Raw genomic sequence first — 56,848 nt, forward strand, 5'->3', positions numbered from 1 at the left:
CACGCGATGCAGGATGGAGACCTTCCCCGCCAGCGGCAAGCGATACTTCGCGAGTTGGCCGAGTCCGATGTTCCGGTACTCGGGCCTTGGTTTTTTTACGGCTTCAGCCATGCTAGACCCCAACTTGTTAACACACTAATCCGCGATTTTAGCGCCTTTTTATTTCGCGCTGCAGCGAGAAACCGTCCAATAGACTGTTGCTCCGCGCGTGAAAAAAGCGCCCGGCGCGCCCGTTCGGCGCATGCCAACGACCCGGCCTTCATTCGATCAACTCAAGTCGTTCTGATAGTAATAGCCGGTCGTGACATACCATCCACGCCGCACTTCGACCGGGCGATCGCCATACGTGTAAGACACGCGTTCCACCGACAGCAGCGGAAACCCCTGCGCGACCTGGAGATGCTGTGCGACGGTTTCATCGGCGGGAACGGCGCGGATTTTCTCCGTCGCACGAATCATGCGTGTACCGAATTCGGTTTCGAACATCGCGTAGAGCGGGCCCTTGTACTCCGACAGCCGCTCCGCCGTCAGCCCGCGAAACACCGCGCCCGGCAGCCAGATTTCATCGAAGACGGTGGTCACGCCATCAAACTGCAACAGGCGCCTGATAAGAACGACGGGATCAGCCGGCTTAAGATCGAGCTGGCGCGCAATCTCCGCCGGCGCGCGCAACCGCTTGCATTCGAGCAGGCGGCTCACATGGGGATGGGCGTCGCCGTCATCGGGCAAGAGGCGCAGGAAGCGGAATTGCACGCGGTCTTCGCTGTGCGTCGCAACGAACGTGCCTTTGCCCTGACGGCGCACCAATAAGTTGTCGGCAGCGAGTTCGTCGATGGCCTTGCGAACGGTGCCCTGGCTCACCTTGTAGCGCGCGGCGAGTTCGACCTCGCTCGGGATGATTTCACCGGGCTTCCATTCGCCGGATTCGAGGCCCTGCGTAATGAGCGCCTTGATTTGCTGATACAGCGGGCTGAACGTCGGCGACGGCACACCGGCGGCCTCAGCCGCAGGCGCGGTGCCGTTGGGGGTCGTCGAGCTCGCCGGGTTGGAATTCATGCCGCGCATTTCAACACAAAGGCCCGCCGTGCGTCCAGACCTTTCCCATAGAATCCTATGTCTTATATAAGACATAAGATAGTGTTGACTTTACCAGGTCACGCTCCTACACTCCTTGTCGAGCAAGGGTTTGCGGGTTGTCGCATGTGCGCACGAAACGCCGGTTTCCGGTCTTCGCCACGCGCGGCACACCGCCAGGCACGCCCTTTCGCTTTCGCCTCACGCCGACCGCCCACTCGTTCGCGCACCGCTGCCTGCCCCACGTCTCGCAACGTCAAGCGCCGTCTCGTATGGGCGCCTTGCCGTCAGACCCAAGCGAATTCCTCGCGTCCTCACAGAACATCCCGCTGGCCTCGCGCTCGAAGAGACAGATTCATCGGCATGACAGTCACGCCGCTCACGCATTCATGCGGCGCGAAACCCGATGCAAACGCGCGCAACGCCTGCTGCGCGGGTGCTTTTCGGGGGTCGCGCGGGGCCAGGACCGCATGTCTTCATCAACGCTTGGCGTATCGCGCATAAAATGGCGCTTTTCCCTTGCGTTCCACGCACCGTCCAGGAGAGTTATCAATGGCTAAGTCCGCAAAGCGCGTTGCCGTCACCGGCGCCGCAGGTCAAATCGGCTACTCGCTGCTGTTCCGCATCGCCAATGGCGATCTGCTCGGCAAAGACCAGCCCGTGATTCTTCAGCTGCTCGATCTGCCGCAAGCGCAAGGCGCCGTGAAGGGCGTCGTGATGGAACTGGAAGACTGCGCGTTCCCGCTGCTCGCGGGCGTCGTCGTCACGGACGATCCCAAGGTCGCCTTCAAGGATGCCGACGTCGCGCTGCTCGTGGGCGCCCGCCCGCGTTCGAAGGGCATGGAGCGCAAGGACCTGCTGTCGGCGAACGCCGAGATCTTCACGGTTCAGGGCAAGGCCCTGAACGACGTCGCCAGCCGCGACGTGAAGGTGCTGGTCGTCGGCAACCCGGCGAACACGAACGCGTACATCGCGATGAAGTCGGCCCCGGACCTGCCGAAGAAGAACTTCACGGCCATGCTGCGCCTCGACCACAACCGCGCGCTGTCGCAACTGGCCACCAAGTCGGGCAAGCCGGTCGCATCCATCGAAAAGCTCGCCGTGTGGGGCAATCATTCGCCGACCATGTATCCTGACTTCCGCTTCGCGAGCGCCGAAGGCCACGACCTGACGAAGCTCATCAACGACGACGAATGGAACCGCAACACGTTCATCCCGACGGTCGGCAAGCGCGGCGCGGCGATCATCGAAGCGCGCGGCCTGTCGTCGGCGGCATCGGCGGCCAATGCGGCGATCGACCACGTGCGTGACTGGGTGCTCGGCACGAACGGCAAGTGGGTCACGATGGGCATTCCGTCGGACGGCTCGTATGGCATCCCGGAAGACATCATCTACGGCGTGCCGGTCACGTGCGAAAACGGCGAGTACAAGCGTGTCGAAGGCCTGGAAATCGACGCGTTCTCGCGCGAGAAGATGGACGGCACGCTGAACGAACTGCTCGAAGAGCGTGACGGCGTCGCGCATCTGCTGGGCAAGTAAGCACACGTCGTCGGTCGAAAGCCCTCGGGAAGCGCCGGGGGCCTATTTTCAAGTCCGTCACGTCAGCGCGAGCGCCTGTGCGTCTCGCGCCTGATCCGCCCGCGCTTGAGCAAGCAGAACCACGTTCGAGCGCGGCCGAATCGGAATCAGAGCACCTGAGCAAGCCGGACTTCACTCCCCACATCGGACCCCACGCCGAGTATGCGCGCCCTCACTCCCGCCGAAGTGCTGTTTGACGGCGAACCGCAGCCCGCGGTTCTTCCCCCTTGCGATCACTACGCCGGCAGCGAAAAGCTGATTCGCAAGTCGCTGGCCTTGCAGGCGCAACTGGGACCCCTGTTCGACATCACGCTCGATTGCGAAGACGGCGCCCAGGTCGGCCGCGAGGCGGAACACGCGGAAATGGTCGCGTCCTTCGTGGGTGGCGAGGATGACCGCTTTGGCCGCGTCGGCGTCCGCATTCACGATTTCAATCACCGCGCGTGGCGCGACGACGTGCGCATCATCCTGCGCAATGCCCGCAAGGCGCCCGCCTTCGTGATGCTGCCGAAGATCCGCAGCGTCTTCGACGCCGCCGAGATGGTGGCTTTCATCGAGGCGTCGCGCTGCGAGTTCGGCATTGCGCAACCGGTTCCCTGTCATCTGCTGGTCGAAACCCACGGCGCGCTCGCGGAAGCTTTTGAACTGGCGGCGCTGCCGGGCGTCGAATCGCTGAGCTTCGGCCTGATGGACTTCGTATCCGCGCACAATGGCGCGATTCCCGATACCGCCATGCGCTCGCCCGGCCAGTTCGATCACCCGCTGGTGCGGCGCGCGAAGCTCGAAATAGCGGCTGCGTGTCACGCGCATGGCAAGGTGCCGTCGCACAATGTGTCGACTGACGTGCGCGACATGAGCGTCGTCACGAACGATGCCGCGCGCGCCCGCAACGAGTTTGGCTACACGCGCATGTGGAGCATTCATCCGGACCAGATCCGGCCGATCGTCGAGGCCTTCTCGCCGCGCGCGGACGAGATCGCGCTGGCCGCGGAGATTCTGCTGGCCGCGCAACATGCGCAGTGGGGCCCGACGCGTCATGGCGACACGCTGCATGATCGCGCGAGTTATCGCTATTACTGGTCGGTGCTGCGGCGCGCGCATGCCACCGGACAGACCGTGCCCGAGGACAGCGCGCCGCTTTTTGCAGCGCCGGCACAAGCAGCCTAAGGCATCGAATTGCAGTTCAGCACCACGTCAGGGCCCGTCCTTGGCGCATTCTTCAAGCACGACAAGTCACGCCGCAACGCGCGCGTACGAAAGGAGACTGGAGAGCATGACTGACACCGCATCGACCGAAGCACCCGCAACCTCCACCGCCGGCGGTTTCAAGCCGAAGAAGTCGGTCGCGCTGTCCGGCGTGACGGCGGGCAATACCGCGTTGTGCACGGTCGGCCGCACCGGCAACGATTTACACTATCGCGGCTATGACATTCTCGATCTCGCCAACACGTCCGAATTCGAAGAGATCGCTTACCTGCTCGTGCACGGCAAGCTGCCGAACGCCGCCGAACTGAAGGCCTACAAGACCAAGCTGAAGGCCATGCGCGGCCTGCCCGCTAACTTGAAGGCCGCACTCGAATGGATCCCCGCTTCGGCACATCCGATGGACGTCATGCGCACCGGCGTCTCCGTGCTCGGCACCATCCTGCCCGAGAAGGACGATCACAACATTCCGGGCGCGAAGGACATCGCCGACAAGCTGATGGCCTCGCTCGGCTCGATGCTGCTCTACTGGTATCACTACTCGCACAACGGCAAGCGCATTGAAGTGGAAACCGATGACGATTCGATCGGCGGGCACTTCCTGCATCTGCTGCATGGCGTGGAGCCGCCGAAGTCATGGGTCGATGCGATGCATGTGTCGCTCAACCTGTACGCCGAACACGAGTTCAATGCGTCGACCTTCACGGCGCGCGTGATCGCGGGCACGGGCTCGGACATGTATTCGGCGATTGCGGGCGGCATCGGCGCGTTGCGCGGCCCGAAGCACGGCGGCGCCAACGAAGTGGCCTTTGAAATCCAGTCGCGCTATCTGAACGCCGACGAAGCCGAAGCCGACATCAAGCAACGCGTGGAACGAAAGGAAGTGGTGATCGGCTTCGGGCATCCGGTCTATACGATCTCGGATCCGCGCAACAAGGTCATCAAGGAAGTCGCGAAGAAGCTTTCGAAGGAAGCGGGCGACACCCAGCTCTTCAGCATCGCCGAACGGCTCGAAACGGTGATGTGGGACGCGAAGAAGATGTTTCCCAATCTCGACTGGTTCAGCGCCGTCTCGTATCACATGATGGGCGTGCCCACGGCCATGTTCACACCGCTGTTCGTCATCTCGCGCACGTCGGGATGGAGCGCGCACATCATCGAGCAACGCATCGACAACAAGATCATCCGGCCGAGCGCAAGTTACACGGGACCGGAGAATTTGAAGTTCACGCCGCTAAATAAGCGAAAATAGCGGGCTGCACGGGTCAAATCCTGCGAGGACAGGGTCCACCCCGCGCGGCAGAACCGCCATTCAACCCAATGTTTTTGAAAGGTTTTATCGATGAATAAAATTTTGATCGCTGCAATCGCCGGCACGCTGGCCACGACGAGCCTGTTCGTCAGCGCCGGCGCCATCGCCGCGACCGCGACCGAATCGGGCAAGGCCAAGGCCACGGCCAAGACGACCGCCAAGCGTCCCGCCCCCGCACGCCGTCTCATCAAGCGCAGCCCGAAGGCCGAAGCCGCGGCAGCAGCGAAAGTCGATCCGATCCCGGACGGCGCAGTGAAATGGTCCTGCAAGGACGGCAATGCTTTCTATCTGAAAGGCGACATGAAGCGTGATGCCATCGTCACCGTCAACTGGGCCAAGAAGGACTACCGCCTGCCGCGCCAGGACACGACGACCGGCGCCGACCGTTTCCACGATTCGGCATCGGGCATGGATCTTGTGGTGATCCCGTCGAAGGCAATGCTGTTCTCCGACAAGGATTCGTCGCGTCTCGCCGATGAATGCATGACGGCCGACATGGCCGCCGGCGGCGCCGCACCCACGCAGTCGAACGCGCTGATCAAGCCCGCGCAATAAGCGGGCTGAGCGCGCCTCAACAGGAAATCTTCGATGTCCGCACCGATCTCCACGGTCCGGCCCGATCCGGACAAGGTACTGGTCGACTTGGTCGACTATGTCCTCAATACTCGCGTCGACAGCACGCTTGCGCTCGAAACCGCGCGCAACTGCCTGATCGACACGCTCGGTTGCGGACTCGAAGCCCTTTCCTACCCCGCCTGCACCAAGCTGCTGGGACCCATCGTGCCGGGCACGATCGTCCCGCACGGCGCAAAGGTGCCAGGCACGCAATTCCAGCTCGACCCGGTTCAGGCCGCGTTCAATATCGGCGCGATGATCCGTTGGCTCGACTTCAACGACACCTGGCTGGCCGCCGAATGGGGCCATCCGTCGGACAATCTGGGCGGCATCCTCGCCACCGCCGACTGGCTCTCGCGCGGCGCGATCGCCGCCGGCAAGCCGCCGCTCGGCATGAAAGACGTCCTGATCGCGATGATCAAGGCGCATGAAATCCAGGGCTGCATCGCGCTCGAGAACTCGTTCAACAAGGTCGGTCTCGATCACGTGCTGCTCGTGAAGCTCGCGTCCACGGCGGTGGTCGGCCAGATGATCGGCCTCACGCGCGACGAGCTCATCAATGCCGTCTCGCTCGCTTTCGTCGATGGTCATTCGCTGCGTACCTATCGGCACGCGCCGAACACGGGTTCGCGCAAGTCATGGGCAGCCGGCGACGCCACCTCGCGCGCCGTGCGTCTCGCGCTGATCGCGAAGACCGGCGAGATGGGCTATCCGTCGGTGCTGACGGCGAAGACCTGGGGCTTCTACGACGTGCTCTTCAAGGGCAACGCGTTCAGTTTCCAGCGTCCGTACGGCTCCTACGTGATGGAGAACGTCCTCTTCAAGATCTCGTTCCCGGCCGAATTCCACGCGCAGACCGCCGTGGAAGCGGCCATGACGCTGCACGGCATGCTGAAGCATGCCGGCAAGTCCGTGAACGACGTCAGCCGCATCACCATTCGCACGCATGAAGCGGCGCTGCGCATCATCGACAAGCAGGGTCCGCTGAACAATCCGGCCGATCGCGATCACTGCATCCAGTACATGATTGCCGTGCCGCTGATCTTCGGCCGTCTCACCGCCGCCGATTACGAAGACACCATCGCGCAGGATCCGCGCATCGACGCATTGCGCGCCAAGATGACCTGCGTGGAAGACCCGCAATACACGAAGAATTATCACGACCCGGACAAGCGCTCGATTGCCAATGCGCTCACTGTCGAGTTCAATGACGGCTCGCGGCTGAACGAGGTCGCGGTCGAGTATCCGATCGGTCACAAGCGTCGCCGCGCGGGAGGCATTCCGCTGCTCGTCGAGAAGTTCAGGACGAACCTGGCGCGCCGGTTTCCCCCGAAGCAACAACAGGCGATCCTCGCGGCATCGCTCGACCAGGCACGGCTCGAAGCCATGCCGGTGCATGAATATGTCGATTTGTACGTGATTTAAGCAGCGCAATTTCCTCGTCCAGCCCAAGGAAAACAACATGGCCCACAATCTCCACAACACGCTCAAGGAATTCGACAGCGGTTCCGGCAAAGCCAGGTTCTACTCGCTGCCGCAACTCGGCGACGCGCTGAAGATCAAGATCCAGCGCCTGCCAGTCTCGATTCGTCTGGTGCTCGAATCGGTGCTGCGCAACTACGACGGCAAGAAGATTTCGGAAGAACACATCGAGCAACTCGCGAACTGGAAGCCGAACGCTTCGCGCGTCGATGAAATTCCGTTCGTCGTCGCGCGCGTCGTGCTGCAGGATTTCACCGGCGTGCCGCTGCTCGCCGATATCGCCGCGATGCGTGGCGTCGCCCAGCGCGCGGGCAAGGATCCGAAGGCCATCGAGCCGCTCGTGCCGGTGGATCTGGTCGTCGATCACTCGGTGCAGATCGATCACTTCCGCGAACCCAACGCGCTCGACCTGAACATGAAGCTGGAATTCCAGCGCAACAACGAGCGCTACCAGTTCATGAAGTGGGGCATGCAGGCGTTCGATACGTTCAAGGTCGTGCCGCCGGGCATCGGCATCGTGCACCAGGTGAATCTCGAATATCTCGCGCGCGGCGTGCACAAGAAGGGCGAAGGCAAGGACACGGTCTACTACCCGGACACGCTCGTCGGTACCGACTCGCACACCACGATGATCAACGGCATCGGCGTGGTGGGCTGGGGCGTGGGCGGCATCGAAGCGGAAGCGGGCATGCTCGGCCAGCCGGTCTATTTCCTGACGCCGGACGTGGTCGGCGTCGAGCTGAAGGGCAAGCTGCGCGAAGGCTGCACGGCAACGGACCTCGTGCTGACCATCACCGAAATGCTGCGCAAGGAAAAGGTGGTCGGCAAGTTCGTCGAGTTCTTCGGCGAAGGCACGGCGTCGATCGGCGTGCCGGATCGCGCGACCATCGGCAACATGGCGCCCGAGTACGGCGCGACCATGGGCTTCTTCCCGGTCGATGAAAAAACCATCGACTACTTCAAGGGCACGGGCCGCACCGACGCCGAAATCGCCGCGTTCGAAAAGTACTTCAAGGCGCAGAAGCTGTGGGGCGTGCCGAAGGCCGGCGACATCGACTACACCAAGACGCTCACGCTCGACCTGGGCACGGTGGCGCCGTCGCTGGCGGGTCCGAAGCGTCCGCAGGACCGCATCGAAATCGGCAATGTGAAGAGCAACTTCGTCGATCTGTTCTCGAAGCCGGTCGGTGAAAATGGCTTCAGCAAGAAGGCCGCCGAACTCGACACGCAATACACGACCACCGACGGCGTCGACGTCAGGAACGGCGACGTGCTGATCGCCGCGATCACTTCGTGCACGAACACGTCGAACCCGAGCGTGCTGCTCGCGGCTGGCCTGCTCGCGAAGAAGGCCGTGGAAGCCGGCCTGACGGTGGCGCCGCACATCAAGACGTCGCTGGCGCCGGGGTCGCGCATCGTCACCGAGTACCTGACGAAGACCGGCCTGTTGACCTATCTCGACCAGCTCGGCTTCACGCTCGCCGCCTACGGCTGCACGACGTGTATCGGCAACGCGGGCGACCTGACGCCGGAACTGAACGATGCCATCGTGAAGAACGATATCGTCGCGGCGGCCGTGCTGTCGGGCAACCGCAACTTCGAGGCGCGCATTCACCCGAACATCCGCGCCAACTTCCTGGCCTCGCCGCCGCTGGTCGTGGCGTATGCCATCGCGGGCAACATCACCCGCGACCTGATGACGGAACCGGTCGGCAAGGGCAAGGACGGCCGCGACATCTATCTCGGCGACATCTGGCCGACGAGCGATGAAGTCCACGCGCTGCTCAAGTTCGCGCTCGACGCGAAGGCGTTCCGCGAAAACTATTCGCAGCTCACGAAGGACGGTGACCTGTGGAGCAAGATTGCGGGCGAAAGCGGCCAGGTGTACGACTGGCCGAAGTCGACCTACATTGCCGAGCCGCCGTTCTTCGGCAGCGAATTCTCGATGCAGCCGGCCGACTCGATTCCCGCCGTAAAGGGCGCGCGCGCACTCGGCATCTTCGGCGACTCGGTGACGACCGATCACATCAGTCCGGCTGGCTCGATCAAGGAAAGCTCGCCGGCGGGCGTGTGGCTGAAGGCAAACGGCGTGCAGAAGGCCGACTTCAACAGCTACGGCTCGCGTCGCGGCAATCACGACGTGATGATGCGCGGCACCTTCGCGAACGTGCGCATCAAGAACCTGATGATCCCGGCGAAGGCGGACGGCACGCGCGTGGAAGGTGGTTTGACGCTGCATCAGCCGAGCGGCGAACAGCTGTCGATCTACGACGCGGCGATGAAGTACATTGAAGCCGATACGCCGACCGTCGTGTTCGCGGGTGAGGAATACGGCACGGGCTCCTCGCGCGACTGGGCGGCGAAGGGCACGCAACTGCTTGGCGTGAAGGCCGTGGTGGCGCGCAGCTTCGAACGTATCCACCGCTCGAACCTGGTGGGCATGGGCGTGCTGCCGTTGCAGTTCAAGGGCTCGGACAGCGTCCAGTCGCTGAACATCACGGGCGAGGAAACGTATGATGTCGAAGGTCTCGGCGACGACTTCAAGCCGCAGCAGGAAGTGACGCTGGTGATCCATCGCAAGGACGGCAAGGAAGATCGCGTGCAGGTCCTGCTGCGTATCGACACGCCGATTGAGGTGGACTACTACAAGCACGGCGGCATTCTGCCGTTCGTCCTGCGCTCGCTGCTCGCGGCGTAAGCTACGCTTGTTTTGCAGGTGACCGCGCTCGCAAGAGCGCGGGAACATTGGACCCGGCCTCGGCCGGGTTTTTTTTCGCCTTCGTGTCCGCTGTCGTGTTCGCTGTCGTGCTCGCCGTCATGCCCTGATCGCGGCAAGCTTCGCCGGCTGCGCACGACGCCCGAGCCACGCCCGCAGCATGTCGCCGGGACCGCGCGTGCGCACAGGGGCGGAAGTCGAAGCCATCGAGAACCAGCTTGCCTCCCGGTTTCCGCTGACCCAGATCGTCGTGTAAGGCGGCAACTCGACCGAGTCGCCCGCGCCCAGCCAGTGGTCGTCCGTCTGGCCTTCGATGGTCAGCCAGATCTGGCCGCGCGTGACACGCAGCGTTTGAGGCCGGTCGATGACCCAGCGCGCAGGCGCTTCGCGTCCGTCGAGTTCGAATGTCCGAATTTCACGCATGATGCCGCTCCTTCTGTTCACGTTTCGGAAGGCCACCTCCATTCATGCAGTTCGAGCAGGAAGCAACCGTTGATGTCATTATTCGACCGATTCCGAACAGCTTGAATGTACAGTTATGAACAGTTGCAGCGGAACTGTTACGTTGAATTGGCCGAACAGTTTGAATCTGTTTTGACACTTAAAAATCGCATCGTCAGCCGTTTGGCTAGTCTTGACGGCGGTTTTCGGATGCGTTCGAATGGCGACATGACACGGCTGAACAGCGAAATCGCAACTGTTCACATAGATTCACTGAACACTTTGGAACACTATGAACGCGCTTCCGCTTCATATCGACGGCGGCACCGGCGTGCCGCTCACCGAGCAGATCGTCATCCAGATCGAGACGATGATCCGCTCGCGCCGTGTGCTCGCCGGCGCGAAGTTGCCGTCCATCCGCCAGCTCGCAGCGGAACAGCACATCAGCCGCTTTCCGGTCATCGAGGCCTACGACCGGCTCGCGTCGCGCGGGCTGATCCAGCCGAAGCACGGCTCAGGCTTCTATGTGGCGAATCACGTCGATGAGCGCGACAGCAGCGTCGGCAACTGCAATCCGCGTCTGGCGGAAGAGGAGTCGACCCAGATTCTTCAGCAGTTCAACTATCCCGGCGAGACGCTGAAGCTGTCGAGCGGCTTCATTCCGGAAGCATGGCGCGAGGTGGACGGGCTTACGCAGGCCATCCGGCAGGCTTCGCGCAGCGACGTGTCGAGCGTGATCGACTACGCGCTGCCTCACGGCGACGCGGGTCTGCGACAGCAACTCGTCATGCGCATCAACGCGCTCGGCATCGACGCCGATCTGCCCAACGTGATGCTGACGAGCGGCGCAAGCCAGGCGCTTGACCTGGTCGTGCGCTACATGCTGAAGCCCGGCGACACCGTGTTCGTCGAGGATCCGGGCTACTACAACCTGTTCGGTCTCTTGAAGCTGCAAGGGGTGCGGCTGGTCGGCGTGCCGCGGCTCGCGAACGGACCGGACATCGACGCCGCCGAGGCCTTGCTCAAGCAGCATCAGCCGAAGCTCTTCTTCGTCAACACGGTCTTCCAGAATCCGACCGCAACCAACATCGCGCCGCAGGTGGCGTTCAAGTTGCTGCAACTGGCGACCCGGCACGGCTTCTCGATCGTCGAGGACGACATCTACGCCGACTTCCAGGCCGTGCCCACGCAACGGCTCGCGTCGCTCGACCAGCTCGACCGCGTGATCTACGTGGGCGGTCTGTCGAAGACGCTGTCGTCGTCGCTGCGCATCGGTTATCTCGCGGCGAATCGCGAACTGGTGAAGCATCTCGTGGACGTCAAGGTGCTGACGAGCCTCGGCGGCTCGCGCTTTGCGGAAAGCGTCGCGGCCAGCCTGCTCGAACGCGGCACTTACCGCAAGTATCTGGAGCGCCTGAGAAAGCGCGTGCGCGATTCGCTGTCGAGCGCGGTGCAGACGCTCGAAAGCCATGGCTGGGATGTATTCGATGAACCCAGCGGCGGCAATTTCGTCTGGGCGAAAGTGCCGGGCATCGAGGATTCGACCGCTCTCGTGAAAGCTGCCGTCGAGTTCGGGGTGACGCTTGCGCCCGGGAGCTACTATCGGCCGAACGGCGAAGTGAGTCCGTGGGTGCGCATCAATTCGGCCTATGCGGGCGATCGCCGCGCGGGACGCTTCTTCGCGGCGATGACGGAGAAGGCCATCGCCCGGGGCTAACCTGTCATTTGTCCCGCTCGGCGAAGAAGCGTTCGAGCGCATCGGTTGCGTCGCGATCCTTCGCGAGCCGCGCATAGAGCCCGGCAGCGCCTTCGTACACGCGATGCTCGGCGTATTCCTCGCCGATGAACTGCGCGATCTCTTCCATCTCCGCCACCCAGCGATGCGCCTTCGCCGGCATGCGCGGCACGTTGCGCGAAAGCCAAGCGGCGAGCGCGGGCTGGCTCTGCGTCAGTTCGGCGAAGAGCGCGTCGCCGGCGCCGTTGCGCATCGCGGCCAGCGACATGGCTGAACCGATTGCCGTCAGTCCCTTCGTGATGCCCGCATACGACATCTTGAGCGCCGATGCCGCGCCGAGCGGACCATCGAGCACGTGTATGACGAGGCCCGCTTCAGCAAGCGGTTGCGCGTCCGGCGCATGGGGCCCGGACAAGTAAAACTTTGGCGCGGCAGGCAAACCGATGATCGCGCCATCGACGAAAGGCGCGCCCGACGGTTCGAGGACCTGCGCCACCGTCCTGACCGTGTCGGGATTGATCGCGTTGCAATCGACGTAGACGGCTTTGCGCGAGGCTCGTTCGAGCACCGGTGCAAGACGCTGCGCAGTCTCCACAGCCACCGCCGGCGGCACGACGGACAGGATGAAGTCACACGCGGCGAGATCGTCGAGGCTGGCGTCGCGCATGCCGGCTTCCTGTGCCCGCTTCACGCTTGCGGCGCTGCGGCCTTCGAGCGACGTGAAGACCTGCGCGCCGCCCTGCGTCAGCGCATGGCCCACCGCGGATCCCATGTTGCCCGCGCCGAGCAGCGCAATGGTCGGTTTCTTCGCATCAGTCACTTGCACGCTCCATGTGTCGGGGTCGAGCCACAGCATACCCTCGCTGCTCCACGGCCGCTCGCGCTAGCCGTTCTCGTCGTGATCGTCAGACGCATGTCCGCGCAGTGCGCCGAGCCGCTGCAACATGTCCCAGCCTTTCGGTGTCAGCGAGGGCAGCGCGTGACCGCTCGGCAGACGCGTCATCTCGATCAACGCCTCCTGACGCAGACGCACCGTATGAAAACCGGCCGCCTCGACCAGATGAGGCGAACGCTGGATCAACAGCAGCGTGGATAGTTCGTGAGGGCTCAGCATGCGATTCTCCAGGAACCGGACGGGCAGATCATGCGCGTCCCGATCTCATCCTAGAGAGTGAAGCTGGCAATTCGGCTACGCACATTTTTCCGCGCGTTACGTGGTTACACTCTTGAAACCGACCCGTATTGCACGGACCTTGCGATGCCCCTTACAGGTACGCGAGACATAAAAAAAAGCGGCCCATACAAGGCCGCTTCCATGCACGACATGCGCCGCGCTTTAACGATGTTCCGTGACGAACTTCGTGACGAGATACGCTTCCATCGCTTCGCTGCCGCCTTCCGAGCCGTAGCCGGAATCCTTCACGCCGCCGAACGGCGTCTCGGGCATGCCGAGACCATGATGGTTGATCGACACCATGCCGCTTTCGATATCGTCCGCGAACGCAGCGGACGTAGCCGCCGAACTCGTGTAGCCATACGCGGCAAGACCATACGGCAGACGGTTCGCCTCGGCGATCACCTCGTCATACGAGCTGAACGAAGCGATCGGCGCGATCGGGCCGAACGGCTCTTCGGTCATGATGCGGGCGCTCATCGGTACGTCGGTGAGCACGGTCGGCGCGAAGAAGTAACCTTCTCGGCCAACGCGCTCGCCACCCGTCAGCACCTTGGCGCCGTGTTCGCGCGCATCGGCGACCAGACGCTCCATGGCTTCCAGGCGGCGACCATTGGCGAGCGGCCCCATCTGCACGCCGTCTTCCAGACCGTTGCCGACCTTCACGGCGCTGACCGTGGCGACGAAGTGATGCACGAACTCTTCATACACGGCTTCTTCGACGAGAAAGCGCGTCGGCGAGATGCACACCTGCCCCGCATTGCGGAATTTGGCTCCGGCCAGCATCTTTGCGGCACGCGGAATGTCGGCATCCTTGAACACGATGGCCGGTGCGTGACCGCCCAGTTCCATCGTGACGCGCTTCATGTGCTCGCCCGCCATGGAGGCGAGCAGCTTGCCCACCGGCGTGGAGCCGGTGAACGAGATCTTGCGGATGACCGGATGCGCGATCAGGTACTTCGAGACATCGGCGGGCACGCCGAACACGAGGTTGATGACGCCGGCGGGCACGCCTGCATCGGCATAGGCCTGCACGAGCGCGGCGCAGCTCGCGGGTGTTTCCTCCGGTCCTTTCAGCACCACCGAGCAGCCCGCCGCAAGCGCCGCCGATACCTTGCGCACCGCCTGATTGATCGGGAAGTTCCACGGCGTGAACGCGGCGACCGGACCCACCGGCTCGCGCGTGACGATCTGACGCACCGCATCCGCGCGCGACGGGATCACGCGGCCATACGTGCGACGGCCTTCCTCAGCGAACCATTCGATGATGTCGGCGGCCGAAAGCGTCTCGATACGCGCTTCGCCCAGGGGCTTGCCCTGCTCCATCGTCATGATCGCGGCGATCTGCGCCGCGCGTTCGCGAATGATCTGCGCGGCGCGGCGCATGATCTTGCTGCGCTCGTAGGGCGAAACCTTGCGCCATTCCTTGAAGCCGCGCGCGGCTGCGTCCGCCGCGAGCGCCAGTTCGGACTCGCCGGCCAGCGCCAGGCGGCCAATCTCGGCTTCGCTTGCCGGATTGATCACGGCCGTGTCACGCGAACCGTTGCGCCAGGCGCCGTCGATATACAGCTGGGTATTCGGATAAGCAGGAAGGTCGGAACGAGTGTTGCTCATGCATGTCTCCTTGAGAGTGGAGCGGCGCAACGCAAAGTTGCCCAGGATCAAAAAACGCAGGCGGCCATCTTATCGCGAACGCGTAAAATCTGCCGATGCACCCTTTCCCAATAGTTGCAGAGCGAATGACATGACTTCACGGTGAACCGCATGTTCGACCAATGCCTTTATTTCAACACGACCGCGCTGGCCCGCACGCTCGAACGCGAGTGGGCGAAAGCATTCAAGCCTTTCGGACTCACGCCGTCGCAGGCGTTCATGCTGCGCGCCGTCGTCGAACGTCCAGGCCTGTTGCAGAGCAGTCTCGCCGATGCCCTTGCCATCTCGCGTCCCACGGCCACGCGCACGCTTGATGGACTGCAACAGCTCGGCTTCGTGGAACGCTGGTCGACTGAAAGCGACGGCCGCGAATCCGCGATCCATCCCACCGATGCCGCGCACGTCATGATGAAGCGCATCGGCACGGCAAGCGCCGAAGTGACGCGCCGCCTCAAGCGCAAGCTCGGCACGTTGCAATTCGACGACACGGTGACGAGCGTCCGTCATCTGCGTGCATCGCTGGAATGAGCCTTTGAAAAAAATGCCCGCCGGACTGCTCTGGCGGGCATTCATGACGCGATAGAAACGCAGGCCGATTACATCGGCGGCGCGACACCATCCTTCTCGACCACGATACGCTGCGCCGTGAAGTCCGAACCCGCCGGGCTCGCCACGACGAACACCTTCTTGCCCGGCTTGAGATCGTCGTGCGTTGCGGGCGAGAAGGTCACGACCGGCACGTTCTCCGGCACCGTCACCGAGTTCGAACCGCCCTTGTACGAGAGCTTCAGGTCGCGGCCGCTCGTGCCCTGCACCACCTGATCGACGTTCGCATTGGTCATCGAGCTCTTCGGGCCGAGATCCCAGTCATAGTGACCTTCGCCGGTGCCTCGCGCCGCTTCCGGGAACACCAGCACTTCGGTGGCGGTGAGCTTGCCGTCCGTGCCGGTCATCGCCGCCGTGCCGACGAACGAACCCGGCTTGATGTCCTGCAGCTTGATGTTCTTCAGCGCCGTGACGGGCGTGTCAGCCTTCACCGCGATCTTCACGGTGTCGCCGCTCTTGCGATGCACGGTGAGCGTATCGCCCGACAACGACACGATATCGCCGCGAATGCGCGTGGGTTTGGCGGCGGGCGTCTGGGCAAAAGCGGCGGAAGCGAGTGCGAGCGTCACGATGCTGACGCCGAGTTTCATGCGGATCGACATGCAATCTCCTTGGGTTAATCGAAACTGAAGTGTTGAGCGAAACACGGCGATCAGGACCCGCCGAACCAGTTGTAGCCCTGGTTCTCCCAATAGCCGCCGGGGTAATCGTTGGTCACGGTGATCGCGACAATGTGCTTCGGATTCTTGTAGCCGAGCTTGGTCGGCATGCGCAGCTTCATCGGAAAACCATATTTGGGCGGCAGGGTCTGCCCGTCATAGGTCAGCGTCAGCAGCGTCTGCGCATGCAGCGCAGTGGGCATGTCGATGCTCGTCGAATAGTTGTCGGCGCAATGGAAGGCCACGTACTTCGCGCTCGTATCCGCACCGGCGCGCGCGAGGACGTTCGCAAAGCGCACGCCACCCCACTTGCCGATCGCACTCCAGCCCTCGATGCAGATATGCCGCGTCACCTGGCTCTCCTGCGGCAGCGCGTGCAGTTCGTCGAGCGTCCAGACGCGCTTGCCCTTCACCATGCCGCCGATCTCGAGCTTGTACGCGGCCGGATCGACTTCGGGCACTTCATCGATGTCATAGAACGCGTTGAACGGAAACGGCCGCGTGATCATCGACTCGGGATACGTGGGCGCGAGCGCGTTCGGATCGAACAGCAGCGCCTGCACGTCGTCATTGAAGGACGAGATCCGTCGCAGCATGACGTTGACGGACTTGTCGTCGGTGATGTTGCAGCCGGAGAGCATCGCCAGGCCGCCGAGCGACAGAATGCGCTTGCCGAACAGACGGCGCGCCGGCGCCTTCAGTTCCTTCGCCGCGTCCTTGATGATGAGGTCGGCGTCGGGTCTCGATTTGAACAGTTTCAGCGACATGGATCAGCGGCCTCGAATCATCAGCACGAGCGAGCGCGGCACGAGCGCGACCATCGCGACGTGTACCACGAAGAACGCCACCAGGAAGCTCATGCCGAAGAAATGCACGACGCGGGCGTTGTCATAGCCGCCCATCAACGCGCGCAACAACGGGAACTGCACGGACTTCCACACCGCGAGCCCCGAGAGAATCACGATCACGATGTCCACGATGACCGCGAGATAAGCCAACTTCTGCACGGCGTTGTAATGCGTGAGGTCGTCATGGCCGAGCTTGCCGCGCACGGCGGCCAGCGCATCGGTGAAGATGCTCCTGATGGACAGCGGGAACATGCGGCGGCGCAGCCGGCCCGTGATGAGGTTCATCGCCAGATAGACGATGAAGTTCGCGACCAGCAGCCACATCGCCGCGAAATGCCATTGCAGCGCGCCGCCGAGCCAGCCGCCCAGCGTGATGGCCGGGGCAAAGGTCAGTGACTTGAAGATCGGCGACGCGTTGTAGATCTGCCAGCCGCTCGTCACCATGATCAACACGGCGAAGGCGTTGAGCCAGTGCGTAATGCGCAGCCAGAGCGGTTGTACTTGCACGGGTTTCCTCGCGAATGGCGAAACAATGTGCTGGCATGTTAGCCACGCCGCGCTGAATGATCCATGACCCTTCAATGACTTTTTTGTCATTCTTGGCGGGCGACGGGCGGGCTCTGGCTAGAATGTCGTCAATTCATCCGAACCCGCACCCCGCGCAGCGCGAGCATGACCATCCTCGTTATCGAAGACGACCGCAAGACCGGCGACTACCTGAAAAAAGGGCTGATCGAGTCCGGTTATCAGGTCGAACTCGTGCGCAACGGCACGGACGGGCTGCATCAGGCGCTCGCCAACCCATACGAGCTGATCGTGCTCGACGTGATGCTGCCCGGCATCGACGGCTGGCAGGTCATGGCCGCGTTGCGCGCGAAACGTGACTTGCCTGTCATTTTTCTGACCGCGCGCGACCACGTGACGGACCGCATCCACGGACTCGAACTCGGCGCGGACGATTACCTCGTCAAGCCGTTCTCCTTCACGGAACTGGTGCTGCGCATCCGCACGCTGCTGCGGCGGGGCGTGATGCGCGAATCGGATACCTTCCAGGTCGCGGATCTGCAGGTGGATGTCCTGCGCCGCAAGGTGACGCGCCAGGGCGCCGACATCGCGCTGACCAACAAGGAATTCGCGCTGCTGCATCTGTTCTGCAAGCATCAGGGCGAAGCGCTCTCGCGCACGCTGATCGCCTCCGAAGTGTGGGACATGAACTTCGACAGCGACACCAATGTGGTCGATGTCGCCATCAAGCGCCTGCGCGCGAAACTCGACAATCCGTTCGAGCTCAAGCTGATCCACACGGTGCGCAGCATCGGTTATTCGTTCGGGGAGAATCCTTGAAGCGGCAGTCGCGCTCACTCGCGGTACGCATCGCGCTGTCGTTCGTCGTGATCGTGTGCATCGTGCTGGCCATGGTCTCGGCGGCGCTCTATCACGCCACGAACGTGGCGCTTTCAACGCGCGCGGACTACCAGTTGATCGCGCGCGTCGAGCATTTCCGCTCGCTGCTGCACGATCTCTATACGATCAAGGAAATCGAGGCGCGGCCGCGGCTCTTCGAAACCATGCTGGGCGACCGGCAGGATGTGATCCTGTTCCGGCGCGCGGGATCGGCGCCGTTCATCAACGTCAATCCGGAACAGATGTCCTTGCCGCCGCTGCATGTCGTGCCGGTGACGCGGCCCATCGGCCTCGACGATCTCTACGAGGGAACGCGCGCGGACGGCGTGCGCATGCGCTGGGTCGGCGCGCAGGCGCGTATCGGCGATAACGGCGAAGTCGTGGAGATCATCGCGGCGCACGTGATGACGCAGGAAGCGCGCGTGCTGTCGGTCTATCTGGAGCGTGTGTGGCTCAACGTGATCGGCGCGGCGCTCGTCACGATGTTGCTTGCATGGTGGGTCACGAGCCGCGGACTCAAGCCGCTCAAGCTGATGGCGGACAAGGCCGCGGAAATCGCGCCGGACCGGCTCTCCGCGCGGCTCGACGTGGCGCATGCGCCCGCCGAGTTGCAAAGTCTCGCCGCGTCGTTCAATGCCATGCTGGATCGGCTCGAACACGGCTATGAGCGCCTGTTGCAGTTCTCCGCCGATCTCGCGCATGAACTGCGCACGCCTATCGGCGTGTTGATCGGCGAAACGCAGGTCACGCTCGCGCACGAGCGCAACGTCGCCGAGTATCGCAACGTGCTCGAATCGAATCTCGAAGAACTCGAGCGGCTCGCGCGCATTGCACAGAACATCCTGTTCCTGGCGCAGGCGGATCACGGCGAACAACGCATCGAGCGCGAGCAGCTGGCGCTTCGCGACGAGCTCGACACGATCTGCACTTACTTCGAAGGCATTGCGGACGAACGCCGCATCCGCTTCGATATCGACGCGAGCGGTGAAATGGTTGCAAACGCAATCATGTGCCGCAGGGCGGTGGGCAATGTGGTCGTGAACGCGGTGCGCTACGCGACGGCGGGTTCGGTCGTGCGTCTGCATGGACACGCGGACGCAGCCGGCGCGGTGGTGACGGTGCGCAATCAGATCGATGGCGATATCGGCCGGGAGGAACTCGGCAAGCTGTTCGACCGTTTCTATCGCGGAGATGCGGCGCGCAGCGAGTTCACGGAATCGAGCGGGCTGGGCCTCTCGATCGTGCAGGCGATCATGCGGCTGCACGGCGGCAGCGCGTCCGTCGACACGCCGGAGGATGGCTGGATCGAGTTCACGCTGCGCTTTCCGGCATCGAACTAAAAGCGCCTATCACACCGGCACGGCCAGCGCCTGCCGTTTCGCCAGCAAGCCGTGGATCTGCGAGACGACCGCCGCGCCTTCTCCCACCGCCGCCGCGACGCGCTTGGTGGAACTGGAACGCACGTCGCCGATGGCGAACACCCCCGGCACGCTCGTCTCCAGCATCATCACGCCTTCGGTGCGGCCTTCATGCGCTTCCGCTCCGGTCAGCACGAAACCCTTGCCATCGACGTTCACATTGCAGTTGCGCAGCCAGTCCGTGTTGGGATCCGCGCCGGTGAACAGGAACAGATGCCGCGAGTCGATCGTAAGCGGGCCTTCCGGGGTCTTGCAATGGATCGCGGTCAACGCGCGGCCGTCGCCCTCCAGCGACGTGATCTGCGTATGCGTGCGCACCGTCACGTTCGGCAGCGAGCGGATGCGCTCCACCAGATAGTGCGACATGCTCGCCGCCAGCCCTGCGCCGCGAATCAGCACGTGTACGTGCTTCGCGTGCGTCGCCAGATACACGACGGCCTGTCCCGCCGAGTTACCGCCGCCGACCAGCACCACCTCAGCGTTCTTGCACAGTTTCGCCTCGACCGGCGACGCCCAGTAATAGGTGCCATGCCCTTCGTAGCGTTCGAGCCCGTCGATGTCGGGCCGCCGATACGCCGCGCCCGACGCAATCACCACCGTCTGCGACGTGACGCGCGTGCCGTTCTCCAGTTCGATCTGGATCGGCTCGCAATCGCAGTGCAGCGACTTGATCTTCGTCGGGATCGCGATGTGGGCGCCGAACTTCTGCGCCTGCACGAAAGCACGCCCGGCGAGCGCCTGCCCGGAGATGCCGGTGGGAAAGCCGAGATAGTTCTCGATGCGCGAACTCGCGCCCGCCTGGCCGCCCGGCGCGCGGCAGTCGAATACCGCGACGGACAAGCCCTCGGACGCCGCATACACCGCCGTCGCCAGTCCGGCCGGGCCCGCCCCGACGATCGCGACATCGTAGACATGCGCCGGATCGAATTCCGGCAGCCAGCCGAGTTGCGTCGCCACCTGGTTCTCGCTCGGCGCGCGCAGCACGGTGCCGTCCGGGCATATCACGAGCGGGAAATCCGCCGTGGACGCCGAGATGCGTTCCAGCAATGAAATCGCGTCGGGATCGGCGCAGGCATCGATCACCGTGTGCGGATAGCCGTTGCGGCGCAGGAAGCCTTGCAGGGACACGAGGCGCCCGTCGTCGGACTGGCCCAGCAGCACCGGACCGCTGCCCTTCTCGATCAAGCCCACGCGGCGCAGGATCAGCGCCCGCATGATGCGCTCGCCGAGTTCCGCCTCCGCGACCAGCAGCGCCCGCAGCCGCTCCGGCGCGATCACGATGCCCTCGACATCCTCGGCCGCCATGCCGTCGACGAGACACGGCTTGCCCGACAGCTGCGCCACTTCAGCCAGAAAGTGCCCCGGCCCGTGCTCGACCACCAGATGCTCCTTGCCGAGCGCATTGCGCCGCGTCACCCGCACGAGCCCTTTCAGCACGATCACCATGCCGCGCCCGGTCTCGCCCATGCGGAACATCCAGTCGCCCTGACGCCACCGCGACGTCTCGCCGAAGCGGCTCATGCGCTCGATCTCGCCGTCGGTCAGACGCGGGAACATCTGGTGCGCGCGGCTTTCGAGCGGCGAGAATGGCGCGTTGTCGTCGCTGACGGGCGGCGCGGCGGCGGGCGTCGGCACGACATTCGGGTTCTCGGGCGTTTCGCGCGCGCTCCAGGCGACGACGTTCGGCATGCTCTGACGCGAATGGTCGAACGGGGTGGTGCTCATGCGCGATCTCCGTGTGGCAAACCAGCTTCATGAAGGGATGTAGCGCTTGCAGGCGGCACCGCGGGCGGGGCCGCCGACTTCACCGACCATGGGCACATCGCGGCCATCTCCGCGACTTCTTCCGGCGTCGTGGCCACGAGCTCGCCGAACTCGGTCAGCGTCGCTACCTCGAAACCGGCAAGACGCCATGCATCGAGACCGCCGGTGAGCGGCACGACGTCGCGGAAGCCGGCGTTGCGCATCGTCTTCGCCATCCACGCCGCCGACACTTCGTTCGGACACGAGCAGTAAACGACCACCTTGCGCGACTTGTCGTAGTTTTCGATGATCGTCGCGAGTTCGCGCTCGTCGGCGAACAGCGAGCCGGGAATCGCGGCGGGATCGAGCATGCGTTTCTCGGGCGAGCGGATATCGAAGATCACCGGCAGCGGCTGGTCGTTCATCAGCGCATAGAGTTCGTCCACGCTGATGCGCGCCTTTTCGAGCGTCGCCATGAGCGCGCGGCGCCGCCACCAGCGATAGGCGACATAGACGGCCAGCAACACCGCGACCACCATCACCGCCTGGCGTCCGAGCTGCGCGATCAGCGCGAAGACCATTTCGAGCTGCGCGGCAAAGATGACGCCGACCGTCAGTCCGACGATGCTCCACAAGGCCACGCCCGCGCCGTCATGCGCGATGAAGCTGCGCAGCTTGACGCCCATCGCGCCGGCGAGCGGCACCGATACCAGCGACAGGCCCGGAATGAATTTCGCGACCAGCAGAACGCGCACGCCCCAGCGGCCGAAGAAGCGTTCGGTTTTCTTCACGCAGGTATCGCGCGAGAGCGACAACTTGCAGATGGTCTTGAGGGTCTTGTCGCCGTACTTGCGCCCGCCCTGGAACCAGACGAGGTCGCCGATCACGCCGCCCGCCACGGCCACGCACAGCACGCCCGCGAGCGGCGGCCAGAATGCGCCGCCGTTCACCGCCGTGAGCGCGATGGACGCGCCGACGATGATCATGGTCGGCATCGCGGGAACGGGCAGCCCGAGCGCCGAGCCCATTACGTTGAGGAACACGATCGCCGGGCCGAATCGATCGACTAGCTGATGCAACGACATGGAAGACTCCCGCGCGGGAAGGATGCGTACTCACCGGGCGACGAGGCGGCGCGGCTCGGGCGCAGGACAGACGCAACGGAGCCGCAAAACAGGCGCAGGAAGCATGAAAGCGACGGAGAAACGAGCGTGCGGAGGCTCGTGCTTCAACGCGGTGCATGCAGCGCCGGGCCGACGTTCGTCACATATAAGCGAACAGTGTAGCCCGGAAATGCGAACGAAAGCATGACGGCCGTCGCGCTGCCCCTTGGCGCCGGGGGCAGCGCTTGAAGGACGCGGCGCGGAATCAGGAATCCGCGAGATGGGCGCGGATTATGTCCGCGAAGGCGGCATCCCCTTCGAGCCCCAGCGCTTCGGCGCGCGCGGTGTCCCACGCGCCGGGCCAGCTGCCCACGATCTTCTCGATGCGCTCGTCGCGCTGGAAGTCGATGCGCGCCACCGCGTCTTCGCCGGCCACTTCACGCAGCGCGGCGATCATCTCGTCCACGCTGACTGAAAGCCCCGGCAGATTGATCACCGGCCGGTCGCCGAGCTTGCCGCGCTCGATCTCGCAGCCCGCGATCAGCGCCTCGACCGCGCGCTTCGGCGAAAGCAGCCAGAGGCGCGTGTCGCCGCTGACGGGACATACCGAGCGTTCACCGTTCAGCGGCTCGCGAATGATGCCGCTCGCAAACGACGATGCCGCCGCATTCGGCTGGCCCGGGCGCACGCTGATGGTCGGCAGCCGCAGCACGCGGCCATCGACGAAGCCGCGCCGCGCGTAGTCGCACAGCAGCAATTCGGCGATCGCCTTCTGCGTTCCATATGACGATTGCGGGTTGAGCGCGGTATCGTCCTGCACGATGTCGGGCAGCGCGCCGCCGTAGACCGCCACCGAACTCGTGAACACGACGCGCGGCCGATGCCCCGCCGCGCGGCACACTTCGAGCAGCGCGCGCGAGGCGTCGAGATTGATCTTCATGCCGAGGTCGAAGTCCGCCTCGGCCTGCCCGCTGACGATGGCGGCGAGATGGAACACCGCTTCCGTGTCTGTGTCGAGATGACGTCGCAGCACCGCCGGGTCCGAGATGTCGCCGGTTTCGGCGCGCACGCGCGGGTCGTTCAAAAGACGCTCGTCGTGCGGCCGCGCGATGTCGAGCAACACCAGTTCGGTGACCGGTTTGCCATCGAGCATGCCGCGTTCGAGCAGACGTCTGGCGAGCCGCTGGCCCAGAAAGCCCGCGCCGCCTGTAATCAGGATTTTCATGAGCGTCGTCTCCTCACAGATACGGTTTGAGCCAGCCGAGGCCCGCGGACGTCCCGGCCTTCGGCTTGTATTCGCAGCCGATGTAGCCCGCATAGCCGAGCGTGTCGATCAGCTCGAACAGATACGGATAGTTGAGTTCGCCCAGGTCCGGCTCGTGACGTTCCGGCACGCCCGCGATCTGGATGTGCCCGATGCCCGCGCTCGCGCGTTGCATGTCGCGTTTGAGCTTCATCGCGAGGTCGCCTTCGACGATCTGACAGTGATAGATGTCGAACTGCACTTGCAGGTTCGGCGCGCCGATTTCCTCGCAGATGGCCTGCGCGTCGTCCTGACGGTTCAGGAAGAAGCCGGGAATGTCGCGTGTGTTGATCGGTTCGATCACGATGCCGATGCCCGCCTTGCGCGCTTCCTCGGCCGCATGGGCCAGATTGGCCAGGTAGACCGCACGATGCCGTTCCCGCGATTCCTCAGGCTTGATGAGGCCGGCCATGACATGCAGCTTCTGGTTGCCGAGCACTGCCGCGTATTCCAGTCCTTTCGCGACGCTTTGCCGGAACTCCGCCTCGCGGCCCGGCAATGAGGCAATGCCGCGCTCGCCCGCGCCCCAGTCGCCGGGCGGCGCGTTGAAGAGCGCCTGGGTGAGCCCGTTGTCGGTCAGGCGCTGCCGGATATCCTCGGCCGGATAGTCGTACGGAAACAGGAACTCGACCGCCTTGAAGCCGTCTTTCGCGGCGGCGGCAAAGCGGTCGAGGAACGCGTGTTCCGTGTACATCATCGTGAGATTCGCGGCAAAACGTGGCATGGGGTCGTGTCTCCGTTGCGAAAGGGTGTGGGCGTGCGGCTGGCTTGTCAGCGCGGGCCGATGGCCGCATCAGTCGGCGGCGGGGTTGAAAGAAACAGTGGCGGAGTTTCCTGCTGTTCCTCGGGCGCGCAAGCCGCCTGCAAAAACGTCCAGTCCGACGCCGCGAGGTTCAGGCTGCCGAGCCCGCACAGGCTCCTGCTCGTCGTGCCGTTTTCTTCACGAACGCAATGTCTGCTCGATGTCATCACAGTGCCCGCAGCGCCTTCTCGAAGAAATCAGCGGTGCCGAAATTGCCGGACTTGAGCGCAAGACCGAGCGCATCGCCGGCCTGTGCGCCGATGGATTGCGTCGCCGGCACGCCCGGATCGATCTGCGGGCCGATCCGCAGGCTGCGCACGTCCAGCGCCTGCACGACGGCGCCGGAGGTCTCGCCGCCCGCGACGACGAACTTGCGCACGCCTTCATCCCGCAAGCGCCGCGCGATGCCGGCGAGCGCCGCTTCCACCAGTCGCCCCGCCTGCTCGACGCCCAGTTGGCTCTGCACCGCCTTGACTTCGTCGGGCGACGAGGTTGCATAGATCAACACGGGTTCGTTCTTGCCGAAGTGCTCGCGCGCGAACGCGACCGCCTGATCGACCACCGGTTCGCCGCGCGCGAGCGCCAGCGGATCCACGCGAAAACTCGGCCTCGACGCGCGCCATGCCGCCACCTGGGCGTTCGTCGCTTTCGATGCGCTCCCCGCCAGCACGACCGCCTTGCCTTCGATCGACGGCAGCGCCGCCGCCTGTTCCGCATGCGCGAGCCGGTTCGCCGCGCCGAAGTTGCGCGGCAAGCCCAGCGCGACGCCCGAGCCGCCGGTGATCAGCGCAAGATCGCGGCAGGCTTCGCCGAGTGTGTAGAGATCGGCGTCGGAGACGGCATCGGCGATCGCCAGGCGCACGCCTTCCCGCCGCAGTTCGGCAATGCGTGCGCGCACCGCGTCCGCGCCTTGCGCAATCGTGTCGTAGCGCAGCAGCCCGACCTTCGATGGCGTCTGCCGCTGCAACACGCGCACGAGATCCGGATCGGTCATCGGCGTGAGCGGGTGATGCTCCATGCCCGATTCGCTCAGCAGCCCGTCGCCGACGAACAGATGGCCGCGAAACAGCGTCCGGCCGTTCTCCGGGAACGCCGGGCAGGCAATCGTGAAGTCGTCGCCCAGCGCATCGAGCAGCGCGTCCGCAACGGGGCCGATGTTGCCGCGATCGGTGGAATCGAAGGTCGAGCAGTACTTGAAGAAGAACTGCGTGCAGCCTTGCGCGCGTAGCCAGGCGAGCGCGTCGAGCGACTGGCGCACGGCGTCTTTTGCGTCGATGGTGCGCGACTTGAGCGCGACCACCAGCGCATCCGCCTCGATGCGCGCGCCCGCCTCCGGCACGCCGATGGTCTGCACCGTGCGCATGCCGCCGCGCACCAGCATGTTGGCGAGATCGGTGGCGCCGGTGAAGTCGTCGGCGATGCAGCCGAGCAGGGCGTGCGGGGTTTGCGTTGTGCCCGTCATGCCTTCGCTCCCTTCGGCACCTCGATGCCCGGAAAGATCTTGATGACCGCGGAATCGTCCTCGCCGCCATGGCCGGCGGTCGACGCCATCATGAACATCTGGTGCGCCGCCGCCGACAGCGGCAGCGGAAACTTCGAAGTGCGCGCGGTATCCAGCACAAGGCCGAGATCCTTCACGAAGATATCGACGGCAGACAGCGGCGTGTAGTCGCCCGTGAGAATGTGCGGCACGCGGTTCTCGAACATCCACGAATTGCCGGCGCTGTGCGTGATGACTTCATAGAGCGCATCGGGATCGACGCCCTCGCGCAGGCCCAGCGCCATGGCTTCAGCCGCCGCCGCGATATGCACGCCCGCCAGCAACTGATTGATGATCTTGACCTTCGAACCCGCGCCGTGCGCCTCGCCCAGCCGATACACCTGCCCGGCAATCGCCCCGAGCACGTCCTCACAGGCGGCGTAGGCGGCGGCGGGGCCGGAGGTCATCATCGTCATCTCGCCGGCGTTGGCTTTGGCCGCGCCGCCCGAGAGCGGCGCATCGAGCATCTGCACGCCCCGCGCCTCGCAGCGCGCGCCGAGGTCCGCGGCGAACTGCGGCGACACCGTCGCGCACGCGAGCACCACGCCGCCAGGCTTCATCGCGGGCACGGCGCCGGTTTCGCCGAACAGCACGGCTTCGGTCTGCGCCGCGTTGACGACGACCGTCAGCACCACGTCGCACTGCGCGCCGAGTTCAGCCGGCGATGTGCACGCAACGCCCCCTTCGCCCGCGAACGCATCCAGCACCGGCTGACGCACATCGCACGCGTGCACGGCAAAACCCGCGCGCAGGAGCGAGCGGGCGACGCCCATGCCCATCGCGCCCAGCCCGATAACGCCCACGTTTCTCGTCATGTCTTCCTCTTCGGTCGAATAGGGATTCAGCAGATGCCCGCTTCCGCCAGACGGCGTGCGGCGTTGATGAGATGTGTCTGCGCGGCGCGGCGCGCGGCGTCGGCGTCACGCGCGCGGATCGCCTCGACGATCGCCGCATGTTCCTCGCGCACCTGCCGCATGAAATCCTCGCGCAGCGCTTCGTTGCCGCGCGTGACGAGCGTGCCCGCTTCGAGATACTGGTTCAGGAAGGCGAGCGTTTTCAGGAAATACGGATTGCCGCTGGCGGTTGCGACCTCGCGATGGAACGCGACGTCTTCCGCGACGCCGTCACGCGCCTCGCGCACGGCCACGTCGATCTGCGCGAGCGCGCGGTCGATGGCCGCCATGTGAGCCGCGCTGCGCCGGAGCGCGGCTTCGCTGGCCACTTCGGCCTCGATGGCGCGGCGCAGCGCCAGAATCTGCACGACCGCGCCCGGCTCGACGGCCTGCGCGTAGTCGATGCGCAGCGGCCGGATGCCCGCCCGCTCCACGATGAACACGCCGCTGCCCTGGCGCGGCTCCACCATGCCTTCGTTCTTGAGCCTCGAGATGGCCTCGCGGATCACCGTGCGGCTGACGCCGAACTGCTGCGCGAGCACGGCCTCGCTCGGCAGCTTGCCGGTACCGGCGAAGCTGCCTTTCTCGATCTGCTTCTGCAATTGCTGCGCGACGGTGTCCGACAGCGCGCGCGGCGGAATTTTCTCGAACATTGCGACAGGAGAAGCTCGTGAAGTCGTCGGGTTATCATACAACTTTGCGACGTGCGGCTGACCGCGTAATTACCCTGCCGTCGGACTTAGCCAGCCAGTGGTTCGTCGATCAGCGCGAGGGCGTCGCGAATTTCGGAAGCGTCGCCAGGACGCACCCGCCGCGCGACTTCACGGCCATCGAGCATGAACACGAGCGTCGGCCAGAGCTTGACCCGGAACGAGCGGCCGAGCGGCCGGCCGCTGCCGTCCTCGATCTTCATGTGCCGCACCGCGCTGTGTTCCTGAAACGCCTGCGCGATCAGCGGCTGCGCCGCGCGGCAATGGCCGCACCAGTCCGTGCCGAACTCCACGACCAGCGGGCCGCGCGTCGTGTCGAGTTCCGCGCGCTCCGGTGCGGTCTTCGCGTATTCGAGGTTCATCGTCATGGCGCTCGTCCTTGTGTCCCGGTTGTCATGTTTTCAGCAGGAAGCTTGCCCGTCTTGAGCGCGCGTCATTGCCCGAATCCCGTCAGGCCGATCAGCGCGCCGGCGGCCAGCAGCCACAACGGATGCAGCTTCGTCCGATACGACAGCAGCGCCACGGCGGCGGTGATCGCCGTCAGCATCATGGTTTCGTCGGAGGCCTCGGCGATCAGCAGCGCGCTCGCCGCCACCAGCCCTGCCGTGATCGGTACGAGCCCGAGCTGGACGGTGCGCCGCCATGGCCGCGTCTTGAAGCGATCCCACGCGTGAAGCGCGGCCATCGTCACCAGCGACGACGGCCCGAACTTCGCAATCGACGTGACCAGCACGCCCGGCCAGCCGGCCACATGCCAGCCGATCAGCGTGACGACCATCATGTTCGGTCCCGGCGCGGCCTGCGCGAGCGCGAACAACGCCGAAAAATCGGCCTTCGACATCCATTCGTGCACCTGCACGACCTGACGCTGCATTTCCGGCAGGATGGAATTGCCGCCGCCGAACGCCAGCAGCGAAAGCTGGCTGAAGATGGCCGCGAGCGAAACCAGATCGTGTTTCATCGGCCCGCCTTCCAGGCGATCAGCACCGAGATGGGCGTGAAGACGAGCATGGTCGGCAGGAGCGGCGTGCGCAGGAACGCGATCGCCGCGAACATCAGCAGCGCGACGGCCGCTGCTTCGGGTTTGCGCCGCAGCGGCCACAGCAGCTTCACCGCCATCGCGATCAGCAGGCCCGCCGCGGCCGCCGCGAGTCCGGCGAACAGATGCGCGATGCGCGGGTCCTGATGCGTGCGCTGATAGATCACGCCGAGTCCGATCACGATCAGCGAAGGCCCGACCAGCAGCCCGAGCAGGCCCGCGAGCGCGCCGGGCACGCCGCGAAAGCGCATGCCGATCGCCACCGACAGATTGATGACATTGCCGCCCGGAAGGAACTGGCAAAGGCCGAGGAGATCGGTGAATTCGTCGGCATCGAGCCATTTGCGACGCTCGACGATTTCACGCCGCGCCAGCGGCAGCGCCCCGCCGAACGCGGTCAGTCCGAGCGTGAGAAAGCCCGTGAAGATTTCCGCGATGCCGGGACGCGGCGCGGATTCGCCGGTCATGCCTGTGCGGTGCGCGTGCGGCGCGCTTCGTAGGCTTTCAGATGCGCATACGCCACTTCCAGCATCGACGCGCCTTCCACCTTCGAGCGCCGCCGCGCGATCAGATCGCCGACGATGTGATCCGCTTCGATCGGCGCGCCGTTCTCGAGGTCGCGCAGCATCGACGCGGTCAGCAGTGAGCCGCGCTGCCCGAAGCTCGCGCGCGCCCGCTCGATGACCGATTCCGGCGGCGGATGATCGTTGTCGGCCGCGACGCCCTGGCACTCCATGAAAAGCCGCCTGAGCACGTCCTCGCCGCCGGGCACGTCGAGGATGTCGCCGATCGGCGCGCGCATCAGGCACGTGCCGGTCGCGAGCGTGGCAAGGAACACCCACTTGTCCCACATCGATTGCAGGATGTCTTCGCTCACGTTCAGTTCGAACCCGGCGCCGTCGAGTTGCGCGGCGATCGCTTCGATGCGGGCGGAGCGTCCGCCCGCACGCTCGCCGACCGTCATCGAATGCATGTTGTTCAGATGGACGATCTCGCCTTCGGCATCGAGCGTCGCGGCGATCACGCACTGCCCGCCGAGCACGTTGGCCGCGCTGAAGCGGGCGTCGAGCGCATCGAGATGCGCCATGCCGTTGAGCAACGGCAGGATCACCGTGTCCGGACCAACGGCGGGCGCGAACGAATCGATCGCGTTCTGCAGGTCGTAAGCCTTGCAGCTCAGCAGGATCAGGTCGAACGGGTGTGTCAGGTCTTTTGCGAGGGTCATCGGCGGACAGGCGAACGCGAGATCGCCCTCCGGACTCTTCACCTTCAGGCCGCATTGCCGCAGCCGTTCGGCGCGGCGCTCCCGCACGAGAAACGTCACGTCGCGGCCCGCTTCCAGCAGACGCGCCCCGAAATAGCCGCCGATCGCCCCCGCACCCACTACCAGAATCCGCATGTCCCGCTCCTTGTCATTGAGTCCGTTTCAAGCCTGCCAAACGCCATAACCCGCTTCCCGCAAACCGATGCCCAGTTCCACTTCCATGTCGCGCGCGCCGTCGTAGGGCATCGGGTTGTACATCTCGTACAGCTGCGGCAGGAGCCGCAGACCATAGTCGCGCACGAAACGGTTCGACTGGATGCCCGCCTTGTGCTTGTCGAAACGCACGTCCGGATCGATGCCCGTCATGCCCACATAGACAAACGGCTTGCCGACGACATAGTCCGGATTGCCGCGGCGAAAGCGCGCTTCGTTCCAGACCTGGTCGGACAATTCGACGACGTAGACCGAGTAATGATGGCGTCGCGCGCGCCGTGCGGGCGGCATGTTCCGGGCGCCTTCGCGGCGTGTTCGTTGCGGGCTGACATTCTAAGACGGGGCGGCGTCCGGCGCTCGTCCCGACAGCGTGCTCCCTGCCGGAAGCGCGTCAAAGTGGTAAATTCGGGTCGGTCTGCGTTCGCGCGTTTGACCGGTCCGGCGCACCGCCGACCGCACCGTGAGGCGACTTCTCCACGCGCGGGCGCCGCTCCCATCGACACGTTTTCACCCCGAAGCCGCGCGCCACGAGCCGCGCGGAGCTTCGGTCTTTCGGAGATCAAGCATGAGCAAGCAAGCTATCGGCGTGGTGGGCCTCGCCGTCATGGGCCGCAACCTGGCCCTGAACATCGAGAGCCGCGGTCACGCCGTTTCGGTCTACAACCGCAGCCGCGAGAAAACCGACGAACTGATTGCCGAACACCCCGACAAGAAGCTCGTGCCGACGTTCACGCTCGAAGAGTTCGTACAGTCGCTCGAAAAACCGCGCCGCATCCTGATGATGGTCAAGGCCGGCGCCGGCACCGACGACACCATCGCCCAGCTGCGTCCGCTGCTCGAAAAAGGCGACATTCTCATCGACGGCGGCAACACCCATTTCACCGACACCATCCGCCGCAATCAGGATCTCGCGAAGTCGGGCCTGCATTTCATCGGCACGGGCGTGTCGGGCGGCGAGGAAGGCGCCCTGAAGGGTCCGTCGATCATGCCGGGCGGCCAGAAGGAAGCCTACGAACTGGTCGCGCCCATTCTCACCGAGATCGCGGCGAAGGCGCCGGACGGCGAGCCGTGCGTCACGTACATGGGTCCGGACGGCGCGGGCCATTTCGTGAAGATGGTGCACAACGGCATCGAATACGGCGACATGCAGTTGATCGCCGAAAGCTATGACGTGCTGAAGCGCGTGGCGGGTCTGTCGAACGAGGAACTCGGCAAGGTGTATGTCGAGTGGAATCAGGGCGAGCTGGACAGCTACCTGATTGAAATCACGTCGAAGATCTTTTCGAAGAAGGACGAGGAAACCGGCAAGGATCTCGTCGATGTGATTCTCGACCGCGCCGCGCAGAAAGGCACCGGCAAGTGGACGAGCCAGAACGCGCTCGATCTCGGCGCGCCGCTGCCGCTGATCACCGAAGCCGTGTTTGCGCGCGTGCTGTCGTCCCTTAAGACGCAGCGGGTCGCGGCGAGCAAGGTGCTGTCGGGACCGAAGCCGGGCTTCGAAGGCGATCGCGCCGCGTTCGTCGAAGCGGTGCGGCGCGCGCTGTATCTGTCGAAGATCGTCTCGTATGCGCAGGGTTTCGCGCAGTTGCGCGCGGCGTCGGACGAATACAAGTGGGATCTGCATTACGGCGAGATCGCCAAGATCTTCCGCGCGGGCTGCATCATCCGCGCGCGCTTCCTGCAGAAGATCACGGATGCCTACAAGACCAACCCTCAACTCGCGAACCTGCTGCTGGATCCGTACTTCAGCGACATCGCGGCAAAGTATCAGGACGCGCTGCGTGAAGTGATCGTCGCGGCGGTGAAGGCGGGCATTCCGGTGCCGGCGTTCTCGTCGGCGATCGCGTACTTCGACGGCTATCGCTCGGAAACACTGCCGGCGAATCTGGTGCAGGCGCAACGCGATTTCTTCGGCGCGCATACGTTCGAACGGACGGACAAGCCGGGAAGCTTCCACGCGAACTGGGCGTGAGCGTTCGGGTAACCGAATGCTGAAGGTGAATGCGGCTCTTTCGGGAGCCGCATTTTTTTGGGTGTGGAGACTTTGATTTGACTGTCTGACGGCAAGCGTTGCTGGCGCCGGCACACGCGGCTATGCTCGTGCGATTGCGTAACGATCACAATCATGATGAGCAATCTTTATCAATATGGCATCCACGACAAATTGTCACCCTCCGAGCTATTCTTTCTGATTGTGCTCGACGAAACCTGCAAGCACACGGGCGTCGATGACGTCGCCGGTGTCGCGATGATCTTGATGGGGCAGCCGTTTGTGCGGACCCGAGGCAAGTTCGCAAACGCCGTCAAAGGAACCTCGGTTGCCTCTATGGCATCCAGAGCATTACTTCCTATCGAGATCAAATACCGAATACTGCCCACCATTACGTCTTTCTCGAGTCTCTTTGCGCTGCGGATTAGATTCACGCGTAACCTAGGCGCATTCGTGGGAAGGGCAATTCCTGGAGTCGGCTGAGTTCTGCTCGCTACTGACGTATCGAGCATCGTGTGGCGCGCGAGTCTCGTCTATAACTCGACCGTCAAGCCGGCGGACCGCTGGTGATGGCCACGAACGAACAAGCTTGGGACGCGCTCCTGACCTTCGTTGAACGAGCCGTGGGCAAACCGCTGTTCGGAAAAGACCATTACACCCGCGACACCGATCTCTATCACGACCTCGATCTGAACCCCGACCGCATCTCGGCGTTTCTCACCGGGTGGAGCGCGGCGTTCGACATCGACATGCGTGCATTCGACATCACCCACTACTATCCTGCCAGCACGCTGAGCCTGTCAGGTTTCCTGCTCACCGTGTTCAAGGCACCCTTCAGCCGCGCGTCGCGCGACACGCTCGGCGGTTGCCAGTTGACCCTGGGCATGCTCGAAGCAGCCATGCTGTGCGGCAAATGGCCCGCCTCATGACACGCCCACCCACGCCCCGTCCTTTCCGTTGCTCCGCAACACCGCATCGATGAAGCGCAAGCCCGCGACGCCATCCTCGACCGTCGTGAGCCAGCCATCGCCCTGCGGTGCGCCGCTCGCGATGCACGTCGCCGCATCGGTATAAAGCTGCGCGAACGCCTCCAGATAGCCTTCCGGATGCCCCGCCGGCACGCGCGTCGCATGCAATGCTTCAGCGCTCTGAACGCGCCCGCGCGTGATCCGTTCCGACGCCCCGCCTATCGGCGTGAACCACACTTCGTTCGGCGTTTGCTGATCGAAGGACAAACCGGCCTTCGTGCCATACACGCGCAGCCGCAACGCGTTTTCCTCGCCCGCCGCCACCTGACTCGCCCACAACATCCCGCGTGCGCCGCCCGCGTAGCGGAACATTGCCTGCACGTGATCGTCCACGCGCCGGTTCGGCACGAAGGTCGTCACGTCCGCCGCCAGTTCCGCCGGACGCATGCCGGTCACGTATTCGGCCAGCTGATACGCATGCGTGCCGATATCGCCGAGACAGCCCGCCGGACCCGCGAGCGCCGGGTCTGTGCGCCATACGGCCTGCCGGTTCGACTGCGTTTCCATCGGCAGCGACAGCCAGTCCTGCGCATACTCGACCTGCACCACGCGAATGTCGCCGAGCAGCCCGTCCCGCACCATGCCGCGCGCGTGCCGCACGAGCGGATAACCCGTGTAGGTATAGGTCACCGCGAACAGCAGGCCCTTCTCGCGCGCGAGCTTCGCGAGCGCCTCGCCTTCGTCGAGCGACACCGCCAGCGGCTTGTCGCAGATCACGTGGATGCCGGCTTCGAGAAAAGCCGTCGCAACGGGCGCATGCAGATGATTGGGCGTGACGATCGCCACCGCTTCGACGCCATCGGGACGAGCCGCCTCGGCCCGCGCCATCTCGCGAAAATCGTCGTAACTGCGCGTAAGGCCGATCGCCGCCGCGCTCGCTGCTGCCCGTCCCGCATCCGCCGACAACGCGCCCGCCACCAGCTCCCAGCGGTCGTCGAGCCGCGCCGCCATGCGGTGTACCGCGCCGATGAACGCGCCCTCGCCGCCGCCGACCATGCCCAGCCGCACGCGCCTCATCGCGTCTCTCCGATGCCCAGCAGCCCGCGCATCTGCGCGCGGCTCGCGCCGCTGCCGGCGAAGTCGTCGAAGGCACGCTCCGCCACACGGATGATGTGGTCGCGAATGAACACCGCGCCCTCGCGCGCACCGTCCTCCGGATGCTTCAGCGCGCATTCCCATTCGAGCACGGCCCAGCCGGGGAAGTCGTACTGCGCCATCTTCGAGAAGATCGCCTTGAAGTCGATCTGACCATCGCCGAGCGAGCGAAACCGTCCCGCCCGCTCGGCCCATCCCGAATAGCCGCCGTACACGCCCTGCCGTCCGTTCGGCCGGAACTCGGCGTCCTTTACGTGAAACGCCTTGATGCGTGCGTGATAGATGTCGATGAACGCGAGGTAGTCCAGCTGTTGCAGCATGAAATGACTCGGATCGAACAGGATGTTCGCGCGCGGATGATCGTCCACCGCCGCGAGAAAGCGTTCGAAGGTCACGCCGTCATGCAGGTCTTCGCCCGGATGCAGTTCATAACAGACATCGACGCCTGCATGCTCGAACTCGTCCAGGATCGGGCGCCAGCGTGCCGCGAGTTCGTCGAAGGCGGCTTCGACCAACCCCGCCGGACGCTGCGGCCACGGATACACATACGGCCAGGCCAGCGCGCCCGAGAACGTCACGTGCGCGGCGAGTCCCAGCCGTTTCGACGCCGCCGCCGCCAGCTTGAGTTGCGCGATCGCCCATTCGGTGCGCGCCTCGGGATGACCGCGCACGTGCGGCGCGGCGAAGCCGTCGAACAGCGTGTCGTACGCCGGATGCACGGCGACGAGCTGCCCTTGCAGATGCGTCGAGAGTTCGGTGATCGCCACGCCCGCATCCTCGACCGTGCGGCGAATCTCGTCGCAATAGGAATCGCTGGACGCCGCTTTCTCCAGGTCGATCAGGCGCGGATCGGCGGGCACCTGGATGCCCGCGTAACCCAGCGAGGCCGCCCATGCCGCGAGATTGCCCAGCGTATCGAACGGCGCCCGGTCGCCCATGAACTGCGCGAGAAAGATCGCGGGGCCCTTGATCGTTTTCATCTTTCGCCTCTCCTTGAAAACCATGCGGGCCGCATCACGCGGCCCGCACGCGTCAGAACGGCGAGTTCGGGAAATAGAACTGCTTGGCGTTGTCCTTCGTGATCAGCACCGAAGGAATGATGGTCGTGGCCGGCAGCTTGTCGCCCTTCAGGCGCGCTTCCGCCGTCAGCTTGATCGCGTCGTAGATGAACTTCGGCGAGTAGGACACGTCCGCCGGCACGCGCTTGTCGCCGTCCATCACGCGCTTCACCGCTTCCTTCGAGCCCGCGCCGCCGAACACGATCTTCACGTCCGTGCGCTTGGCCTGATCGATCGCCTTCAGCACGCCGATCATCATGTCGTCGTCGGCAGCCCAGACGGCGTCGATATGCTTGAAGCGCGTCAGATAGTCCTGCATCACCTTGAAGGCATCGTCGCGATTCCAGTTGGCATACTTCGCGTCGAGGATCTTCATGTCCGGATGCTGCTTGATGACGCCTTCGAACGCGGTCCAGCGCTCGTTGTCGAGCGTAGTCGGAATGCCGCGCAGCGCGACGATGTCACCCTTGCCGTCCAGCGCCTTCGCCAGGTACTCGGCGGGGATCTTGCCGAACGCGGTGTTGTCGCCGGCCACGTAGGCATCCTGCGCGCTGGTGTCGGTCAGGCCGCGATCCACCACCGTCACGTACACGCCCTTCTTCTTCACCTGCGCGACCGGCTGCGTCAGCGAGGCCGATTCCTGCGGGAAGATCACGAGCGCATTGATCTTGTTGACCGTCACCAGATCCTGCACCTGGTTGGCCTGCTCGGGCGCGCTGCCCGCCGTCTTCACGATGACCTTGAGGTCCGGATGCGCCTTCTCCAGGTCCTTCTTCGCTTCATTGGCCCACCAGACGATGCCGCCCGTGAAGCCGTGGTCGGCCGTGGGAATCGCGACGCCGAGCACGACCTTGTCGGCCGCCGACGCGGGAGCGATGACGGCACAGGCGCTGGCCACGACAGTCAGCGCACCGAGCGCGCGAAGCATTTTTTTCATGACGATGTCTCCGGTTTTATGAATGTGCAGGCGCGGCTAGCGGCGGCCGCGCTGCAGATACGCTACAAGGATGATCACGGCGCCCTGCACCGCCGCATTCAGATACACGCTGATGATGCTCGTCAGGTTCAGGATGTTGTTGATGACCGACAGCAGGATCGCGCCGATGACCGTGCCGATCACGCGTCCGTCGCCACCTTTCAGCGCCGTTCCGCCGACCACGACGGACGCAATCGCTTCGAGTTCCCACAGCAGGCCCGTGGTCGGCGTGGCGGAACCGAGGCGCGGCACGTACAGGATGGTGGCCACCGCGACACACAGGCCGAGCAGCACATAGGTCACGATCTTCACGCGATCGACCTGGATCGCCGCGTAGCGCGCCACCTGTTCGTTCGAGCCGATGGCCTGCACATGCCGGCCATACACGGTGCGGTTGAGCACGAGCGCGCCGCCCGCCGCGACGATCAGGAATACCCAGATCGGCACCGGCACGCCGAACAGGCTTGCGTAGTAGACCGGTCCGTAGAGATCGGCGAGCGAGTTGTCGAGCGTGAGCGCACCGCCGTCCGCGAGCCACGTGAGCAGCGCGCGAAAGATCCCGAGCGTGCCCAGCGTCACGATGAACGGCTCGATGCGTCCCTTCGTCACGAGCACGCCATGCGCGAAGCCGAACAGCGCGCCCAGCACGAGCGCCAGCACGATGCCGATTGCGATGATCGCGAGCGGCGGCACCGCGTGCCCGTGAAAGCCTTGCAGCAGCCCGTTCATCACGTAGATCATGCTGCCCGCGATAAGCGCGGCCATCGAACCGACCGAGAGATCGATGCCGCCGGAGATGATCACGAAGGTCATGCCCACCGCAATGATGCCGATGAACGACGTGCGCGTGAGCACGTTCATCGCGTTGTCGACGGTGGCGAAATCGCCATTGAGCAGCGTGCCGCCGATGCACAGCGCAATCAGCCCGATCAGCGGCCCGACGCCGAACAGGAAACGCGCGACGCTGGAGAGCCGGCTCTCGCTTGCAATGTCTTCAGTGTGTGCCGGTCGCATGCGCGATCAACCTCTCTTCGGTCAGATGGTCCATGCCGAGCGTCGCGACGAGTTCGCCCGCGCGCATCACGGCGACGCGATGGCACAGGCCGATCAGCTCGATCAGTTCGGACGAGATCACGATCACCGCGCGGCCTTCCGCGGCAAGCCGGTGAATCAGGAAATAGATGTCGCGTTTCGCGCCGACATCGACGCCGCGCGTCGGTTCGTCGAGCACGATCACGCGCGGGTCGGGATGCAGGAACTTGGCGAGCGCGAGCTTCTGCTGATTGCCGCCCGACAGCATCCGCGCGCGTGCCGACAGGTTGCCCGTGCGAATGCCGAAGTCGCCGACCGCCTGCTTCAGCGCATCGCGTTCGGCACGCATGTCGAGCAGCGGATGCGCGTAGCGTTCCAGCGTCATCATCGTCAGGTTGTCTTTCAGCGCCATGTCGACGTGCAGGCCGCGTCCCTTGCGGTCTTCGCTCAGGTAAGTGAGACCGTGGCGCATCGCGTCGCGCGGATTGTTGAGCTTCACGCTGGCGCTATTCACCGCGACGCGTGCGGCGCTGAGCGGCCGCAAGCCGACCAGCGCCTCGAACAGTTCCGTGCGGCCCGCGCCCACGAGGCCCGCGAAGCCGAACACCTCGCCCTGGCGCACGGCGAAGCTCACGTCGTGCGCCCAGCCTGGCACCGAGGCCCGCTCGACTTCGAAGGCGACCGGCGCCGTCGCGGCGAGCGCGGGCTTGGCGGGGAACATGTCGGAGACTTCGCGGCCCACCATCAGGTTCGCCATCTGCTGACGCGTGAGTTCGGCGGTCGGCGCGCGCGCGACGAAACGCCCGTCGCGCATCACGATGACTTCGTCGGTGACGCGCTCGACTTCATCCAGCTTGTGCGAGATGTACACGATGGTCGTGCCCGCTTCCTTCAGGCGCGCCATCAGCCCGAAGAGCCGCTGCGTTTCCGAAGGGGTGAGGGTCGCGGTCGGCTCGTCCATGATGAGCAGGCGCGCCTCGCGCAGCATCGCCTTCGCGATCTCCACCAACTGCTTCTCGGCGACGATCAGATCGCGCACGCGCGTATCCGGATTCTTGTGCAGACCCACTTCGGCGAGCCTTGCGCGGGCGGCTTCGCGCATCGCGGTTTCATCGAGGAAGAAGCCCTTCTTCAACTCGTGCCCGAGAAACATGTTCTGCGTGATGCTCAGGTGATCCGCCAGATTCAGTTCCTGGTGGATCAGCACGATGCCCGCCTGTTCGGCATCGCGGGAACTGCCGAAGTCGCGCGCGCGTCCGTCGATCAGGATCGCGCCCGCGCTCGCCCGTTCGTAGCCCGCGAGAATCTTCATCAGCGTCGACTTGCCCGCGCCGTTCTCCCCGAGCAGGCCATAAATGCGCCCCGGCGTCAGCTCGAAGTCCACGCCGTGCAGCACGCGCACCGGCCCGAACTGCTTTTCCACTCCATCGAAGCGCACCGCGAGGCTCATGGTCAGGCGCTCCCACGCTGGATCAGCCGATGCGGCAACAACACGCCCGGCACGTCGGCGCGCGGATCGCGCAGGCGTTTGAGCAGCAGCTCGGCGGCTGATTCGCCGAGCTGCTGCATCGGCTGCGACACCGTGGTGAGCGGCGGATCGACATGTGCCGCCACGGCGATATCATCGAAGCCGACGACCGCGACGTCGTCCGGCACCGCGAGGCCCGCGCCGCGCAAGCCATTCATCACGCCGATGGCCAGCGTATCCGAGACGGCGAACACGGCAGTCGGCCGCGATTCGCCAAGCGATGCAAGACGCGCCGCCGCGTCTTCGCCCGCGTCATAGTCGAGGCTGTCCAGTTCGATCAGCCATGCAGGATCCGGTTCGATGCCGGCGTCATGCAACGCGTCGCGATAACCCGCGAGCCGCTGACGTCCGTACAGATAGCCTTGCCCCGAGTTAATCAGCGCAATGCGCCGGTGGCCCTTGCCGAGCAGATAACGCACGACATCGCCCGCGGCCAGATGGTTGTCGATGCCGACATACGGCACCCCTGCAGCGGGATCGAACTCGCAGCACGCGACCCACGGCAACGTCGATGCCTCTTCGGCCAGCGCCTTCTGCACAGCGGCCGGATCGAGGCAGATCGCGCCGTCCGCGCGCCGGCCACGCAGCAGATCGAAATAGCTGCGCTCGCGCAGCGGGTCCGCGCCGGTATCGCACAACAACATGAAGTAGCCGTTCTGGCGCGCGACGCTGTCGATGCCGCGCACGATCGCCGCATAGAACGGATTGCCGAAGTCGGGAACCATGGTGAGCAGCAGGCGGCTTTCGGCCGTGCGCAGATTACGCGCAAGCTCGTTGATGCGATAGCCGCTCGACGCCACCGCCGCGCGTACTTTCTCGCGCGTCACTTCGCGAACGTTCGTATGGCCGTTGAGCACGCGCGATACCGTCGCCACCGACACGCCCGCGCGCTGCGCGACATCGGCAATGGACACTTCCTCGCGTGGACGAACTGTCTCCGACATACGCTGCGCCGCCGACCGGCGAACGGGATGTAATGGATTACATTATTTGATCCTACGGGTCGTGAAGGCAACATCAATCGACTAGGGACAAACGCGAATCCACGGCTTTCCAATCGCTGTCGATTCCGCGTGGCGTCAGTCGTCGTAAAGTTCGAACGGGCACCTTCATGCTCGCGTTCTCACTCTTTCTAGAGACTGTTCCATGCGATTCATGATGCTGATGATTCCGCGCGGCTACGAAAGCGCCGCACCCGGCACGATGCCGAGCGCCGAAGCCGTCACCGCGATGATGAAGTACAACGAGGAACTGCAGAAGGCCGGCGTGCTGCTCGCGCTCGATGGTCTCCATCCGCCGTCGATGGGCGCGCGCGTCACCTTCGAAGGCGGCAAGCCGCGCGTGACGGACGGCCCGTTCGCCGAGGCCAAGGAAGTGCTCGGCGGCTACTGGATGCTGCAGGTGAAGTCGCGCGACGAAGCCATCGAGTGGGCGAAGCGCTGTCCGGCCGCGGACAATGAAACGATCGAAATCCGGCGGGTCATGGAGATGGAAGACTGCCCGCCCGACGTCCAGCAGGCAGCCGCCGGCTTCGAAGACCTGCACAAGGCCGCGAAAGACTAAACGCTTCGCCTGGCGTTCGGCTTTTCTTAGCGCGGAATGCCCGTCAGGTAGATCGGCTTCTCAGTGGAGAGCGACTGCTTGACGGCGCGCCCGGTTTCATCGACGAGCACTTCCTCCTGGTCGCGCGCCACCGCCGCGAGCACTTCGTTCACGACGTGCTCCGGCGTCGACTTTTCGCCGGTCACGCCCGCGGTCATGTCGGTGTCGATGTACGCCGGATGCGCCGCGACCACCAGCGTGCCCTGCTCGCGCAGGTCTTCGCGCAACGCGTTGGTCGCCGCCCACGCCGCCGCCTTCGAGATGTGATACGCGCCGCCCGCCGGCAACGAGACCCAGCTCAGCACCGACAGGATGTTGATGACCGCGCCGCCGCCGTTCTTCTTCAAGACCGGCGCGAAGGCCTGCGTCAGCGCGATCGGGCCGAACGTGTTGATTTCGAGCACGTCGCGGATGCCTTGGGTCGAGGCCGGATCGACGAGCTTGCCGCGCGTCGTCACGCCCGCGTTGTTGATGAGCACCTGCACGTCCGTGTACGTGGCCGCTGCTTCGGCGATGTCGGCGGCCTTCGTCACGTCGAGGCGGATCGCTTCGACGCCCGGAATATCAACGCTCTTCGGATCGCGCGCGGCCGCGTAGACCTTTGCGGCGCCCGCCTTCAGCAACGAAACGGCGAATTGCTTGCCGAGACCGCGATTGGCGCCCGTGACGAGTACGACTTTTCCCTTGATTTCCATGATGAACTCCGCTTGAAAGTGTATATGCACTAAATGACGTAAAAGAAAGGCTCGCGCGTGGGCAAGCCCGGGTTGTTCCACTCACTCCATCGTGGTCAGTTCGAAGAGCGACTTGCGCAAGGCCTTCGCGCGCTGCTCGCCGAACTTCGCTTCGAATTCTTCCTGCGCGGCACGCCATTGCGCCGATGCCTTGACGAGCGTGTCCTTGCCCAGCGTCGTAAGCCGGAGACCCACGGCGCGCGAACTGCGCGATTCCTGCGCCGCCTCGACGATGCCGTCGCGCTGCAACGGCTTCAGCGCGCGCACGAGCGTGGTGCGGTCCATGACCATTTGCTCGGCGAGTTCGGCCATCTGCACGCCGGGTTTGCGCCCGATCGCCGCGAGCAGCGTGAACTGCGCAGCCGTGATGCCTGCCATGTTCAGATGCCGCTCGTACATCTGCGACACATAACGCGCCGCCTGACGAATGGCGAAGCAATTGCAATCCAGAGGAGATGAGTTGGAAGTCATGCCGGGAGAATAATTTGTGCATATGCACTCTGTCAAGCCGGCAACTTCAATGACGCCGATAGGCTGCGCGCTGTCGGCTTCAACCGATGGAAGCGAATCGTCGCGCGTGATTCTCCTTCGAAACGCCCGAAGCCGCGCCGGGCGTGCGCGCCAGCCCGGTCGGGCCTGTGCCGAAATCCGCACGTCCGGCGCGACGAAACTTCAAGACGCGCCGAAATTGGCTCCCTACATTGCGCATGTCCACTGTCCGAGCCGTCGCCGAGCCTTTCGGCGGCTGCGGTTGCCCGCACGCTCAAGGGCAAGTCCGTCTTGCCGGCACGGAAGGGCTCGTGTTCCATTCGATTGCCACACTAAAAAGGAGAGGAAACCATGCGCTTTCTTACCCAACCTCTGGCCTGGGCCGTTGCCTCTGCCACGGTCGCGCTCGCTGCCGCGCCACTGACGGCGTCGGCGGAAGACATGCCGGTGAAGGTCGGTTTTGCCGCGCCGCTGACCGGCGCGAACGCAGGATACGGAAAGGACCTCCAGAACGGCGTGCAGCTCGCGCTCGATGAAGCCAACGCGAAGAAGATCACCATCGGCGGCAAAACGGCCAAGTTCGAGATTCACGCGGAAGACGATCAGGCCGATCCGCGCATTGGCGTACAGGCGGCGCAGAAGCTCGTCGATGACGGCGTCGCCGTGGTCGTCGGCCACTTCAACTCGGGCACGACGCTGCCCGCCTCGCCGGTCTACAACAACGCCGGCATCCCGATGATCGACCCGGCCGCGACCAATCCGACCATCACCACACGCGGTCTCGAAAACGTCTTCACGGTCATTTCAAGCGACGCGCAAAACGCGGGCAACGCCGGCGTCTACGCGGTGACGACGTCGAAGGCGAAGCGCATCGCCATCATCGACGACCGTACCGCGTTCGGCCAGGGCGAAGCCGACGAATTCGAGAAAGCGGTCAAGGCGAAGGGCGGCAACATCGTCACGCGTGAATACAGCGACAACCAGACCGTCGACTTCAGCGCGCAGCTCACGCGCATCAAGGCGGCCAACGCCGATCTGATCTTCTTCGGCGGACTGGACCGGCAGGCGGCGGCGGTCGTCAAGCGGATGAAGCAGCTCGGCATGAACGCGCAGTTCGTGGGCGGCGGCGGCGTGATGGACGCCGATTTCCTCAAGCTCGCCGGCGATGCGTCCGAGGGCGCCCAGGCCTGGGAATACGGCAGCCCGCTCGACAAGCTGCCCGACGGCAAGGCGTTCAGCGACAAGTTCCAGAAGCGCTTCGGCGTCGCGATTCTCTCGTATGCGCCGTTCGGCTATGACGCGGCGTGGGCGGCCATCAACGCGATGCAGAAGGCCAATTCCATCGATCCGAAGGTGTACCGGCCGGTGCTCAAGTCGAACTCCTTCGAGGGCATCACCGGGCCCATCGCGTTCGACAGCAATGGCGCGCTCAAGAACGCTTCATCGACGTTGTATCAGGTGAAGAAAGGCCAGTGGGAATCGGTCGTCACCAAGCACGGCATGTAATTTGACGCACGCGGCTCAGGCCTGGGCCGCCTGGGTCCGGGCCTCCAGCCGCGCACGCGTGTGCGCGGCTTCGTCGCTCAGCCAGCGCGCGAACTGCTGCAACGCGGCCGACGGCGCGGGCCGCTCCGGATACGTCAGCCAGTAGGCCGCGCCGCTCGGCACGCACAGCGCGAACGGCGCGATCACGCGCTTCGCCCGCAAGTCCTCTTCGATCAGCGCGACATCGCCGATGGTCACGCCCAGTCCCTGCATCGCGGACGAGATGGCGAGGTCGAGCGTGTCGAAATGCTGCGCCTTCGCCGATGGCAAACCCGGATGGCCGTATGCCTCGAGCCAGCGCAGCCAGTCGCGGCGATCCCGCGTGGGATGCAAAAGCGTCTCGCCGGCGAGATCGTCGGGGGTCGGCGGAGGCTGCCGCTTCGGCTTCCAGAGCGCCGGCGCGCACACGGGCGTCAGCACTTCGTCGAACAGATGATGGCTCGTCACGCCCTTCAGCGCGGGCGCCGCGCCGAACACGATGGCGGCGTCGAACGGCTCGGCGCTGAACTCGACGCCATGCGACACCGAAGCCGTCACCTCCACCACCAGTTCCGGCCGCTCGTTCTGCAACCGGATGACGCGCGGCAAGACCCAGCGCATCGCGCAGGTCGGGCACTTCACGCGCAGAATGCCGGATTGCGCGCCGCCTCGCGCCAGTGCATCGTCGATCTGGCCGAACGCCTGTTGCAAGGGCGCGATCAGCAGCGCGCCGTGATGCGTCAGCGTCAGCCCGCGCGCCTGCCGGGTGAAGAGCGCATAGCCGAGATGCGCCTCCAGTCCGGCGATCTGACGGCTCACCGCGCCCTGCGTCACGTTCAGCACCTCGGCCGCGCGCGTGAAATTGAGCTTCCGGGCGACGACGAGGAAGGTTTTGAGGACATCGAGAGAAGGCAGCGGTTTCATCGGGTTTGCGGCATGTAGCCATGATCTGCAAGCATGGCTAGTATGACAAAGTTTCGATTGTCCCCGCTTTATTGCTGCGGTTGAATCGACGGCAATTCTCGTCGACCCGCCCTTCCGGAGACACCGCCGTGCACAGCGCCTGCATTCCCGAATCCAAGCTGCCCAACGTCGGCACGACTATCTTCACGGTCATCGGCCAACTGGCCGAGGAGCATGACGCGCTCAATCTTTCGCAAGGCGCGCCGAACTTCGCCTGCGCGCCGAAGCTGATCGAAAGCGTCGAGCGAGCCATGCGGGCAGGACATAACCAGTATGCGCCGATGTCCGGCGTGCTCGCGCTGCGCGAGGCGATCGCGCTGAAAACTCAGCGGCTCTACGGCGCGCAGTACGATCCGGGCACGGAGATCACCGTGGTCGCGAGCGCGAGCGAAGGCCTGTACGCGACGATCAGCGCACTCGTGCATCCCGGCGACGAGGTCATCTATTTCGAGCCGTCCTTTGACAGCTATGGGCCGATCGTGCAACTCCAAGGCGCCACGCCGGTCGCGATCAAGCTGTCGCCGGTGGATTTCCGCATCGACTGGGACGAAGTCGCGGCCGCCATCACGCCGAAGACGCGCATGATCCTGGTCAACTCGCCGCACAATCCCACCGGCAGCGCGTTCACGGACGCGGACATCGAGCGGCTCACGGCGCTGACCCGCGACACGAAGATCATCGTGCTGTCCGACGAAGTCTACGAGCACGTGGTGTTCGACGGCGCGCCGCATCACGGCATGGCGCGCTATCCGGCGCTGGCCGAGCGCAGTGTGATCGTATGTTCGTTCGGCAAGTCGTATCACGTGACCGGCTGGCGGGTCGGCTACTGTCTCGCGCCCGCGGCGCTGACGGCCGAAATTCGCAAGATTCACCAGTTCATGACCTTCGCCGCCGATACGCCGATGCAGATTGCTTTCGCCGAAGCGCTCGCGGATGAATCGAGCTATCTCGATCTCGCGCCGTTCTATCAGCACAAGCGCGATCTGCTCGCGAACGCGCTGGCCGGCTCGCGCTTCGAACTGCTGCCGAGCGCCGGCAGCTTCTTCATGCTGGCGCGCTACGACGCGATCTCCGATGCCGGCGACAGCGACTTCGTGCTGCGCCTGATCCGCGAAGCCCGCGTCGCGACCATTCCGCTGTCCGCGTTCTACACCGACGGCACCGATAACCACGTGATCCGCCTGTCGTTCGCGAAGGACGACGGCACGCTCATCGAAGGCGCGCGCCGCCTTTGCACGATCTGACGCTTTCCCTGGAGACCACACGATGAAACTGAACTCGTTCGCCGCCGCCCTGCTCGTTGCGTGCGGCTTCGCGAGCGGCGCCGCACTCGCCGCCGACACCCTGCGCTTCGGACTGGAAGCGCAGTATCCGCCGTTCGAATCCAAATCCTCGACGGGCGAGCTGCAAGGGCTCGACATCGATGTCGGCAATGCGGTGTGCGCTGCCGCGAAGATGCAGTGCAAGTGGGTCGAGACCTCGTTCGACGGTTTGATTCCCGCGTTGCAGGGCCGCAAGTTCGACGCGATCAATTCGGCGATGAACGCCACGGAACAGCGTCGTCAGGCGATCGATTTCACGACGGTGGTGTACCGCGTGCCGACGCAGTTGATCGCGAAGAAGAGCAGCGGCCTGGAACCGACGCCGGCATCGTTGAAAGGCAAGAGCGTGGGCGTGCTGCAGGGCTCCATCCAGGAGACCTTCGCCAAGGCTCACTGGGAGAACGACGGCGTGAAGGTCGTGCCGTATCAGGACCAGAATCAGGTGTATGCGGATCTGAAGTCCGGACGTCTCGACGCGACGCTCGTGCTCGCGCCGGCCGGACAGAGCGGCTTCCTATCGAAGCCGGACGGCGAAGGCTTTGCGTTCGTGGGCGCGCCGGTGCGCGACGACAAGATTCTCGGCAGCGGCATTGCGTATGGCGTGCGCAAGGGCGACGACGCGCTGAAGACGAAGCTCAACGCGGCGATCGAGAAGGTTCGCGCGGACGGCACCATCGACAAGTACGCGAAGAAGTATCTGGGGAACATCGATATTTCGGCGAAGTGAGTCGACAAGACGCGGCGGCGTTCACAGTAACAAGAACGCGCGGATCGCGAACTTCGCCGCGTCGAGTTCCAATAAGTCGAGGCTAGGCGCACGAATTGAGACGTGTCGACGCGTATCTACATGAAATCGCGTAGTCACACACCGCCCTCTGCCGTTTGCCTCAGCAACTTTTATCAAGCACAGGCACACTGTCGGCTCGATCCATCGTCCCCCCGAATCCGAGCCGCATGAGCACACCGACGACGCCCCGTCCCGCGCCCGCCCCGCCCCCGCCGCTCGAAGGCGGCAAACTCGTGCTTGCCACCTTCGCCGTGGCGCTCGCGACGTTCATGAACGTGCTGGACTCGTCCATCGCCAACGTCGCGATTCCGACCATCTCCGGCAACCTCGGCGTGTCCGTCAACGAGGGCACATGGGTCATCACCGTGTTTGCCGCGTCGAACGCGGTGTCGATCCCGCTGACCGGCTGGCTCACGCAACGGCTCGGGCAGATCCATTTGTTCGTCGGCGCGATCCTGATGTTCGTGTTGTCGTCGTGGCTTTGCGGCCTCGCGCCTAAACTTCCCATGCTGCTGTTCGCGCGCATCCTGCAAGGCGCGGTCGCCGGGCCGCTGATTCCGCTCTCCCAGGCCATCCTGCTCGGCTCGTATCCGAAGGAGAAATCCTCGATGGCGCTGTCGCTCTGGGCGATGACGGCGACCGTCGGACCGATTGCCGGACCCGCGCTCGGCGGCTGGATCACGGACAGTTATTCCTGGTCGTGGATTTTCTACATCAACATTCCGGTGGGCATCTTCGCGGCGGGCGTGACGTGGATGATCTACCGCGACCGCGAGTCGGTGACGCGGAAGGCGCCGATCGACGTGATCGGCCTCTTGCTGCTCGTGACCTGGGTTGCTTCGCTGCAAATCATGTTGGACAAGGGACGCGACCTCGACTGGTTCTCGTCGCCGCTGATCGTCGTGCTGGCGATTGTCGCGGCGATCGCGTTTGCATTCTTCGTGGTGTGGGAGTTGACGGACCCGAATCCCGTGGTGGATCTGCGGCTGTTTGCCGGGCGCAATTTCTTCGGCGGCACGGTGGCGATCTCCGTGGCCTATGGCGTGTTCTTCGGCAATCTGGTGCTGCTGCCGCAGTGGATGCAGCAATACCTGAACTACCGCTCCGTCGATGCCGGCCTGGTCACCGCGCCGCTGGGCATCTTCGCGGTGATCCTTGCGCCGGTCATGGGTAAGATGCTGCCACGCAGCGACGCACGCATCATCGCGACGATGGCGTTCATCGGCTTCGCGTTCGTCTTCTGGCTGCGCTCGAAGTACGTGATCGAGATCGACACTTGGCATCTCGTGCTGCCGACGCTCCTGCAAGGCATTCCGATGGCGATGTTCTTCGTGCCGCTCACGGCGATCGTGCTGTCGGGGCTGCCGCCCTCGAAAATTCCCGCTGCGGCAGGGCTGTCGAACTTTGCGCGCGTGTTTTGCGGCGCGGTGGGCACCTCGCTCGCGGGCAATGCGTGGGACGATCGCATCGCGCTGCATCATGAACGGCTGACGGAGCAGGCGAACATCTATAACCCGATTTTCCTGCACTCGCTCGGCGCGTCCCAGGCGACGCTCGATGTCGGCGAGGCGCAGGCGCGCGGCCTGTTCAACTTCACGGTGAATTCGCAGGCCGCGATGATGGGCCTCAACGATATCTTCCTGATCTCGGCGGTGATCTTCATTCTGATCATTCCGCTGATCTGGATCACGAAGGTGGCGAAGGGTGGCGGCGGCGGGGCGGCTTCGGGGGCGCATTGAGGGTGCGCGATGACGAATGCAAGAGCGCGAGCCCGACACGCTCGCGCGATCAATCGAGCTTGAAACCCTCGTCAAGCACCGTGCGCATGGCCCAGGGGCAGAGATCCGGAAACCGCTCGAACTCGATTCCAGTCTCTGCTTCCGCCAGGTTCCTGGCTTTTGACCACACCAGATCGATCCATTCCGGATTGTCGAAGTTAGTCTTGAGGCTCGGCGCGTCACTCAACACGAACTTCACCTCCTTTCTTTGCGTACGTATGGTGCTCGTCCAACTCCGACTTCGTCGATCTGCCTGATATTGCCACTTCAACATGTGCGCGAGCAGCGCCGACATTCTGCTCACCAGCTCCCTCTGCTCGCTCCTTCCCACGGCCTCGATTTCCTCTGCGATATGCTCGATATCGATGGCCGCAAGCTTTCCCGCACGCAGTAACGCAGCCTGTTCCCTGGCCCACGCCACCACGTCCTTCTCATACGGTGTTCCCATCGGCTGACTCCCGTTCTCTTCCTGATTCCCGGTATCGCCGATATTAGGTTCGCTATCCTTGTTCATCCAGATCGTCCAAACGGCCAACGGCCAGCACACGTCACTTCAGGCCCAGATCCACCCTGCTGCCCGTGCTCTTGTCCTTGATGTCATCCGCGTTCAGCTTCGGCGCCACGACGAAAACCCGCTTGCTGTCGATCTTCCCGTCGAAATACTCCTGCACCGCCTGCGCCCGCTGTTGTGCGAGCTCGCGCAACGCGCCCTCGTCCACTGGCGCGTTCTTCGTCAACGCGGCTTTCATGTCCTGATCCGGCAGCGACTTCGTCATGCCGATGAAGTTGGTCGGCTTCTTGAAGTCCGCTGACTTGTAGACCTTGCTCAGATACTTGTCGTAATCCGCATCCGACACCTTGATGGCATTCCAGTCCACGTTCTCGCCATTGCCCGCCATGTCGCGCACCTTTGCGCGCTTGACCTGGGCGTCCACCCACGCCGAACGCAACGCCGGTTCGTCCACCTTCGGATCCGCGCGGCCCGTCACGTCCACGCGCACCGAAGGCTTGTCCACCAGCGCCTTCGCGATGGTTTCGAGCTTCTTCTGCGCGGCATCGGTCAGGTCCGCCGAGCCCGCATTGAACTCGATGAAATTGAGATCCGCCCCGCTGCCCCCGCCGAACGCGTGCGCAAGCAGCGTGAACGGCGCCGTCACCGCCTTCTGCACCAGGTTGAGAATAGCCTGCCACACCAGCCCGCCGATTGAAAACTCCGGATTGTCGAGCGAACCGGAAATCGGAATGTTCACGTCAATTTCGCCGCGCGAATTCTTCAGCAGCGATACCGCGAGCCGGACAGGCAGCCTGGTCGCCGTCGAGTTGTCGATGTGATCGCCGAAAGTCAGCTGATCGATGAACAAGTGATTGTTCGCCGTCAGTTTGTTGTCGGCGAGCATGTAATGCAGGTCGACATTCAGCTTGCCCTTCGTGATCGGATAGCCCGCGTACTTCGATGAATACGGCGTCAGGTTCGTCAGCTCGACGTCATGCGCACTCGCCGTCAGATCGAGCGCGGGTTTGTCGATCAGAGGATTCACCTGCCCCTTGATCGACACCGGCCCGTTCGCCGCGAGCTTCGCCATGACGTCGACTGGAGCGGGGGTCGTCGAATGCGTGCCGAACGCGCCGATCGTGCCGTTGATCGCGACGAGATTCGCCGTGTAGTTCGGTTTGATGAAGTTGTCGGTGTAGGTGACGCGGCCGTTCTGCAGCACGAGTTGCCCGAAGCGCAGGTTGACCGGCGGCCCGGACTTTTCAGCGGCCTTCGGCGCCGCCGCTGCGCTCGCGGCGGCCGGCGGCGTGGCCTTGACCTTCTCGCGCGTAACCGGCTGCGTCGCGCCGTTCTCGTTCGCCACCACGCCCTTCAGGTTCAGCTTGCCTTGCGCGTCGAGCAGCACGCGGCCGTAGAAGTTCGCGAAGGTCACGCGCGCCGCCTCGACGTCCGTGCCGCGCTCGTCGTAGCTCACCTTCATGTTGGTCAGCCCGAGCAGCTTCCAGCCGGCGAAGCGGTCGTTGGTCAGCTTGTCGATCATGCGCACATCTGTCAGCGATGCGTCGCCCTTGTAGGTCGCCGCGAGCGTCTTGCCGCTGCCGGACAGCGTCAGATCGCCGTTCGCGTTGGCATTCGCGCTGGCCACGTCGACGTTGAGCTTGTCGCCAAAATACGGCTCGAACGCGGACACGTCCACCTGATCGCCCTTCACGTGCAGCGCCAGCTTGAGCGGGCTCACGGTCACGTTGCCACCGAGCGCAAGCGCGCCCCGGCCATTGAGCGTCAGCTTGCCGTCCACGGCGAGCGGCCGGGTCAGGTCGTCGCTGAACTGCTTCACGTTGAGCGCGAGCGGCGCGATCTGGAGTTTCATCGGGCGCGCAAGCGTCTCGTCGGTGAAGCTGGCCGAGGCGTTCTCGACCGCGATCTGTCCGATCTGGTAATGCCATGCCGGTCCCGCTTCCTGCGCCTTCTGGATCTTGCGCGTCGCGGTGGCCTCAGGCGCGGCCTCGTGCGGACCGGCGAGCGACGCCAGATCGATACTGCCGTCCTTGCGGCGCGTCGCGTCGAGCGCGAGGCCGGTCACTTGCACGCTGTCGAGCGACGCCTGGCGCGCCGCCACGTCCACCTTGGCGATCTTGGCCTGCGCGGACGCCAGCTTCACCGGCGCGACACCCTGCGCCGTGGGCGCGAGCGTGACGGCGTCGAGCCTGACCTCGCCCGCGCCGACCTGCACGCCGCCATCCGGCTTGCTCCAGTCGACCGAAACCGGCAGCGTGGCGCCGAGCGTACCGCTCGTCACGCGCGCCGCCATCAGATTCGACAGATACGGCTGCAACGGCGGCAGCGCGAATGCATTCAGGCCGATCTTCGCGTCGGCCTGTTTGGCGGCAAGCGTCACGCGGCCGGAGACATCGAGCGCGCCGCCGTGGTCGAAGGCCGTTTTCAGCGTGTAGGTGGCGGGCGTCTTCGCGAGCGTGGAGAAGCCGTCGAGCGTCACGCCGAAGCCGATCAGCGTGGCCTGCACGCGCTGCTTCAGCAGTTGATCGTCGAGAGCGATCCTGCCGTCTTCGATCGCCAGATGGCCGATGGACAAGTCGAGCGGCGCTGCGTCCTTCGCCGGCTCCGCGACGGGTGCATGCTCTTTTGCCGGCGGCGTTGCCTGTGACGTCCCGCCTGCCAGCTTCTGCACGTTCAGCTGACCGGACGCATCGCGCGCGAGATGCACGTCGGGATTCGCGAGCGTCACTTCGTCCAGACGATAGATATCGCGCAGCGGCTCGGCGTCGGCGATCTTCACATGCAGCGCGCGCGCGGCGACCAGCGGTGCGTTCGCTTTGTCGGTGACGGCGAGATCGGCGAGATCGGCGGTGCCGGCGATCCGGATCGTCGGCGCGTCGCCGGCAATCGAAAAGCTGACGCTGAGGTCGGTGGACAGCTTGCCGCTCTTCACCGCGACCGGCACCGACGCCGGCGCATAGGACGCCAGTTGCGGCACGTCGAGGCCGTCCAGTGTCAGCGCGATCTCCGACTCGCGCGACTGTGCAAACGGCTTCGTGCGTCCCTTCACGACCAGCGGCGAGCCGTCGATGCGCGCCTGCAACAGCGGCGTCACGAAGATGTCGGTGGCGGACGGCAGGGTCGCGATAAACGGAATGCCGAGCGCAAACCGGTCGACGACGTGCTTCGCGTCGAGCAGCCGGTCATCGAACGTGATCTGACCGTTTTCCAGACGGATGTTGGACACCGAAAAGCGCGCCGGCTTCTTGGAAGGCTCGGCGGATGGCTTCGAGAATTTCTCGATGAGATCGGAGAAATTGAAGTGCTCGCCGTCATACCGCACGACGTGGATGCGCGGCGAATCGATCTTCAACTCGTTGACGACCGGCGCGAGCTTGATGACGGACGCCCACGAAGTACGCACGACAAGCCGCGACACGTCGATGAAATCGGCCGGACTGCCCGGCGCCTTCGCGAGATTGGCGGGCGACTCGCCGACATGCACGCCGTCGGCTTCGAAGTCGAGCGTATAGGGATTGAGCGAGATGCGCCGGATGCTGACGGGCCGGTCGAGCTGCTTCGCGAGTTGCTGCTCGGCGACATGCCGGATGACCGGCGGCGCGACGAAGAAGCCGAGCGCGCCGATGACCAGCAGCGCGATCACCAGCCCGATGAAGATGCGCCGCGTGCGCCGCGCCTGCACGACGCCGCGCAGGGTCTGGCCAGCGGACGCGAGAGAAGACTTGCCGATGCTTGACATTCGATGCGCGGCGGGCAAGCGTGCCGCATGAGCGCCGCTCGAGCTCGCCGTCCCGGATAAGTGAAGCCCGAGTATACGACGGCACGGCCCGCAAACGTTCCCTCTTGCGCGCTTCAGAAGCACAAAGGCCGCGACGGATCGCGGCCTTTTGCGTGGCGGTTCATGACCGCGTGCAGCGTTTTACTCGCGATCGACCGAAGGCGGCGCCCATGAACCATCGCTCGCCTGCGGCTTCGGTGCATAGAGGCGCAACGCGAGCTGGAAGTCGCCTTGCGGCACCGGCAGCCAGTTCGCCACATGCGCGCGTCCCGGCGATTTCGCCGAGAGGATCACGTCGAAGGAGCCGTCGCGGTTCTTTCGCAGCCGGTCGCGCTCCGAGATAGACAGGCGCGGCAGCTTGCCATTCGCGAGCGCGCCATCCTTGGTATAGGCGGTGAGCGTCCAGAAGCCGCGCACCGGCGGCAATGCGTCCGGCGTGAAGTGCAGCGTGTACCGGTTCGCGCCGTTCAGCGCGTGACCCTCGCTGTCGGTCCGGGCGACCGGCTTCACCTCGCCCTCCTTTGTGCTCGTCGCGATCTGACGGCGCGCAAGGTAAGCGCGCAGCGTGTAGTCGGTGCCGTAGATGCCGACGCCGTCGCCGAACCAGGTCCAGCCGTTCTTCGTCAGCGCATTCGACGGCACGGTGGCAAGCCGTTCGCGCGCGTCGCTCAAGCCCGAATCGAGCAGCGGCGCATCCGTCTTCTTGAACTGCACCGGCTCGCCCGGCTTCACGCCCAGGTCGGCGAGGCCGCTCATCGCGTGGCTGTCGTCGGTGGCGGCGGGGTTGTCGTCGAGCGAACGGGCCAGGCGCGCGAAGAACGCGTTGGCGTCGAGCGCCTCGGCCTGCGCACCGGGCGTCGCCGCGGCAAGCGCGCTCGGCAGCGGCGGCACCGCCGGCTGACGCGCCGTGCTCGACCCCCACGCACCGGCAACCACCGGCGTCGGATCGGAAACCGAGCCCTTGGCGGGTGTCAGCGTGTCGATGTGCATTGCCGTCTGGAACTTGCGCGCCTCGCGCACATCGCCCGAACCGTTCACGCGCACCCGCACGGACAGCCAAACGTAGCGCGTGCGCGTCTCGACGCGGGTCGCGCCCGTCGGCAGCGTGCCGGTCCAGCCGGCGGGCACGAAGGCGATGCGCTGCTGCTTCGGATAAGGCGTGGTGTCGGCGCTGGAATAGAGGGCGTTGGTCCAGGCGTCGAACGCGCGGGCATCGAGATAGCGTCCGCGCGGCGCGGCGGGCAGCGACACGATCACCGGATCGGCGGAGATATCGAGCCAGGCGCTCGATTCCAGCGTATCGACGCTCGGCCAGCCGCTCGCGCCGACCGGCGGCAGCGCCGTCGCATGGTGGAAGGTATTCAGCGCCGCCCCGCCCGGAGCGGCGCTGGCGCGTTCGCGGGCGATGTCGGTCGCGACCAGCGGGAAGCCGAACGTGTAGGCATCCGCCACCTGATTCTTCACCCAGCCAGGGCTGCTTACCTTGACTTCGTCGGGCGCCTTGGTGGCGCAACCGGCCAGGACGGCCATCCCCGCGAGGCTCACGCTCATCCACAGGGCAGCGTCGAGCGGAAACGTCCAGCGTCGGTAATTCTTCATTCGAATGGGAATCCGGGTTTTCTTTCGATTGGGTTGACTCGCAAATCCGGGATGGTTCAGACCGGAACGCGGCTTCGGGTTGCGAGCGCAACACCGTGAGCGCCATCTCGGAATTCGGGTTTTAACTTATCCGCTGACGATAGGCAAGAAGCAGCGTGCAAAAGGCCGGCGGCGTTTCGAAAATTGGGGCGAAGCCACCGAAAACGCACGCCGGCGATGTGTCCAGGCCACCCCTGCGCGCCTTCGTCAGCCGGCACTACGATAGCGGAATATGGTGACGTCCATCGGGTCGAAAACTGCGGCGCATGGTGACCATCGTCCGTATTGTTTCAGCGATACACGACGCCGCTCATGGTATTCCTGCGCTTTCGCCTTGACCTTCCCACGATTGGAAGCCCGATACTGGCGGGGTGAGGGAGTGCAGCGACTTGTCAGTCGTTTGTCCTTGTCGCACGCCCCAGCCAGACCGGAGTGTTCCAGCATGTCCACCGAATCATCCACGCCCGCCGTCCGCACCGCGGAATTCGCCGTCAGCGGCATGACCTGCGCATCCTGCGTGATGCGGGTCGAGAAGGTCTTGAAACGCGTGCCCGGCGTCGAAAGCGTCGCGGTCAACCTCGCGACTGAAAAGGCCACGGTCCACGCCAGCGCCGCCGTCAGCGATGATCAGCTCGTCGCTGCGGTCGCGAAGGCGGGCTACGAAGCCGCGGTCGTCGTGCCCGAGGCGCCGGCCGCCGAGGCGGCCGGTGTCGATCGCGAGCTCATTGCCGTGCTGGTTGCCGCGCTCATCACCCTGCCGCTGCTCGCGCCGATGTTCGGCCTCGAACTCGATCCCTGGCTGCAACTGACGCTCGCGAGCATCGTGCAGTTCGGCTTCGGCGCGCGTTTCTACGTGGGCGGCTATCGCGCGGTGCGAGCGTTTGCCGGCAATATGGATCTGCTCGTCGCGCTCGGCACGTCGGCGGCGTGGGGGTTGTCGGTCTATCAGATGCTCGCGCACGGCGGCATGGGCGCGCATCTGTTCTTCGAGGCGTCGGCAGTGGTCATCACGCTGGTGCGCTTCGGCAAGTGGCTGGAGACCCGTGCCCGGCGCCAGACCAGCGCCGCGATCCGCGCGCTCAATGCCCTGCGCCCCGCCACCGCGCGCGTGCGCGACCGCGACGACCCGGCGCGCGAACGCGATTTGCCGCTCGCGGACGTGCGGATCGGCGACATCGTGATCGTGCGGCCGGGCGAGCGCGTGCCGGTGGATGGCATCGTGCGCGCGGGCCGCACGCACATCGACGAATCGCTCATCACCGGCGAGAGCCTGCCCGTCGCGAAGGAAACCGGCGCGCGCACGACCGGCGGCTCGGTCAACGGCGAAGGAGCGATCGAGATCGAAACCACGGCGATCGGCACGGAAACAACGCTCGCGCGCATCATCCGGCTGGTGGAATCCGCGCAGGCCGACAAGGCGCCGATCCAGCGGCTGGTCGATCGCGTCGCCGCGGTGTTCGTCCCGGCGATCCTGGCGATCGCCCTCGTGACGCTGGCCGGCTGGCTGTGGCACGGCGCCGGCGTGGAAACGGCGCTGCTGAACGCGGTCGCGGTCCTCGTGATCGCCTGCCCGTGCGCGCTCGGTCTCGCGACGCCCACCGCGATCATGGCCGGCACCGGCGTCGCGGCGCGCCAGGGCATTCTGATCAAGGACGCGCAGGCGCTCGAACAGGCGCATGCCATCGCCATCGTCGCGTTCGACAAGACCGGCACGCTGACCGTCGGCCGTCCGACGCTCGTCGAATTCGAGGTGGCGCCCGGACACGCGCGGGAAGACGCGCTCGGGCTGGCGGCGGCCGTGCAGCGGCTGAGCGAGCATCCGCTGGCGAAGGCCGTCGTGGCCGCCGCATTGGACGATCCGGACGCGCCGCGCTTCGAGGCGAACGCGGCGCGCGCGGTCGCGGGGCGCGGCGTCGAGGCGAATGTGAACGAGCGGCGCATCGCCATCGGCAGCGGGCGTTGGGTCGAAGAACTGGGCGCGGACGTACCGCGTTCGCTCATGGAACGCGCGCAGGCGCTCGAAGCGCGCGGCAACACGGTTTCATGGCTGATCGAGCAGACGCAAGCGCGGCGCGAGGTGCTCGCCCTGCTCGCCTTCGGCGACACCGTCAAGCCGACGGCCCGCGCGGCCATCGAACGGCTGGCGGCGATGGGCGTGCAGAGCGCGCTCATCACCGGCGACAACGCAGGCAGCGCGCAAGCCGTGGCGCGGGCACTGGGCATTCCGGCGGAGCGGGTGTTCGCGCAGACGCTGCCCGACGACAAGGCGCGCGTCGTCGCGCAGTTGCGGGCATCGGCGCAAGGCATCGTGGCGATGGCCGGCGACGGTATCAACGACGCCCCCGCGCTCGCCGCCGCCGATGTCGGCATCGCCATGGCGAGCGGCACCGACGTCGCAATGGAAGCCGCCGGCATCACGCTGATGCGCGGCGACCCGGCGCTGGTCGCGGATGCCATCGACATCTCGCGGCGCACCTATCGGAAGAT

Annotated in this window: 50 protein-coding genes and 2 pseudogenes (1 of these 52 only partly in view); 19 read left to right on the top strand and 33 right to left on the bottom strand. The window is 64.8% G+C overall.

Annotated elements, in window-relative coordinates; translation table 11 throughout:
• A pseudogene (locus QCE63_RS32690) lies at positions 1-111 on the bottom strand (succinate dehydrogenase, cytochrome b556 subunit); the annotation flags it as partial.
• A 156-nt stretch (positions 112-267) separates the two neighbouring features.
• The gene (locus QCE63_RS32695) at positions 268-1,056 is read right to left on the bottom strand and encodes a GntR family transcriptional regulator (RefSeq protein ID WP_309838913.1); all 789 of its coding nucleotides are present in this window, start codon (positions 1,054-1,056) and stop codon (positions 268-270) included.
• A 570-nt stretch (positions 1,057-1,626) separates the two neighbouring features.
• On the opposite strand from QCE63_RS32695, the gene QCE63_RS32700 reads away from it, so the two are divergent.
• The 6 genes from QCE63_RS32700 (at position 1,627) to acnA (ending at position 9,962) form a co-directional block, all read left to right on the top strand.
• Complete coding sequence (locus QCE63_RS32700) at positions 1,627-2,613, top strand: malate dehydrogenase (RefSeq protein ID WP_309838914.1); 987 nt, start codon at positions 1,627-1,629, stop codon at positions 2,611-2,613.
• Between the two features lie 201 nt (positions 2,614-2,814).
• Complete coding sequence (locus tag QCE63_RS32705; protein WP_309838916.1) at positions 2,815-3,819, top strand: aldolase/citrate lyase family protein; 1,005 nt, start codon at positions 2,815-2,817, stop codon at positions 3,817-3,819.
• Positions 3,820-3,925: 106 nt separating this feature from the next.
• Positions 3,926-5,107 (top strand): 2-methylcitrate synthase, encoded by a 1,182-nt coding sequence (gene prpC, locus QCE63_RS32710; protein ID WP_309838917.1) that lies wholly within the window; start codon positions 3,926-3,928, stop codon positions 5,105-5,107.
• A gap of 90 nt (positions 5,108-5,197) precedes the next feature.
• Positions 5,198-5,722, top strand: coding sequence for a hypothetical protein (locus QCE63_RS32715; RefSeq protein ID WP_309838918.1), 525 nt, complete (start codon positions 5,198-5,200; stop codon positions 5,720-5,722).
• Between the two features lie 33 nt (positions 5,723-5,755).
• A complete protein-coding gene (locus tag QCE63_RS32720) occupies positions 5,756-7,207 on the top strand; it encodes a bifunctional 2-methylcitrate dehydratase/aconitate hydratase (RefSeq protein ID WP_309838919.1) in 1,452 nt (483 codons plus the stop codon).
• Positions 7,208-7,244: 37 nt separating this feature from the next.
• On the top strand, positions 7,245-9,962 hold the full coding sequence (gene acnA, locus QCE63_RS32725) for an aconitate hydratase AcnA (RefSeq protein WP_309838921.1): 2,718 nt from the start codon (positions 7,245-7,247) through the stop codon (positions 9,960-9,962).
• 117 nt (positions 9,963-10,079) lie between these two features.
• Here the strand turns inward: acnA and QCE63_RS32730 are convergent, their stop codons facing one another.
• Positions 10,080-10,403: a DUF2917 domain-containing protein gene (locus tag QCE63_RS32730; RefSeq protein ID WP_309838922.1), complete on the bottom strand. Its 324-nt coding sequence runs from the start codon at positions 10,401-10,403 to the stop codon at positions 10,080-10,082.
• 310 nt (positions 10,404-10,713) lie between these two features.
• Between QCE63_RS32730 and QCE63_RS32735 the strand changes: the two genes are divergently transcribed.
• Complete coding sequence (locus QCE63_RS32735) at positions 10,714-12,138, top strand: PLP-dependent aminotransferase family protein (RefSeq protein ID WP_309838924.1); 1,425 nt, start codon at positions 10,714-10,716, stop codon at positions 12,136-12,138.
• 4 nt (positions 12,139-12,142) lie between these two features.
• On the opposite strand, the gene QCE63_RS32740 is transcribed toward QCE63_RS32735, so the two are convergent.
• The 3 genes from QCE63_RS32740 to QCE63_RS32750 all read right to left on the bottom strand — a co-directional run bounded on the left by QCE63_RS32740 (position 12,143) and on the right by QCE63_RS32750 (position 14,944).
• Entirely contained in the window at positions 12,143-13,012 is an 870-nt protein-coding gene (locus QCE63_RS32740) for a DUF1932 domain-containing protein (RefSeq protein WP_309838926.1), read from the bottom strand.
• A 27-nt stretch (positions 13,013-13,039) separates the two neighbouring features.
• A complete protein-coding gene (locus QCE63_RS32745; protein ID WP_309838928.1) occupies positions 13,040-13,270 on the bottom strand; it encodes a hypothetical protein in 231 nt (76 codons plus the stop codon).
• A 222-nt stretch (positions 13,271-13,492) separates the two neighbouring features.
• Positions 13,493-14,944: an NAD-dependent succinate-semialdehyde dehydrogenase gene (locus tag QCE63_RS32750; protein WP_309838930.1), complete on the bottom strand. Its 1,452-nt coding sequence runs from the start codon at positions 14,942-14,944 to the stop codon at positions 13,493-13,495.
• A gap of 150 nt (positions 14,945-15,094) precedes the next feature.
• On the opposite strand from QCE63_RS32750, the gene QCE63_RS32755 reads away from it, so the two are divergent.
• The gene (locus tag QCE63_RS32755; protein WP_309838932.1) at positions 15,095-15,511 is read left to right on the top strand and encodes a MarR family transcriptional regulator; all 417 of its coding nucleotides are present in this window, start codon (positions 15,095-15,097) and stop codon (positions 15,509-15,511) included.
• Positions 15,512-15,579: 68 nt separating this feature from the next.
• On the opposite strand, the gene QCE63_RS32760 is transcribed toward QCE63_RS32755, so the two are convergent.
• Genes QCE63_RS32760 through QCE63_RS32770 form a run of 3 tightly spaced genes read right to left on the bottom strand, consistent with a single transcriptional unit; the run spans position 15,580 to position 17,603 of the window.
• A complete protein-coding gene (locus QCE63_RS32760) occupies positions 15,580-16,191 on the bottom strand; it encodes a hypothetical protein (RefSeq protein WP_309838934.1) in 612 nt (203 codons plus the stop codon).
• A 50-nt stretch (positions 16,192-16,241) separates the two neighbouring features.
• Positions 16,242-17,015 (bottom strand): molybdopterin-dependent oxidoreductase, encoded by a 774-nt coding sequence (locus QCE63_RS32765; RefSeq protein ID WP_309838936.1) that lies wholly within the window; start codon positions 17,013-17,015, stop codon positions 16,242-16,244.
• Positions 17,016-17,018: 3 nt separating this feature from the next.
• Positions 17,019-17,603: a cytochrome b/b6 domain-containing protein gene (locus tag QCE63_RS32770; protein WP_309838938.1), complete on the bottom strand. Its 585-nt coding sequence runs from the start codon at positions 17,601-17,603 to the stop codon at positions 17,019-17,021.
• A gap of 165 nt (positions 17,604-17,768) precedes the next feature.
• Here QCE63_RS32770 and QCE63_RS32775 point away from each other — a divergent pair, with 165 nt between their 5' ends.
• Both QCE63_RS32775 and QCE63_RS32780 read left to right on the top strand, forming a co-directional pair.
• Positions 17,769-18,440 (top strand): heavy metal response regulator transcription factor, encoded by a 672-nt coding sequence (locus QCE63_RS32775; RefSeq protein WP_309838939.1) that lies wholly within the window; start codon positions 17,769-17,771, stop codon positions 18,438-18,440.
• The gene (locus QCE63_RS32780) at positions 18,437-19,840 is read left to right on the top strand and encodes a heavy metal sensor histidine kinase (RefSeq protein WP_309838940.1); all 1,404 of its coding nucleotides are present in this window, start codon (positions 18,437-18,439) and stop codon (positions 19,838-19,840) included. The genes QCE63_RS32775 and QCE63_RS32780 overlap by 4 nt, the downstream gene beginning before the upstream one ends.
• A gap of 9 nt (positions 19,841-19,849) precedes the next feature.
• Here the strand turns inward: QCE63_RS32780 and QCE63_RS32785 are convergent, their stop codons facing one another.
• From QCE63_RS32785 to QCE63_RS32840, 12 genes are all read right to left on the bottom strand, one after another.
• Positions 19,850-21,643 (bottom strand): FAD-dependent oxidoreductase, encoded by a 1,794-nt coding sequence (locus tag QCE63_RS32785; RefSeq protein ID WP_309838941.1) that lies wholly within the window; start codon positions 21,641-21,643, stop codon positions 19,850-19,852.
• Complete coding sequence (locus QCE63_RS32790) at positions 21,640-22,746, bottom strand: DedA family protein/thiosulfate sulfurtransferase GlpE (RefSeq protein WP_309838942.1); 1,107 nt, start codon at positions 22,744-22,746, stop codon at positions 21,640-21,642. Before QCE63_RS32790 ends, QCE63_RS32785 begins: the two co-directional genes overlap by 4 nt.
• 283 nt (positions 22,747-23,029) lie before the next feature.
• Positions 23,030-23,989 (bottom strand): D-erythronate dehydrogenase, encoded by a 960-nt coding sequence (denD, locus tag QCE63_RS32795; protein WP_309838944.1) that lies wholly within the window; start codon positions 23,987-23,989, stop codon positions 23,030-23,032.
• 13 nt (positions 23,990-24,002) lie between these two features.
• On the bottom strand, positions 24,003-24,791 hold the full coding sequence (gene otnI / locus QCE63_RS32800) for a 2-oxo-tetronate isomerase (RefSeq protein WP_309838946.1): 789 nt from the start codon (positions 24,789-24,791) through the stop codon (positions 24,003-24,005).
• Between the two features lie 244 nt (positions 24,792-25,035).
• Complete coding sequence (otnK, locus tag QCE63_RS32805) at positions 25,036-26,331, bottom strand: 3-oxo-tetronate kinase (RefSeq protein WP_309838947.1); 1,296 nt, start codon at positions 26,329-26,331, stop codon at positions 25,036-25,038.
• Positions 26,328-27,224, bottom strand: a complete 897-nt coding sequence (ltnD, locus tag QCE63_RS32810) for an L-threonate dehydrogenase (protein ID WP_309838949.1) — start codon at positions 27,222-27,224, stop codon at positions 26,328-26,330. The genes otnK and ltnD overlap by 4 nt, the downstream gene beginning before the upstream one ends.
• A gap of 26 nt (positions 27,225-27,250) precedes the next feature.
• Positions 27,251-27,955: a FadR/GntR family transcriptional regulator gene (locus QCE63_RS32815; protein WP_309838951.1), complete on the bottom strand. Its 705-nt coding sequence runs from the start codon at positions 27,953-27,955 to the stop codon at positions 27,251-27,253.
• Positions 27,956-28,041: 86 nt separating this feature from the next.
• A complete protein-coding gene (locus QCE63_RS32820) occupies positions 28,042-28,380 on the bottom strand; it encodes a thioredoxin family protein (RefSeq protein WP_309838953.1) in 339 nt (112 codons plus the stop codon).
• A 65-nt stretch (positions 28,381-28,445) separates the two neighbouring features.
• On the bottom strand, positions 28,446-28,973 hold the full coding sequence (locus QCE63_RS32825) for a chromate transporter (protein WP_309838955.1): 528 nt from the start codon (positions 28,971-28,973) through the stop codon (positions 28,446-28,448).
• Positions 28,970-29,518: a chromate transporter gene (locus QCE63_RS32830; RefSeq protein WP_309838957.1), complete on the bottom strand. Its 549-nt coding sequence runs from the start codon at positions 29,516-29,518 to the stop codon at positions 28,970-28,972. Before QCE63_RS32830 ends, QCE63_RS32825 begins: the two co-directional genes overlap by 4 nt.
• On the bottom strand, positions 29,515-30,450 hold the full coding sequence (gene panE, locus QCE63_RS32835) for a 2-dehydropantoate 2-reductase (RefSeq protein WP_309838959.1): 936 nt from the start codon (positions 30,448-30,450) through the stop codon (positions 29,515-29,517). The genes QCE63_RS32830 and panE overlap by 4 nt, the downstream gene beginning before the upstream one ends.
• A 27-nt stretch (positions 30,451-30,477) precedes the next feature.
• On the bottom strand, positions 30,478-30,819 hold the full coding sequence (locus tag QCE63_RS32840) for a hypothetical protein (RefSeq protein WP_309838961.1): 342 nt from the start codon (positions 30,817-30,819) through the stop codon (positions 30,478-30,480).
• Positions 30,820-31,093: 274 nt separating this feature from the next.
• Here QCE63_RS32840 and gndA point away from each other — a divergent pair, with 274 nt between their 5' ends.
• From gndA to QCE63_RS32855, 3 genes and pseudogenes are all read left to right on the top strand, one after another.
• The gene (gndA, locus tag QCE63_RS32845) at positions 31,094-32,500 is read left to right on the top strand and encodes an NADP-dependent phosphogluconate dehydrogenase (protein ID WP_309838963.1); all 1,407 of its coding nucleotides are present in this window, start codon (positions 31,094-31,096) and stop codon (positions 32,498-32,500) included.
• A 156-nt stretch (positions 32,501-32,656) separates the two neighbouring features.
• Positions 32,657-33,088 (top strand): annotated as a pseudogene (locus QCE63_RS32850) (STM2901 family protein).
• Positions 33,088-33,447 carry a DUF1493 family protein gene (locus QCE63_RS32855; protein WP_309838967.1) on the top strand — a complete coding sequence of 120 codons (360 nt, stop codon included), beginning with the start codon at positions 33,088-33,090 and terminating at the stop codon, positions 33,445-33,447. The pseudogene QCE63_RS32850 and the gene QCE63_RS32855 overlap by 1 nt, the downstream one beginning before the upstream one ends.
• On the opposite strand, the gene QCE63_RS32860 is transcribed toward QCE63_RS32855, so the two are convergent.
• The 6 genes from QCE63_RS32860 to QCE63_RS32885 are packed head-to-tail and all read right to left on the bottom strand — an operon-like array spanning position 33,442 to position 40,179.
• Positions 33,442-34,563, bottom strand: a complete 1,122-nt coding sequence (locus QCE63_RS32860; RefSeq protein ID WP_309838969.1) for a Gfo/Idh/MocA family oxidoreductase — start codon at positions 34,561-34,563, stop codon at positions 33,442-33,444. The genes QCE63_RS32855 and QCE63_RS32860 overlap by 6 nt on opposite strands.
• On the bottom strand, positions 34,560-35,621 hold the full coding sequence (locus QCE63_RS32865) for a sugar phosphate isomerase/epimerase family protein (RefSeq protein WP_309838970.1): 1,062 nt from the start codon (positions 35,619-35,621) through the stop codon (positions 34,560-34,562). The genes QCE63_RS32860 and QCE63_RS32865 overlap by 4 nt, the downstream gene beginning before the upstream one ends.
• A 52-nt stretch (positions 35,622-35,673) precedes the next feature.
• Positions 35,674-36,636 carry a substrate-binding domain-containing protein gene (locus QCE63_RS32870; RefSeq protein WP_309838971.1) on the bottom strand — a complete coding sequence of 321 codons (963 nt, stop codon included), beginning with the start codon at positions 36,634-36,636 and terminating at the stop codon, positions 35,674-35,676.
• Positions 36,637-36,672: 36 nt separating this feature from the next.
• Positions 36,673-37,689, bottom strand: coding sequence for an ABC transporter permease (locus QCE63_RS32875; RefSeq protein WP_309838973.1), 1,017 nt, complete (start codon positions 37,687-37,689; stop codon positions 36,673-36,675).
• The gene (locus QCE63_RS32880) at positions 37,670-39,157 is read right to left on the bottom strand and encodes a sugar ABC transporter ATP-binding protein (RefSeq protein WP_309838974.1); all 1,488 of its coding nucleotides are present in this window, start codon (positions 39,155-39,157) and stop codon (positions 37,670-37,672) included. The genes QCE63_RS32875 and QCE63_RS32880 overlap by 20 nt, the downstream gene beginning before the upstream one ends.
• A gap of 2 nt (positions 39,158-39,159) precedes the next feature.
• Entirely contained in the window at positions 39,160-40,179 is a 1,020-nt protein-coding gene (locus tag QCE63_RS32885; protein WP_309838976.1) for a LacI family DNA-binding transcriptional regulator, read from the bottom strand.
• Between the two features lie 202 nt (positions 40,180-40,381).
• On the opposite strand from QCE63_RS32885, the gene QCE63_RS32890 reads away from it, so the two are divergent.
• The gene (locus QCE63_RS32890) at positions 40,382-40,798 is read left to right on the top strand and encodes a YciI family protein (RefSeq protein ID WP_309838978.1); all 417 of its coding nucleotides are present in this window, start codon (positions 40,382-40,384) and stop codon (positions 40,796-40,798) included.
• 26 nt (positions 40,799-40,824) lie between these two features.
• On the opposite strand, the gene QCE63_RS32895 is transcribed toward QCE63_RS32890, so the two are convergent.
• Positions 40,825-41,532, bottom strand: coding sequence for an SDR family oxidoreductase (locus tag QCE63_RS32895; RefSeq protein ID WP_309838980.1), 708 nt, complete (start codon positions 41,530-41,532; stop codon positions 40,825-40,827).
• An 81-nt stretch (positions 41,533-41,613) separates the two neighbouring features.
• Positions 41,614-42,042: a MarR family winged helix-turn-helix transcriptional regulator gene (locus QCE63_RS32900; RefSeq protein WP_309838983.1), complete on the bottom strand. Its 429-nt coding sequence runs from the start codon at positions 42,040-42,042 to the stop codon at positions 41,614-41,616.
• Between the two features lie 369 nt (positions 42,043-42,411).
• Here QCE63_RS32900 and QCE63_RS32905 point away from each other — a divergent pair, with 369 nt between their 5' ends.
• Entirely contained in the window at positions 42,412-43,566 is a 1,155-nt protein-coding gene (locus QCE63_RS32905; RefSeq protein WP_309838985.1) for a branched-chain amino acid ABC transporter substrate-binding protein, read from the top strand.
• A 15-nt stretch (positions 43,567-43,581) separates the two neighbouring features.
• Here the strand turns inward: QCE63_RS32905 and QCE63_RS32910 are convergent, their stop codons facing one another.
• The gene (locus QCE63_RS32910; protein ID WP_309838986.1) at positions 43,582-44,508 is read right to left on the bottom strand and encodes a LysR substrate-binding domain-containing protein; all 927 of its coding nucleotides are present in this window, start codon (positions 44,506-44,508) and stop codon (positions 43,582-43,584) included.
• A 128-nt stretch (positions 44,509-44,636) separates the two neighbouring features.
• Between QCE63_RS32910 and QCE63_RS32915 the strand changes: the two genes are divergently transcribed.
• The 3 genes from QCE63_RS32915 to QCE63_RS32925 all read left to right on the top strand — a co-directional run bounded on the left by QCE63_RS32915 (position 44,637) and on the right by QCE63_RS32925 (position 48,395).
• Positions 44,637-45,791: a methionine aminotransferase gene (locus QCE63_RS32915; protein WP_309838987.1), complete on the top strand. Its 1,155-nt coding sequence runs from the start codon at positions 44,637-44,639 to the stop codon at positions 45,789-45,791.
• Positions 45,792-45,813: 22 nt separating this feature from the next.
• Positions 45,814-46,596, top strand: coding sequence for an ABC transporter substrate-binding protein (locus tag QCE63_RS32920; protein ID WP_309838990.1), 783 nt, complete (start codon positions 45,814-45,816; stop codon positions 46,594-46,596).
• 227 nt (positions 46,597-46,823) lie between these two features.
• Positions 46,824-48,395, top strand: coding sequence for a DHA2 family efflux MFS transporter permease subunit (locus QCE63_RS32925; RefSeq protein ID WP_309838993.1), 1,572 nt, complete (start codon positions 46,824-46,826; stop codon positions 48,393-48,395).
• Between the two features lie 49 nt (positions 48,396-48,444).
• Here QCE63_RS32925 and QCE63_RS32930 read toward each other — a convergent pair whose 3' ends face one another.
• The 3 genes from QCE63_RS32930 to QCE63_RS32940 form a co-directional block, all read right to left on the bottom strand.
• Entirely contained in the window at positions 48,445-48,948 is a 504-nt protein-coding gene (locus QCE63_RS32930; RefSeq protein WP_404990215.1) for a DUF29 domain-containing protein, read from the bottom strand.
• A gap of 34 nt (positions 48,949-48,982) precedes the next feature.
• Positions 48,983-52,684, bottom strand: coding sequence for a DUF748 domain-containing protein (locus tag QCE63_RS32935; RefSeq protein ID WP_309838995.1), 3,702 nt, complete (start codon positions 52,682-52,684; stop codon positions 48,983-48,985).
• Between the two features lie 180 nt (positions 52,685-52,864).
• Positions 52,865-54,322, bottom strand: a complete 1,458-nt coding sequence (locus tag QCE63_RS32940; RefSeq protein ID WP_309838997.1) for a DUF1214 domain-containing protein — start codon at positions 54,320-54,322, stop codon at positions 52,865-52,867.
• A gap of 481 nt (positions 54,323-54,803) precedes the next feature.
• On the opposite strand from QCE63_RS32940, the gene QCE63_RS32945 reads away from it, so the two are divergent.
• Positions 54,804-56,848, top strand: partial view of a heavy metal translocating P-type ATPase gene (locus tag QCE63_RS32945; protein WP_309838999.1) — the 5' portion only. 211 nt of this gene lie beyond the right edge of the window; only the first 2,045 of its 2,256 coding nucleotides appear in the window; its start codon is at positions 54,804-54,806; its stop codon lies beyond the right edge, outside the window.

The organism is Caballeronia sp. LZ065 (assembly GCF_031450975.1).
GTDB lineage: Bacteria > Pseudomonadota > Gammaproteobacteria > Burkholderiales > Burkholderiaceae > Caballeronia.

Coding starts and splice junctions, on each gene's coding strand:
- prpC (WP_309838917.1), top strand. CDS start 3,926: ATGACTGACACCGCATCGACCGAAGCACCCGCAACCTCCACCGCCGGC.
- QCE63_RS32705 (WP_309838916.1), top strand. CDS start 2,815: ATGCGCGCCCTCACTCCCGCCGAAGTGCTGTTTGACGGCGAACCGCAG.
- QCE63_RS32735 (WP_309838924.1), top strand. CDS start 10,714: ATGAACGCGCTTCCGCTTCATATCGACGGCGGCACCGGCGTGCCGCTC.
- QCE63_RS32740 (WP_309838926.1), bottom strand. CDS start 13,012: ATGCTGTGGCTCGACCCCGACACATGGAGCGTGCAAGTGACTGATGCG.
- QCE63_RS32900 (WP_309838983.1), bottom strand. CDS start 42,042: ATGACTTCCAACTCATCTCCTCTGGATTGCAATTGCTTCGCCATTCGT.
- QCE63_RS32875 (WP_309838973.1), bottom strand. CDS start 37,689: ATGCGACCGGCACACACTGAAGACATTGCAAGCGAGAGCCGGCTCTCC.
- QCE63_RS32720 (WP_309838919.1), top strand. CDS start 5,756: ATGTCCGCACCGATCTCCACGGTCCGGCCCGATCCGGACAAGGTACTG.
- QCE63_RS32880 (WP_309838974.1), bottom strand. CDS start 39,157: ATGAGCCTCGCGGTGCGCTTCGATGGAGTGGAAAAGCAGTTCGGGCCG.
- QCE63_RS32745 (WP_309838928.1), bottom strand. CDS start 13,270: ATGCTGAGCCCTCACGAACTATCCACGCTGCTGTTGATCCAGCGTTCG.
- QCE63_RS32885 (WP_309838976.1), bottom strand. CDS start 40,179: ATGTCGGAGACAGTTCGTCCACGCGAGGAAGTGTCCATTGCCGATGTC.
- QCE63_RS32870 (WP_309838971.1), bottom strand. CDS start 36,636: ATGAAAAAAATGCTTCGCGCGCTCGGTGCGCTGACTGTCGTGGCCAGC.
- QCE63_RS32925 (WP_309838993.1), top strand. CDS start 46,824: ATGAGCACACCGACGACGCCCCGTCCCGCGCCCGCCCCGCCCCCGCCG.
- QCE63_RS32920 (WP_309838990.1), top strand. CDS start 45,814: ATGAAACTGAACTCGTTCGCCGCCGCCCTGCTCGTTGCGTGCGGCTTC.
- acnA (WP_309838921.1), top strand. CDS start 7,245: ATGGCCCACAATCTCCACAACACGCTCAAGGAATTCGACAGCGGTTCC.
- denD (WP_309838944.1), bottom strand. CDS start 23,989: ATGAAAATCCTGATTACAGGCGGCGCGGGCTTTCTGGGCCAGCGGCTC.
- QCE63_RS32820 (WP_309838953.1), bottom strand. CDS start 28,380: ATGACGATGAACCTCGAATACGCGAAGACCGCACCGGAGCGCGCGGAA.
- panE (WP_309838959.1), bottom strand. CDS start 30,450: ATGCGGATTCTGGTAGTGGGTGCGGGGGCGATCGGCGGCTATTTCGGG.
- QCE63_RS32910 (WP_309838986.1), bottom strand. CDS start 44,508: ATGAAACCGCTGCCTTCTCTCGATGTCCTCAAAACCTTCCTCGTCGTC.
- QCE63_RS32840 (WP_309838961.1), bottom strand. CDS start 30,819: ATGCCGCCCGCACGGCGCGCGCGACGCCATCATTACTCGGTCTACGTC.
- QCE63_RS32825 (WP_309838955.1), bottom strand. CDS start 28,973: ATGAAACACGATCTGGTTTCGCTCGCGGCCATCTTCAGCCAGCTTTCG.
- QCE63_RS32715 (WP_309838918.1), top strand. CDS start 5,198: ATGAATAAAATTTTGATCGCTGCAATCGCCGGCACGCTGGCCACGACG.
- QCE63_RS32855 (WP_309838967.1), top strand. CDS start 33,088: ATGGCCACGAACGAACAAGCTTGGGACGCGCTCCTGACCTTCGTTGAA.
- QCE63_RS32700 (WP_309838914.1), top strand. CDS start 1,627: ATGGCTAAGTCCGCAAAGCGCGTTGCCGTCACCGGCGCCGCAGGTCAA.
- QCE63_RS32830 (WP_309838957.1), bottom strand. CDS start 29,518: ATGACCGGCGAATCCGCGCCGCGTCCCGGCATCGCGGAAATCTTCACG.
- QCE63_RS32930 (WP_404990215.1), bottom strand. CDS start 48,948: ATGAACAAGGATAGCGAACCTAATATCGGCGATACCGGGAATCAGGAA.
- QCE63_RS32860 (WP_309838969.1), bottom strand. CDS start 34,563: ATGAGGCGCGTGCGGCTGGGCATGGTCGGCGGCGGCGAGGGCGCGTTC.
- QCE63_RS32895 (WP_309838980.1), bottom strand. CDS start 41,532: ATGGAAATCAAGGGAAAAGTCGTACTCGTCACGGGCGCCAATCGCGGT.
- QCE63_RS32790 (WP_309838942.1), bottom strand. CDS start 22,746: ATGTCGTTGCATCAGCTAGTCGATCGATTCGGCCCGGCGATCGTGTTC.
- QCE63_RS32730 (WP_309838922.1), bottom strand. CDS start 10,403: ATGCGTGAAATTCGGACATTCGAACTCGACGGACGCGAAGCGCCTGCG.
- QCE63_RS32760 (WP_309838934.1), bottom strand. CDS start 16,191: ATGTCGATCCGCATGAAACTCGGCGTCAGCATCGTGACGCTCGCACTC.
- otnK (WP_309838947.1), bottom strand. CDS start 26,331: ATGACGGGCACAACGCAAACCCCGCACGCCCTGCTCGGCTGCATCGCC.
- QCE63_RS32785 (WP_309838941.1), bottom strand. CDS start 21,643: ATGAGCACCACCCCGTTCGACCATTCGCGTCAGAGCATGCCGAACGTC.
- QCE63_RS32865 (WP_309838970.1), bottom strand. CDS start 35,621: ATGAAAACGATCAAGGGCCCCGCGATCTTTCTCGCGCAGTTCATGGGC.
- QCE63_RS32755 (WP_309838932.1), top strand. CDS start 15,095: ATGTTCGACCAATGCCTTTATTTCAACACGACCGCGCTGGCCCGCACG.
- gndA (WP_309838963.1), top strand. CDS start 31,094: ATGAGCAAGCAAGCTATCGGCGTGGTGGGCCTCGCCGTCATGGGCCGC.
- QCE63_RS32695 (WP_309838913.1), bottom strand. CDS start 1,056: ATGAATTCCAACCCGGCGAGCTCGACGACCCCCAACGGCACCGCGCCT.
- QCE63_RS32935 (WP_309838995.1), bottom strand. CDS start 52,684: ATGTCAAGCATCGGCAAGTCTTCTCTCGCGTCCGCTGGCCAGACCCTG.
- QCE63_RS32940 (WP_309838997.1), bottom strand. CDS start 54,322: ATGAAGAATTACCGACGCTGGACGTTTCCGCTCGACGCTGCCCTGTGG.
- QCE63_RS32890 (WP_309838978.1), top strand. CDS start 40,382: ATGCGATTCATGATGCTGATGATTCCGCGCGGCTACGAAAGCGCCGCA.
- otnI (WP_309838946.1), bottom strand. CDS start 24,791: ATGCCACGTTTTGCCGCGAATCTCACGATGATGTACACGGAACACGCG.
- QCE63_RS32905 (WP_309838985.1), top strand. CDS start 42,412: ATGCGCTTTCTTACCCAACCTCTGGCCTGGGCCGTTGCCTCTGCCACG.
- QCE63_RS32815 (WP_309838951.1), bottom strand. CDS start 27,955: ATGTTCGAGAAAATTCCGCCGCGCGCGCTGTCGGACACCGTCGCGCAG.
- QCE63_RS32765 (WP_309838936.1), bottom strand. CDS start 17,015: ATGTCGCTGAAACTGTTCAAATCGAGACCCGACGCCGACCTCATCATC.
- QCE63_RS32750 (WP_309838930.1), bottom strand. CDS start 14,944: ATGAGCAACACTCGTTCCGACCTTCCTGCTTATCCGAATACCCAGCTG.
- ltnD (WP_309838949.1), bottom strand. CDS start 27,224: ATGACGAGAAACGTGGGCGTTATCGGGCTGGGCGCGATGGGCATGGGC.
- QCE63_RS32775 (WP_309838939.1), top strand. CDS start 17,769: ATGACCATCCTCGTTATCGAAGACGACCGCAAGACCGGCGACTACCTG.